The organism is Nonomuraea phyllanthi, assembly GCF_006334985.2.
In the GTDB taxonomy this organism is placed as follows: Bacteria; Actinomycetota; Actinomycetes; order Streptosporangiales; family Streptosporangiaceae; genus Nonomuraea; species Nonomuraea phyllanthi.
On sequence record NZ_VDLX02000036.1, the window covers coordinates 1 to 48,220 of the forward strand.

The 48,220-nt window shown below is 71.5% G+C and carries 36 protein-coding genes, 2 tRNA genes and 1 pseudogene; 13 read left to right on the top strand and 26 right to left on the bottom strand.

From position 1 onward, the window contains the following. Positions 1 to 550: 550 nt before the first annotated feature. The gene (locus FH608_RS49090; protein ID WP_139638106.1) at positions 551 to 1,003 is read left to right on the top strand and encodes a hypothetical protein; all 453 of its coding nucleotides are present in this window, start codon (positions 551 to 553) and stop codon (positions 1,001 to 1,003) included. Between the two features lie 250 nt (positions 1,004 to 1,253). Here FH608_RS49090 and FH608_RS49095 read toward each other — a convergent pair whose 3' ends face one another. From FH608_RS49095 to FH608_RS49135, 9 genes are all read right to left on the bottom strand, one after another. After that, positions 1,254 to 1,931: a response regulator gene (locus tag FH608_RS49095; RefSeq protein ID WP_139638107.1), complete on the bottom strand. Its 678-nt coding sequence runs from the start codon at positions 1,929 to 1,931 to the stop codon at positions 1,254 to 1,256. After that, the gene (locus FH608_RS49100; protein ID WP_139638108.1) at positions 1,928 to 4,423 is read right to left on the bottom strand and encodes a sensor histidine kinase; all 2,496 of its coding nucleotides are present in this window, start codon (positions 4,421 to 4,423) and stop codon (positions 1,928 to 1,930) included. Before FH608_RS49100 ends, FH608_RS49095 begins: the two co-directional genes overlap by 4 nt. 9 nt (positions 4,424 to 4,432) lie before the next feature. Further along, on the bottom strand, positions 4,433 to 4,900 hold the full coding sequence (locus FH608_RS49105; protein ID WP_139638109.1) for a group II truncated hemoglobin: 468 nt from the start codon (positions 4,898 to 4,900) through the stop codon (positions 4,433 to 4,435). Positions 4,901 to 4,995: 95 nt separating this feature from the next. Beyond that, positions 4,996 to 5,069: transfer RNA gene (locus FH608_RS49110), tRNA-Met, on the bottom strand. 138 nt (positions 5,070 to 5,207) lie between these two features. Next, positions 5,208 to 5,284: transfer RNA gene (locus tag FH608_RS49115), tRNA-Met, on the bottom strand. Between the two features lie 56 nt (positions 5,285 to 5,340). Then, entirely contained in the window at positions 5,341 to 8,295 is a 2,955-nt protein-coding gene (locus tag FH608_RS49120) for a UPF0182 family membrane protein (protein ID WP_193319069.1), read from the bottom strand. Between the two features lie 129 nt (positions 8,296 to 8,424). Next, positions 8,425 to 9,471, bottom strand: a complete 1,047-nt coding sequence (locus tag FH608_RS49125; protein WP_139638111.1) for a YlbL family protein — start codon at positions 9,469 to 9,471, stop codon at positions 8,425 to 8,427. A 10-nt stretch (positions 9,472 to 9,481) separates the two neighbouring features. After that, complete coding sequence (locus FH608_RS49130) at positions 9,482 to 9,907, bottom strand: molybdenum cofactor biosynthesis protein MoaE (protein WP_139638112.1); 426 nt, start codon at positions 9,905 to 9,907, stop codon at positions 9,482 to 9,484. Positions 9,908 to 10,055: 148 nt separating this feature from the next. Then, on the bottom strand, positions 10,056 to 11,129 hold the full coding sequence (locus FH608_RS49135; RefSeq protein ID WP_139638135.1) for an NAD-dependent epimerase/dehydratase family protein: 1,074 nt from the start codon (positions 11,127 to 11,129) through the stop codon (positions 10,056 to 10,058). Between the two features lie 130 nt (positions 11,130 to 11,259). Between FH608_RS49135 and FH608_RS49140 the strand changes: the two genes are divergently transcribed. From FH608_RS49140 to FH608_RS49150, 3 genes are read left to right on the top strand one after another with little or no spacing between them, the layout of a single operon-like run. After that, positions 11,260 to 12,465: a zinc-dependent metalloprotease gene (locus tag FH608_RS49140; protein WP_139638136.1), complete on the top strand. Its 1,206-nt coding sequence runs from the start codon at positions 11,260 to 11,262 to the stop codon at positions 12,463 to 12,465. After that, the gene (locus FH608_RS49145; RefSeq protein ID WP_139638113.1) at positions 12,462 to 13,022 is read left to right on the top strand and encodes an NUDIX hydrolase; all 561 of its coding nucleotides are present in this window, start codon (positions 12,462 to 12,464) and stop codon (positions 13,020 to 13,022) included. Before FH608_RS49140 ends, FH608_RS49145 begins: the two co-directional genes overlap by 4 nt. A 34-nt stretch (positions 13,023 to 13,056) precedes the next feature. Continuing rightward, positions 13,057 to 14,043 (top strand): endonuclease/exonuclease/phosphatase family protein, encoded by a 987-nt coding sequence (locus tag FH608_RS49150; protein WP_139638114.1) that lies wholly within the window; start codon positions 13,057 to 13,059, stop codon positions 14,041 to 14,043. A 130-nt stretch (positions 14,044 to 14,173) separates the two neighbouring features. On the opposite strand, the gene FH608_RS49155 is transcribed toward FH608_RS49150, so the two are convergent. Further along, on the bottom strand, positions 14,174 to 14,758 hold the full coding sequence (locus tag FH608_RS49155) for a DUF2064 domain-containing protein (protein ID WP_139638115.1): 585 nt from the start codon (positions 14,756 to 14,758) through the stop codon (positions 14,174 to 14,176). Beyond that, entirely contained in the window at positions 14,755 to 15,270 is a 516-nt protein-coding gene (locus FH608_RS49160; protein ID WP_226900592.1) for a M48 metallopeptidase family protein, read from the bottom strand. The genes FH608_RS49155 and FH608_RS49160 overlap by 4 nt, the downstream gene beginning before the upstream one ends. Positions 15,271 to 15,834: 564 nt before the next feature. On the opposite strand from FH608_RS49160, the gene FH608_RS52295 reads away from it, so the two are divergent. Beyond that, positions 15,835 to 17,724 carry a hypothetical protein gene (locus FH608_RS52295; RefSeq protein WP_193319070.1) on the top strand — a complete coding sequence of 630 codons (1,890 nt, stop codon included), beginning with the start codon at positions 15,835 to 15,837 and terminating at the stop codon, positions 17,722 to 17,724. 62 nt (positions 17,725 to 17,786) lie between these two features. Continuing rightward, the gene (locus tag FH608_RS49170; protein ID WP_139638117.1) at positions 17,787 to 19,130 is read left to right on the top strand and encodes an ABC1 kinase family protein; all 1,344 of its coding nucleotides are present in this window, start codon (positions 17,787 to 17,789) and stop codon (positions 19,128 to 19,130) included. Positions 19,131 to 20,233: 1,103 nt separating this feature from the next. On the opposite strand, the gene FH608_RS52300 is transcribed toward FH608_RS49170, so the two are convergent. The 4 genes from FH608_RS52300 to FH608_RS49185 form a co-directional block, all read right to left on the bottom strand. Continuing rightward, on the bottom strand, positions 20,234 to 20,398 hold the full coding sequence (locus tag FH608_RS52300; protein ID WP_193319071.1) for a hypothetical protein: 165 nt from the start codon (positions 20,396 to 20,398) through the stop codon (positions 20,234 to 20,236). Between the two features lie 64 nt (positions 20,399 to 20,462). After that, a complete protein-coding gene (locus FH608_RS49175; protein ID WP_139638118.1) occupies positions 20,463 to 20,732 on the bottom strand; it encodes a WhiB family transcriptional regulator in 270 nt (89 codons plus the stop codon). Positions 20,733 to 21,316: 584 nt separating this feature from the next. Beyond that, the gene (gene tesB / locus FH608_RS49180) at positions 21,317 to 22,186 is read right to left on the bottom strand and encodes an acyl-CoA thioesterase II (protein ID WP_139638119.1); all 870 of its coding nucleotides are present in this window, start codon (positions 22,184 to 22,186) and stop codon (positions 21,317 to 21,319) included. 91 nt (positions 22,187 to 22,277) lie between these two features. Further along, positions 22,278 to 24,308 carry an ATP-dependent DNA helicase UvrD2 gene (locus FH608_RS49185; protein ID WP_139638138.1) on the bottom strand — a complete coding sequence of 677 codons (2,031 nt, stop codon included), beginning with the start codon at positions 24,306 to 24,308 and terminating at the stop codon, positions 22,278 to 22,280. Positions 24,309 to 24,462: 154 nt separating this feature from the next. On the opposite strand from FH608_RS49185, the gene FH608_RS49190 reads away from it, so the two are divergent. Both FH608_RS49190 and FH608_RS49195 read left to right on the top strand, forming a co-directional pair. After that, positions 24,463 to 25,374, top strand: a complete 912-nt coding sequence (locus tag FH608_RS49190) for an alpha/beta hydrolase (protein ID WP_226900593.1) — start codon at positions 24,463 to 24,465, stop codon at positions 25,372 to 25,374. Between the two features lie 134 nt (positions 25,375 to 25,508). Beyond that, positions 25,509 to 25,757, top strand: coding sequence for a mycoredoxin (locus tag FH608_RS49195; RefSeq protein ID WP_139638120.1), 249 nt, complete (start codon positions 25,509 to 25,511; stop codon positions 25,755 to 25,757). Positions 25,758 to 25,824: 67 nt separating this feature from the next. Here FH608_RS49195 and nudC read toward each other — a convergent pair whose 3' ends face one another. Continuing rightward, on the bottom strand, positions 25,825 to 26,799 hold the full coding sequence (gene nudC, locus FH608_RS49200; protein ID WP_139638121.1) for an NAD(+) diphosphatase: 975 nt from the start codon (positions 26,797 to 26,799) through the stop codon (positions 25,825 to 25,827). A 146-nt stretch (positions 26,800 to 26,945) separates the two neighbouring features. On the opposite strand from nudC, the gene FH608_RS49205 reads away from it, so the two are divergent. Genes FH608_RS49205 through FH608_RS49220 form a run of 4 tightly spaced genes read left to right on the top strand, consistent with a single transcriptional unit; the run spans position 26,946 to position 32,193 of the window. Then, positions 26,946 to 28,085, top strand: coding sequence for an ATP-grasp domain-containing protein (locus FH608_RS49205; protein ID WP_139638122.1), 1,140 nt, complete (start codon positions 26,946 to 26,948; stop codon positions 28,083 to 28,085). Further along, positions 28,082 to 29,593 carry an IucA/IucC family protein gene (locus FH608_RS49210; RefSeq protein WP_139638123.1) on the top strand — a complete coding sequence of 504 codons (1,512 nt, stop codon included), beginning with the start codon at positions 28,082 to 28,084 and terminating at the stop codon, positions 29,591 to 29,593. The genes FH608_RS49205 and FH608_RS49210 overlap by 4 nt, the downstream gene beginning before the upstream one ends. Further along, the gene (locus tag FH608_RS49215) at positions 29,594 to 31,126 is read left to right on the top strand and encodes an IucA/IucC family protein (protein WP_139638124.1); all 1,533 of its coding nucleotides are present in this window, start codon (positions 29,594 to 29,596) and stop codon (positions 31,124 to 31,126) included. Then, positions 31,123 to 32,193, top strand: a complete 1,071-nt coding sequence (locus tag FH608_RS49220) for a type III PLP-dependent enzyme domain-containing protein (protein WP_139638125.1) — start codon at positions 31,123 to 31,125, stop codon at positions 32,191 to 32,193. Before FH608_RS49215 ends, FH608_RS49220 begins: the two co-directional genes overlap by 4 nt. Here FH608_RS49220 and FH608_RS49225 read toward each other — a convergent pair. Beyond that, positions 32,153 to 35,431, bottom strand: coding sequence for an ATP-dependent helicase (locus FH608_RS49225; protein ID WP_139638126.1), 3,279 nt, complete (start codon positions 35,429 to 35,431; stop codon positions 32,153 to 32,155). The genes FH608_RS49220 and FH608_RS49225 overlap by 41 nt on opposite strands. After that, positions 35,425 to 38,532 (bottom strand): ATP-dependent helicase, encoded by a 3,108-nt coding sequence (locus FH608_RS49230; protein WP_226900595.1) that lies wholly within the window; start codon positions 38,530 to 38,532, stop codon positions 35,425 to 35,427. Before FH608_RS49230 ends, FH608_RS49225 begins: the two co-directional genes overlap by 7 nt. Positions 38,533 to 38,797: 265 nt before the next feature. Here FH608_RS49230 and FH608_RS49235 point away from each other — a divergent pair, with 265 nt between their 5' ends. Then, positions 38,798 to 39,421, top strand: coding sequence for an NUDIX hydrolase (locus FH608_RS49235; RefSeq protein ID WP_139638128.1), 624 nt, complete (start codon positions 38,798 to 38,800; stop codon positions 39,419 to 39,421). A 595-nt stretch (positions 39,422 to 40,016) separates the two neighbouring features. On the opposite strand, the gene FH608_RS49240 is transcribed toward FH608_RS49235, so the two are convergent. The 8 genes and pseudogenes from FH608_RS49240 to FH608_RS49275 all read right to left on the bottom strand — a co-directional run. After that, the gene (locus FH608_RS49240; RefSeq protein ID WP_139638129.1) at positions 40,017 to 42,764 is read right to left on the bottom strand and encodes a CDP-glycerol glycerophosphotransferase family protein; all 2,748 of its coding nucleotides are present in this window, start codon (positions 42,762 to 42,764) and stop codon (positions 40,017 to 40,019) included. Positions 42,765 to 42,972: 208 nt separating this feature from the next. Continuing rightward, positions 42,973 to 43,338, bottom strand: coding sequence for an MGMT family protein (locus tag FH608_RS49245; RefSeq protein WP_139638130.1), 366 nt, complete (start codon positions 43,336 to 43,338; stop codon positions 42,973 to 42,975). Beyond that, a complete protein-coding gene (locus FH608_RS49250; RefSeq protein ID WP_139638131.1) occupies positions 43,326 to 43,685 on the bottom strand; it encodes a hypothetical protein in 360 nt (119 codons plus the stop codon). Before FH608_RS49250 ends, FH608_RS49245 begins: the two co-directional genes overlap by 13 nt. Before the next feature lie 48 nt (positions 43,686 to 43,733). Continuing rightward, positions 43,734 to 44,891, bottom strand: a complete 1,158-nt coding sequence (locus FH608_RS49255) for a S8 family serine peptidase (RefSeq protein WP_139638132.1) — start codon at positions 44,889 to 44,891, stop codon at positions 43,734 to 43,736. Further along, positions 44,885 to 45,787 carry a hypothetical protein gene (locus FH608_RS49260; protein WP_139638133.1) on the bottom strand — a complete coding sequence of 301 codons (903 nt, stop codon included), beginning with the start codon at positions 45,785 to 45,787 and terminating at the stop codon, positions 44,885 to 44,887. Before FH608_RS49260 ends, FH608_RS49255 begins: the two co-directional genes overlap by 7 nt. Positions 45,788 to 45,858: 71 nt before the next feature. Next, complete coding sequence (locus tag FH608_RS49265) at positions 45,859 to 47,079, bottom strand: S8 family serine peptidase (protein WP_139638134.1); 1,221 nt, start codon at positions 47,077 to 47,079, stop codon at positions 45,859 to 45,861. A 20-nt stretch (positions 47,080 to 47,099) separates the two neighbouring features. Continuing rightward, the gene (locus tag FH608_RS49270; RefSeq protein ID WP_226900597.1) at positions 47,100 to 47,816 is read right to left on the bottom strand and encodes a hypothetical protein; all 717 of its coding nucleotides are present in this window, start codon (positions 47,814 to 47,816) and stop codon (positions 47,100 to 47,102) included. A gap of 72 nt (positions 47,817 to 47,888) precedes the next feature. Then, a pseudogene (locus FH608_RS49275) lies at positions 47,889 to 48,220 on the bottom strand (IS982 family transposase); the annotation flags it as partial.

The window sequence follows — 48,220 nt, forward strand, 5'->3', positions numbered from 1 at the left end:
TGGACATCAATCCGAGCTAACCGTCAATCAATATGACGGGGTCATGCATGTATCTCATGCACTGGCTTTTAACACACTGTTGAGTTCTCAAGAAACGGAGAAGTGCTACGTTCTCGTGCTTCTGTTTTCGTTTTTCCGTTGTGTCTTAATCTTTTCAGCCGCCCCGGCCCCTGTCAAATTGACCGGGCTTCCTCGACCTGCAGGAATTAAGCCACGCCCCGCTTCCGGGACAACCCCTCTAACTTACCAGCCCATCCGAACCGATGCGAAACCATCGAGGATGACCCTCAAGAAAGTGGGATTTGCCGGGCATCTCCGGGAGCTCTAGGAGCCCCCTCGGTCGCCCTGCGCGAAGCAACTCTAGCAGCCCGCCGCACCCACTTCGCGCCACTCGGGTAATCACGAGGTTCTTCCCTCACCACGCAACGCTCAAACCTCTGCAAGGAGCCCCCGGTCGGGGCCCCCGCTGTCAAGCCGACGGCAAGTCATCCGCAATCGCGGCCAGGTACGACATACCTACGAGCAGACTGCGCTCACGGAGGTGTCCCGCATGACCCGATCGGAGTTCGACGACATCCGCGCCTTCCTCGCCGATGAGGGCACCCATGCCGGAGACCTGCTGAGAATGGCCGGCAACCTGATCGACGACCTGGAGCACGCCCGCATGCGCGAGGCGGTGCTGCGGACCCACTACCTGCGCCTCCTGACGGCCGCGCGGGCGACGGCGGCGGCCGACACCGTGGGCGCGCCCGACCCGCTGGCGTTCCTCAGGCACGAGCTGGCGGAGCACGGCCAGCTGCCGGAGGACGGGGAGGCCGTGCAGCGCATCCTCGCCGACGCGCAGACCGCCGCGACGCTGCTCGCCCACCTGGAAGCCGTCAGCCCACCGGATGGCGGCAGCTCGCTCGAAGCCGACTGCGCACTGGAGGACGACGCGCCGAAGCGCCCGCGCTCCGTGCGCCTGCGCCGCTGCGTCGGCACCCGGAGGACCCTCCCCCGCTAGCGCGGCTGACCCGATGACGACTCGAGCCATACTCGGCCTTGCCCGCCCGCCTGTAAGACTGCGCATATGTGGCAGCGGGGGTTGAACTGGGCGGCAATTGCCCTGGTCGGACTATTCGGTCTGATGTGGGTGGGCGTCGTCATCTACGCGGATCAGGATTCATCCCCGCCCATGCGGATCGTGCAGATCGTCTTCGGCCTGGTGCTCTTCGCCTGGGCCCTGCGCAGGGCACTGCGGTGACCGGCGGACCCTACGGCGGGAAGGGCTGGAACCGGTAGCCCATCCCCGGCTCGGTCAGCAGGTGGACGGGGCGCGCGGGATCCCGTTCGAGCTTGCGCCTGAGCTGGGCCATGTACTGGCGCAGGTAGTGGGTCTCCTTCTGGTAGGCATCGCCCCACACCTCCCGCAGGAGCTGCCGCTGGCTGATGAGCTTGCCGGGGTTGCGTACCAGGATCTCCAGGAAGTGCCATTCCGTGGGCGTCAGCCGTACTCCACCTGAGATCGTCTTGCCGGCCAGGTCGATCACGTGGTCGCCCAGCCGCACCGTCGCGGTCTCCTCGCCGGGAGGGGCCGTGCGGCGGGTGACCGCGCGGACCCGGGCCAGCAGCTCGTCGATGCTGAACGGCTTGGTCACGTAGTCGTCGGCGCCGGCGTCCAGCGCGCTCACCTTGTCGATGCTGTCCGTACGCCCGGAGAGCACGATGATCGGGACGGAGGTCCAGCCGCGCAGCCCCTGGATGACCTCCACGCCGTCGAGGTCCGGCAGGCCGAGGTCGAGGATGACGAGATCGGGATGCCACTCGGCGGCCTGGCGCAGCGCCGCGCCTCCGTCGGAGGCGACGGCCACCTCGTAGCGCCGCGCGGCCAGGTTGACGCGCAGCGCGCGCAGGATCTGCGGCTCGTCGTCCACCACCAGCACGCGGGTCATGCGTGCCTCCGCAGCGAGACGGTCATGGTGAGTCCCCCTCCTGGCGTGTCCTCCAGCGCGAGCGTTCCGCCCATCGCCTCGGTGAGGCCGCGCGAGAGCGCCAGGCCGAGGCCCACGCCCGTGTGGTTGTCGCGGTCGCCGAGCCGCTGGAACGGCATGAACACCTTGTCATGCGCCTCCGGCGGAATGCCGGGGCCCCGGTCGATGACGCGGATCTCCACGTGCTCGCCGTGCCAGCTGGCGTTGACGAGGACGTGCCGGTCGTCGGGGCTGTAGCGGGCCGCGTTCGCCATCAGGTTGGCGAGCACCCGCTCCAGCAGGGCTGGGTCGGCCGTGATCTCGGGTACGGCGGGCGGGAGGTCGCTGCGGACGCGCTCGCGCAGCGGCCCGAGGTCGTCGATGGCGCGCGGCAGCACGTCCGCGATCGCCACCGGCTCGGGGTGCACGCCGAGCACGCCGGCCTGGAGGCGGCTCATGTCGAGGAGGTTCGAGACGAGCCGGTCGAGCCTGATCAGCGACTCGCCGGCGGTGGCGAGCAGTTCGGCGCGGTCCTTGTCCGACCAGGCGACGTCGGTGCCGCGCAGGCTCTCGACCGCCGCCCGCGCGGACGCGAGCGGGGTGCGCAGGTCGTGGCTGACGGCAGCGAGCAGGGCGGTGCGCATCCTGTCGGCCTCGGCCAGCGGCTCGGCCTGCTCGGCCGCCCGGCGCAGCCGCTGCTGGCGCAGCGCGACCGCCGCCTCGGCCGCGAACGCCTCCAGGACCCGCCGGTCGCCGGCGTCCAGCAACCGCCCGCGGGCGGCGAGCACGAGCCGGTCGTCGATCACCACGTCGTTGTCGGCGGTCCCCGGCCGCGTGCACGGTGCTCCGCCCGAGGTGGCGACGATCTTCCAGCCGTCCGTCCGTTCGAGCAGGGTCACCGACGCCAGCCCGAACGTCTCCCGCATCCGCGCGAGCAACGACGGCAGCGCCGCCTCGCCCCGCAGCACGTGGCCCGCCAGCGTGGACAGCACCTCGGCGTCGGCCCGCGAGCGAGCCGCGTCCCTGCTGCGCCGGGCCGCCAGGTCGACGACCGCGCTGACCATGGCCGCCACGAGCACGAAGATGGCCAATGCGAGCACGTTCTCCGGCGCGGAGATCGTCCATGTGTGAACCGGCGGCGTGAAGAACCAGTTGAGCAGCCCGAAGCCGAGAACCGCCGCTGTCAGGGCCGGCCACATGCCGCCCGCCAGGGCGGCGCCCACGACCAGCAGCAGGAAGAGCAGGATCTCGCTCGGCAGAGACAGGCCCAGCGGCCGGAGCGCGGCGGTGAGCAGCGGCGCCCCGAGCAGCGCCAGCGCCCAGCCCGACAGCCGCCGCCCGCGGGTGAGCGCGGCCCTCGACCGCGCCCGCTCCCGTATCTTCCCGCTCTCCTCGTGGGTGACCAGGTGGACGTCGATCGATCCCGACAGCGCCGTGGTCGTCGCCCCCACCCCGCGCGAGAGGATCTGGGCGAACCGCCCTCGTCGCGACGTGCCCAGCACGAGCTGGGTGGCGTTCACGCCCCGGGCGAACTCGATCAGTGCGCGCGGGACGTCGTCGCCCACCACCTGGTGGTACGAGCCGCCGAGGCTCTCGACGAGGGCGCGCCCGCGCATCAGGCTCGCGGCGTCGCCGCCGGGGACGAGGCCGTCGGCACTGGTGACGTGGACGGCCAGCAGGTCGGCGCCCTTGCTCCTGGCCGCGATGCGAGCGGCCCGCCGGATGAGCGTGTCGCTCTCGGGGCCGCCGGTGAGCGCCACCACGACGCGCTCGCGGGCCTCCCAGGTGCCCGCTATGCCGTGGTCCGTACGGTAGCGATCGAGTTGCTCGTCCACCTTGTCGGCCACCCAGATGAGGGCGAGCTCGCGCAGGGCGGTCAGGTTGCCGACGCGGAAGTAGTTGGCCAGCGCGGCGTCGACCCGTTCGGGCGGATAGACGTTCCCGTGGGCCAGCCTGCGGCGCAGCGCCTCGGGTGCCATGTCGACGAGCTCGATCTGGTCGGCGCGCCGCACCACCCCGTCCGGCACGGTCTCCCGCTGCGGCACGCCGGTGATCTGCTCGACCACGTCGTTCAGCGACTCGAGGTGCTGGATGTTGAGGGTGGAGACCACGTCGATGCCGGCGTCGAGGATCTCGTCGACGTCCTGCCAGCGCTTGGCGTTGCGGGAGCCGGGGACGTTCGTGTGGGCGAGCTCGTCGATCAGCGCGACGGCGGGGGCGCGGGCGATGACGGCCTCGACGTCGAGCTCGGTGAACGTCGCGCCCCGATGGGCGATCGTCCGCCTCGGCAGGGTCTCCAGCCCTTCGAGCAGGCGGGCGGTCCTGGCGCGGCCGTGGGTCTCGACGAGACCCACGACCACGTCCTTGCCGCGTTCGCGGGCGCGGCGCGCCTCGCTCAGCATGGCGTACGTCTTGCCCACTCCGGGCGCCGCGCCCAGGTAGAGACGGAGCATCCCGCGGGACGTGGCTCCCATTCCTCCAGATTAGGGCTGGTACGGCGGCGCCACGCCCCAGCCCCAGTGCGGCACGGGCGCTTCGGGCGGCGGGGTGGCGCCCGGGGCGGAGTTCTCCACGGCGATCCTGGTGCCCCATTCGATGTAGCCGGCGAACGCGGCCCTGAACTCGGGGTCGGCGGGCAGGCCCACCTCGTCGGCGGCGTCCATGAGCAGGCTCACCCACCTGCGGCGCTGCTGCTCGGTGATGGCCTTGCCGAGGTGGTGGCGCAGCATGTTCGGATAGCCGCCGCGCTCCTCGGTGTAGCGCTCGGGGCCGCCGAACACCTCGCCGAGCCAGATCGCCACATATTTGGGGTGGTCGGGAGCCATGTGGGCGAACAGCGGGCCGATCAGCTCGTCCTTGACGACCGTGCGGTAGAAGACCTCGGTCAGCCGTTGGAGCGCTTCGTCACCGCCCGCCCATTCGTACATCGTGGGCACTGCTTCATCAGTCATGTAATGATGTAATCATCGCAGGCGAGGCGTGGGCAAGTGCCGGAGAAACGACGAAGTCCCCGGCCTCGCAATGAGGCCGGGGACTTCGTGTCGAGTAGCGGGGACAGGATTTGAACCTGCGACCTCTGGGTTATGAGCCCAGCGAGCTACCGAACTGCTCCACCCCGCGTCGGTGTGTTACATCAATAACTATACAGGGCTCCGGGAGTGCTCGGGACGTTTCCGCGATCAGGCGCCACCGGACCGAGCACGTGCCCCGGACATGCGAGAGGCCCGGGTCCGTTTCCGGAACCCGGGCCTCTGCGAGTGGTAGCGGGGGCAGGATTTGAACCTGCGACCTCTGGGTTATGAGCCCAGCGAGCTACCGAACTGCTCCACCCCGCGTCGCGTTGTTGCCACAACACTAGTCGGCGGCGAGGGGTGGGCGCAAACCGAATGGGCTAGGACGTGCCTCCCGCTTCGGATCCCGGTGGTGGCGAGGGCGACGCCGAGGCCGAAGACGTGGCGGACGGCGAGGCCGATGGCGTGGCGGAGGACGTGGGCGTCGGCGAGGCCGAGGGCTTGGACTCCTGGGCGTTGGCCCCCTCCAGCGCCTTCAGCGCCGCCTCCAGGCGCTTCTGCGCGTCGCCGTAGGCGTCCCAGTTCGGCGGGCTGGCCTGCAGGGCCTTCTGCGCGTCCTCGTACGCCTTCTTCGCGTTGGAGATCGCCGAGTTGAGCGCCGCGTTGGCCTCGTTCGGGACGGCCTGCTGCTGGTCCCCGGTGGTCTCCTGCTCCTGTTGCTGCTCCTGCTGCCCGCCGAAGACCTCCTGGAGCGCCTCGTCGAGGGTGTGCCCGACGCCGATCTTGCTGCCGTAGGACACCAGGACCCGCTGCAGGATCGGGTACGGCTCCTGTCCGCCTCCCGCGGCCACCTGGATGTACACCGGTTCGATGTAGACCAGGCCGCCCGCGTACGGGAGGGTCAGCAGATTGCCGTAACGGACGGACGAGGCACCGACGCCCAGCAGGTTGAGCTCACCGGCGAACCGGCTCTGGAAGGAGTTCTGGGCCTGTCCGGGGCCGGGGATCGGCGTGCTGGACGGCATGCGCAGGATGCGGATGCGCCCGTAACCGGAGCCCTCCGAGGAGTCGACCGCCATGAACGCCGCCAGGTTGGGGCCCTGGCGTGGCACGAACGTGGTGGTCAGCGAGAACGTCGGCGTGCCGCCCGGCATCGTGGTCGTCAAGTAGTAGGGCGGCTGCTTGATGTTCTTGTCGCCCTGCGTGGGGTCACCGGGGACGTTCCAGAAGTCCTGGCCGCTGTAGAAGGCGGCCGGGTCGGTGATGTGGTAGCGCGACAGGGTGTAGCGCTGCACCTTGAACAGGTCCTCGGGGTAGCGCACGTGGGCCTTCAGGTCGGCGCTCATCTCCGAGGCCGGCCGGATGACGCCGGGGAACGCCTTGCTCCAGGTCTTCAGCACCGGGTCGTTGGTGTCCCAGCCGTAGAGCTTGACCGTGCCGTCGTAGGCGTCAACCGTGGCCTTGACGGAGTTGCGGATGTAGTTGATCCTGTCGGTCGGCTGCTGGGCGATCGCGCGACGGTCCGTCGTGGTGTCGCGGGTCATGTCGCCGAGGCTCTCGCTCTGGGAGTACGGGTAGTCGTTGGACGTGGTGTAGCCGTCGACGATCCAGACGATGCGCCCGTCGACGATGGCCGGGTAGGGGTTGCCGTCGAGCGTGAGGAACGGGGCGACCTTCTGGACCCGGTCACGCGGGTTGCGGACGTACAGGATCTTGGAGTTCTCGTTGATGTCGCCCGACAGGAGGATGTTGGCCTCGCTGTACTTGGCGGCGTACATGAGCCGGTTGAAGAACGACCCGACCTGGACTCCGTCACCGGTGTAGGTGGTGTTCTTCTGGCCCGTGCCGCCCGTCATCGGGTAGTCGAGCTCCTGCGGGTTGTTGGGGTTGCCGCCCGCGATGACGTATTCGGCGGAGGACGGGTTCTCGCCGAAGTAGACCCGCGGCTCCTTGAGGTTGGTGCTGGTCACCAGCGGGCCGATGACGGGCATGTCCTTCGCGTCGTAGGCGGGCAGGCCGCCGTCGACCTGGTTGCCCGGCGCGGCGACGAAGCCGTAGCCGTGGGTGTAGACGAGCGCCCGGTTGATCCAGTTGTTCTGGTCCTGGGGCGGGCCGGTCAGCTCGCGGACGCCGACGATGTGGTCGACCAGCTTGCCGGAGCTGTCGCGGTAGCGATCGACGTCGAGCGTGTCGCCGAACTTGTAGAAGCCGCGGATGCGCTGCGTCTGCTCGTACGTCGAGGACACCAGGGCCGGGTCGAGCAGGCGGACGCCGGAGACCGAGGCGTCGCCGTCCTTCTCGACCTTCGACGGGTCGGACTCCGCCTCGTAGGTCACCAGCTCGGTCTTGTCGACGTTGTACGCCTCGCGGGTGGCCTTGATGTTGCGCTCGATGTAGGCGGCCTCCTTGCCCTGCTGGTTGGGCTTGACCTGGAACTGCTCGACGAGCGCCGGGTAGACGCCGCCGATCAGGATGGCCGAGAGCACGAGCAGGCCGAAGGAGACGCCGGGGAGCATGCCGCCTGGCCGGAAGACGCCGGCGAAGAAGAGCACGGCGCAGATCAGCGCGATGATCGCGAGGATGGTCTTGGCGGGCACGACGGCGTTGACGTCGGTATAGGAGGCGCCGTGGACGAAGCCGCGGTCGGAGAAGACGAGGGCGTACTGGTCGAGCCAGTAGGCCACGGCCTTGAGCAGGACGAAGACGCCGAGCAGCACCGACAGGTGGGTGCGCGCCGCCCGGGAGGCGTGCACGCCGGGCGACTGCAGCCGGAACCCGCCGTACAGGTAGTGGGTGATCGCCGCCAGCACGATCGAGATGATCACGGCGGTGAACAGGAAGTTCAGCACCATCCGGATGAACGGGTAGTCGAACATGTAGAACGAGATGTCGTGCCCGAACAGCTCGTCCGTCTTGCCGAACGATGTCCCGTTGACGAACTGTAGCCACGTCTGCCACTGCCCGGCGAACGAGGAGCCGGTGAAGAGCGCGAGCAGGCTCATGCCGACGATGAAGATCAGCTTGCGGTGCGGGTCGAGCGCCATGCGGTAGCGGTCGGCGCCGCTGCCGCCGCCGAACATCGCCGGCCCGAACATCGGACGCATCCGGAAGGCCAGCAGCATGTTGCCGCCCACGATGGCGACCATCAGCACGGCCCCGAGGAGGAACAGCACGATCTCGGTCAGCAGCACACCGGTGAAGACCGACGTGTAGTTGGTCGCGTCAAACCATAGATAGTCGGTGTAAAACCCGGAGAATAGGAAGAAAAGCGCCACAATCGCCACAAAGGCGATCGCCACAGGCAGGAGCAGTCGCGGCCGGCGAGGCAGACGCATCGCCCGGCCGGTTCCCGGGGTCCGGAAGCTCAAGGCCAACCCCTCGTCGTGATGAAAAAACGGTCCGTGTCTGGCAACCTACACTGCAGGGCCAGTGCTTCGGCTAACGCACGGCGAGCGCCAGAAGTTTCACCCGGCCTCGCACGCGGGGATGTTTCCCTTCCCGGTGCGCAGCGCGTCGAGCGCCAGCACCGCGTCGTGGAGCGTGTCGGCCCTGACCAGCCGGAGCCCGTCGGGCACGGCTTTCACGGCCTCGGCACAGTTGTCGGCGGGGGTGAGGAAGACCGTCGCGCCGGAGTCCTGGGCGCCGACCATCTTCTGTGCGATGCCGCCGATCGGGCCCACCTCGCCCGCCGGGTTGATCGTTCCGGTGCCGGCGATCCGCTTGCCGCCGGTGATCTCGCCGGGCGTCAGCTTGTCGACGATGCCCAGCGAGAACATCAGCCCCGCGCTCGGCCCGCCGACGTCGCCGACGTTGATGTCGACGTCGAACGGGAACTTGAACCGGCCCTGCATGCTCACGCCCACGAGCGTCTGCCCCTCGGTGCCCTTCGTCGTCGGCACGGTGACGTCGAGCTCCTTGCCCGCCCGCTTGACGGTGAAGCGCACGCTCTCGCCGGGCTTGTGCGCCTTGACCGTGTCGCCCACGACATCGACGTTCTTGGCCGGAGTGCCGTCGACGGCGACGATCTCGTCGTCCTTCATGAGCTTGCCGTTGGCCGGCATCTTCGGCTCGGTGGACACCACCGTCACGACCGTGGTGTAAGCGATCTTGAGCTCGTTGAGCGCGGCGGCGGTGGCGGAGTCCTGAGAGTTGGACATCTCCACAGTGTTCTCCTGCTCGACCTGCTTGACGGTGCGGTCGGGAGCGAAGATGGTCTCCTGCGGGACCACCGCGACGGTCGGGTCGACCCAGCCGCGCAGCGCCGTCAGCAGGTCGATCTGGGCCGCGGGGCCGCCCTGGTAGGCCACGGTCACGAGGCTCAGCGCGCCGCTGGTCGGGTAGGTCTGCCGGCCGTTGATCGAGATGACCGGCTTCTTGTCGACCTCGCCGATCGTGTTCTCCGTCGGGCCGGGGCTCAGCACGACGTACGGGACCGGCCGGGACGCGCCAGTCACGCCGAGCGCGAGCACGAGGAATCCCGCGAGCAGCAGGGTCAGGGCGCGTCGTGACATGTCGATGAGCTTATTCTCCGGCGCCGACCCATTCGGCCTCGCCGCCGGCGAACACCTGATGTTTCCAGATGGGGACATGCGCCTTGAGGTCGTCGATGAGGCGGCGTGAGGCCCTGAACGCCTCGTCCCTGTGGGGCGCGGCGACCGCGACGACGACGGCCACGTCGCCCAGCTCCAGATCGCCGACGCGGTGGACGGCGGCCAGCGCCGTCACGGGGAAGTCGGCGGCGATCTTCTCGGCGACCTGCCGCAGCTCGGCCTCCGCCGAGGGGTGCGCCGAGTAGGAGAGCTTGGCGACCGGCTTGCCGTGGTCCTGCTCGCGCACGGTGCCCACGAAGACGGCGGTGCCGCCGGCGGCGTGGTCGCCCACGGCGACCAGCACCTCGTCGACGGAGAGCGGGGTGTCACGAATGCCGAGCAACCGGATGACGTCCACGGAAAGAGCCTAACCTTTGCCGGCGCCGCATCCGACGCACCCGCCGGACGATCGTGGCGCTTATTGGCGCCGCTTCCGGCGCACCCGCCCGACGACGGCGGCGGTTATCGGCGCCGCTTCCGGCACATCTGGCGGACGATCGCAGCGGTCATTGGCGCCGCTTCCGGCGCACCTGGCGGACGATCGCGGCGGTGCCGATGACGGCGACGGTGGCGCCCGCGGCCGTGAGCGTGGCCTCCTTGACGGGCAGTCGCCGGCCGACCACGGTCGTGCGGTTCTCCCGCAGCTCCAGGAGTTGCGTGAACGCTGCCTCGTTGGTCCACGACGGCTTCCAGCCCGCCTCGCGCAGCGCCGCGCAGTCGACCACCCACGGGTAGACCACGTAGTGCAGGTCCGTGGCGGGCGCCGGGGTGACGCCGAGCCGGTGCAGCCGCTGGGCCGTGCCGAAGGTCAGCCCCGCCGGCAGCTCCAGGCTGCGGATGCCGGACAGCTCCTCGACCTGGTCCTGCTCCAGCCACCCGTCGGAGCCGACGGCCACCACGCCGGTGACCACGCCGCGCGCCGCCAGCTCCAGCGCCGCGACCAGGTCGTCGATGTGGCAGAACTGCCAGTGCGGGCTGCAGCCCTTGACCGTCAGCAGCCTCGGCGACTCGAAGTGGCGGGTGATGACCGTGTCGACCCCGGGGCCGACGACGGCGGCCGGGCGCAGCACGGTGACCTCCAGGCCGGGGTGGCTGCGCAGCGACCGGCGTACGAGGGACTCGATCTCCAGGAAGTCGCCCACGACGCCCGTGTCGGGCTCGGCCGCCACCGGGGCGTCCTCGGGCAGCGGCACCTCGTTGTCGGGCGCGGCGCCGTACACCATCGCGCTGGTGACCAGCACCACCCGGCGCACGCGCGCCGCCGCGCAGGCCGTCAGCACCGTCTGGGCGGCACGCAGGTTGTACGCGCGCCGTTCCCCCGGGTCGGAGTCGACGGCGTAGTCGCCGGCCAGATGGACCAGCACGTCGATGTCGGAGATCCGGTTCGCCAAGAGCGGATCTCGTACGTCGATCACTCGCCAGGTGGCCTCCCCAACGTCGCCGCGCTCCTCGTCGATGGCCACCACCCTGCGGAAATCCGCGGAGGATACGAGCTTGACGAGCAGCTCCCGGCCTAGGCCGGAGGCCGCTCCCGTGACGGCTACTACGGGTTGGCGCGGGCGTTTCGAGGTAGGCACCAGGTCCTCACTTTGCACTGATCCGCCGTAGGACGACTAACGTGGCGGATGTGGACTCCTCCATCCTGCATGAGGTAGAGCGGTGACTGACCTGCCAGGTCGCGAAAACGACCCCAACGAGAACCCGTTCGCCATGTTCGGCAACCCTGAGCAGATGGCTCAGGCGATGCGCCAGTTCGCCGACATGCTGTCGGCGCCGCAGGGTTCAGGCCCTGTCAACTGGGACATGGCCAAGAACATCGCCCGCCACGCCGTGGTCGCCGAGGGCGACCCGAGCGTCATGGAAGGCGAGCGCCGACAGATCACCGAGGCACTGAGCCTGGCCGACCTGTGGCTCAACGAGGCCACGACCCTGCCCAGCGGTGTGTCCAACCCGCAGGCCTGGAGCCGGTCCGAGTGGATCGAGAACACCGTCCCGATCTGGCGCAAACTCTGCGAGCCGATCGCGGAGCGCATGGTCGAGACCATGGGCGGCGCGCTCGGCGGCTCGGGGCTGCCGCCGGAGGCCCAGCAGATGGCCGGGCCGCTGCTGGGGATGCTCAAGCAGATGGGCGGCATGATGGTCGGCCAGCAGATCGGGCAGGCGATCGGCTCGCTGGCCCGCGAGGTGATCGGCACCACCGACATCGGCCTGCCGCTGTCCGACACGGCCGCGCTGCTGCCGGGCGGCATCGCCTCGTTCAGCGAGGGCCTGGAGGTGCCGTCCGACGAGATCAGGCTCTACCTGGCGCTGCGCGAGGCCGCGCACCACCGGCTGTTCCAGCACGTGCCGTGGCTGCGTGCCCACCTGCTGGGCGCGGTCGAGGAGTACGCCAGGGGCATCACGGTCGACACCTCGGCGCTCGAGGAGCAGATCCGCGGCCTCGACATCAACAACCCCGAGGCGCTCCAGGAGGCGCTGAGCGGGGGCAACCTGCTGAAGCCCGCGGAGACCGAGCGGCAGAAGGCCGCCCTCTCGCGGCTGGAGACGATGCTCGCCCTGGTCGAGGGGTGGGTGGCCACCGTGGTCGACCAGGCGGCCGAGGGCAAGCTGCCCTCCGCCGTGGCGCTGGCGGAGACCGTACGCCGCAGGCGCGCGACGGGCGGTCCCGCGGAGCTGACGTTCGGCACGCTCGTGGGGCTGGAGCTGCGGCCGCGGCGGCTGCGCGAGGCCGCGGCGCTGTGGCGCGCGCTGGAGAGCGCCCGTGGCGTCGAGGGGCGGGACGCGCTGTGGGGCCACCCCGACCTCATGCCGACGGCCGAGGACCTCGACGATCCCGACGCTTTCGTGCTCGGCGAGACGGCCTGGGACATCTCCCAGCTGGAGGCGAAGCCGGACGACGAGGACGGCGACAATTGAGCCTGCACGCGGACGCGCTGGCGGTGCTGTCGGCGTGGGACGCGCCCACGCCCGATGAGGAGGCGTTGCGGCTGGAGTTCCTGGAGCACCTGCGGGCGCATGACGACGCGATGCTGCGGCAGTGCGTGCCCGGGCATCTGACGGCGACGACGGTGGTGCTGTCGCACGACGGCACGCGGGTGCTGCTCACGCTGCATCCGAAGGCCAAGATGTGGCTGCCCATGGGCGGCCACTGTGAGATCACCGACATGTCGCTCGCGGACGTCGCTCTGCGGGAGGCTGTGGAGGAGTCGGGAATCTCCGATCTTGAGCTGCTGCCGGGACCGCTCGCCGTCGACAAGCACTCCGTGTGGTGCCATCCCCCGCAGAGCTGGCATCTCGACATCGAATACGCGGCCGTGGCCCCTCCCGGCGCCCGGGCCGCGATCAGCGACGAATCGCTCGACCTCCGCTGGTTCCCCGTCACCGACATCCCCGAACCGTCCGACGAGGCGACGCGGCGCCTGGCCGTACGCGGACAGACCGCCCTTAACGCGGGCACACGCGCGCTGGGCTAGAGTCCTCTGCGTCGTTCCAAAAGGGGGCCCTGCGTTGGAGAGTTCTGCCGTCGGCGGCACGATCGTGACACCTGAGCGCAGGCGCTGGAAGTTCCCCGGCACGGCGCTGACCTGGCTGGCCGTGACCCCGTTCGCCGCGTGGGCGGTGGCCAGGGTGGCCGGCCTGGAGCGCGGGTCGCTGCCCACGCAGATCATGACCGCCACCCCCTACGCCGCCGCGGGCTCGCTGGTCCCCCTCCTGATCGCCTCGCTCGGGCGCAGGCGCGCCGCGACTGTCGTGGCGCTGCTGGCCACCACCGCGCTCGGCTTCAGCGTGCTGCCCAGAGCGCTGGGCTCGGCCGAGGCCACGACGGGCAGGCCCATGCGGGTCATGACGATCAACATGCTGTTCGGCAGGGCCGACGTGGCGACGATCATGAAGCTGGTCCGCGAGTTCCAGCCCGACGTGCTCAGCACGCAGGAGCTGACGCCCGGTGCGGTGGCCGACCTGGACGCCGCCGGTCTCAAGGAGCTGATGCCGCACCGCGTCCTGCAGGACGAGTGGAGCGCCGGCGGCAGCGGCCTCTACTCCAAGCACCCGCTGGAGCCGCTCTGGGACGTGATGCCGCCGGTCGGGCACCAGATGCCCGCCGCGCTGATCTCGCTGCCCGGGGGGCAGTCGATCGAGTTCATCGACGCGCACCCCTTCCCGCCGCTGGGTCCCCAGGTCACGTCGTGGAACGAGGCACTGGCGGACTTCCCGTCGGCCTCGCCCGACCGGATCCGCATCATCGCGGGCGACTTCAACGCCTCGCTCGACCACGCCGCCCTGCGGGGGCTGCTGGCGCGCGGCTACAAGGACGCGGCCGACACCGTGGGCGCGGGGCTCATCCCGACCTGGCCCGCGAACAAGCGGGTGCCGCCGATCATCACGATCGACCACGTGCTGGTGGACGAGCGGGTGGGGGTGAAGGAGGTCAGCGTGCGCGACGTACCGAGGACCGACCACCGCGCCGTGCTGGCCGAACTCACCGTCCCCTGATCAGGGCCCCCATGTTCTGAAACCGAGTTCACCTCGGGTCACCACAGCCGACCTGATCAAGGGCGCCGATCACTGCCACCTTCCTGGAGCCGAACCGGCCAGGGCCTGACAAGCGCGCGGGGCCGCGGGGTCACCAGGGTCTGATCAAGGCCCTGGTGTTCTCCCAGCCTTCGAGGCCGGGGTCGAGCAACTCGGCGTCCTCGGGCGTGCGCAGGCGGTGCCAGCCCGGGGTGGTGGCGACCCGCCGGGGGCCGGGGGCCTGGGCGCGCAGGGTGGCCACGACGTTAGCGTCATCGAGATCGGGCTCAGCCCAGGAGGGCGCGGGCAGGGCGCAGGCCAGGGCCACGGCGCCGCCGTTCGCCGCCGGGCAGACCGTGATCTCGGCCCTGCCCAGCTCCCTGAACAGCTTGCCGACGAGCAGGGGCGGCAGGTCCGGCGCGTCGGCGCCGATCACGGCCGCCTGATCGGCCTTGAGGCGCTGGAGCACGCCCTTCAGCGGCTCGTCCTCATCGATCGTGATGACCTCGGTGCCGGGCCAGACGATCTCCTCCAGCTCGGGGACGCTCGTGATCAGGACCGGGGTGACGAGGTCGAGCCCCGCGACCATCTCGTACGTGTCCTCCGCCACCGCCTCCAGGAACCTGTCCGGGTCCACGCCGGGGGGAGCGGCCTGTGCCATGCGACGGCGTACCAGGACCGCGGCGACGCGCGTCAACACTCCTCCGGCGCCGTGTGGGCCGCGGCCGAGAATCCTTCGAGAAACCCGCGCGCGCGTTCGGCCTTGGGATACTGTTCCACCAGGGCCCAGAACTTGGCCCCGTGGCTGGGCACCAGCAGGTGCACCAGCTCATGGATGATCACGTAGTTGATGACCCATTCGGGCAGGCCCTTGAGCCTGGTCGAGATCCTGATCGTGCCGTTCTCCGGGGTGCACGAGCCCCAGCGGTGCTGCTGGTTGTCGACCCAGCGCACGCTGACCGGCTCCGCTCTGCCGTCGAGATATCTGGCCGCCAGTTCCTTGGCTCGTTCGAGCAGCGCCTCGTCGGTGGGCCTTCGCCGACTTTCCTTGGCAGCCAGCCGATCCAGCATCCGGCTCACCCATTCATCCGCGTCTTCGCCACTCAGCCAGGCGGGCAGGAGCACGATCGTCTTGTCGCCGTCGCGGTAGGCGGAGACCGTACGCCGGCGACGAGAACTGCGACGAACCTCGACTGTCTCGGGGGGCACATATGCACGGTAGCCGACGTGGGCAAAATTCCACAGAGGGTGGACGTTGTTTCTCCTGGTCAGATGATTAAGAGCGGGTGAATTTGGGCAGGCGGCGTTTCCCGATGCGCGGCCGGGCCCCGATCATGCCTGCTGAGGGCGTGGTCACGGGGCCGGCGGTATTCCCACCTCAGCGCGGCTTCCGGGGTTGGTGATCGCGACTGAGGACAACTTCGGAGGGGGTTGAGAGGGTTGGCACGGTCCCAACGATCTTCATCCAGTGGCCCGCCCGTCCAGCATTCCCCCATTTCACAGTAAAGACTGATTTACCAGATCTTTACCTTACGTCGCTGCCGCCGGAGCCGCGGTCCACCCCTCACGATCATCGGCGGAAGCACTTTCACCCACCCCGTTCCGGTACGAGCGGGACCACGATGAGACCGCCAGCCATGCCCGCCTTCTACCCCCTTGAGCTGCTTGTCCCCGCAGCTGTTATGCACAGGTCAACCGCACTGCCACGCGGTTATCCACAGCCGCCGCCGAACCGGCTCGGGATCTTGCTCGGGCATGGAAACCTTTCCCGCCATGAGGCCACGTGTGAAGCCCGCCCTCCGGCGCATCATCCGCGACGAGCAAACCCTCCAATACGGGGCGCACCCCCTCAGGGCCGTCATGTTGAGCGGTCTGACCCCGGCCGTCCGCCAGTGGATCGACGGCCTCGACGGCACCAGGGATCTGGAGTGCGTCCTGGCCGAGGCGAACGCCATCGGCTTCGACGAGGTCCGCGCCCGTGCCCTGCTGGACCAGCTCGCCGTCCAAGGCGCCCTTCATGATGCAGCCACCAGCCCCGCGCCGCTCGCCGAGCTGTCCCTGGCGGAGCGCGATCGCCTGAGACCAGACCTCGACGCCCTCGACCTCGCCTCGACCGACCCGGACGGCGCGATCGCGATCTTCGGCAGGCGCCGGCGGCACCGGGTGCGCGTCTACGGAGCGGGGCGGGTGGGCGCGCAGGTGGTGGCCCTGCTCGCGGCGGCGGGCATCGGCAACATCCGGGTGTTCGACCCCGGCACCACCCGGCCGTGCGATGTCACGCCGGGCGGGCTGACGTGGGCGGAGGTGGGCCTGTCACGCGAGGCCGGCGCGGTGGCGGTCGCCCGGAGGCTCACCTCCGGCGGCCACCCCTACCCCGATCCGACCGCCGAGCCGATCCCCGCCGACCCCCAACCCGGCGCACCTGGAAGGGACGAGCCCGACGGCATCGAGTCCGGAGAGCCGGCGTCTTCCTCGGGCTCGCCCTCCGGCCGTTCGCCACGAGGAACGCGCGGCACGAACGCGTCGCAAGCCGCACGCTCCAGCGGCGCCGCGCAGGCCGACCGCCGTGGCAGATCCGGCTCGACCCCAGCCCTGCCCTCGCCCGCCGCACCCCGCTCCGGAAGCGCCGGCTCCGGGAACACTGGATCCCGCACGGGGAGCATCGCGCCCGCTCCCGGAAGGGGCACATCGATCCCAGGAAGCACGTCGTCATCCGCCGGCAGGGCCGCACCGGGCTCCGGAGGGCCGGCACCAACAGTCGGAAAAGCGACACCCGCCACCGGAAACACCACGCCAACCACCAGCAGAGCCACGCCCGCCTCCGGAAGACCGGCGCTGTCCACGGGAAGAGCCGCACCCACCTCCGGGAAACCAGCACCATCCGCAGGAAGAACTGCCCCCACCTCCGGGAGCATCGCGCGGTCGCCCGCCTCGAGCACCACGCTCGACGCCGGCTCCGGATCCCGCACGAGAGCCATCCCGCCTTCCACCGGCGCCGCGTCTTCTCCGGCTCTTCCCGCTTCTCCCGCCTCTCCCGCCGGCAGGGCGCGTTCCGCGGCGGGAACGGTCCCCTCCGGTGGCGCCACGCCGATGCGGGGAGGTGGCCGGTCGGAGGAGTTCGAGGGGCAGGGTGACGGGATGGGGGTGATGCCTTCCGTCAACGCACTGGTCGGCGGGACGTATCTTGGGGACAAGTCGGATCATCCGGATCTGGTGATATTCGCGCCCGTCGGACCGCTCGATGGGGTGCTGGTCAACGAGGTGGTCTCCCTCGACATCCCGCACCTCCTGGTGTCGGCGTTCGAGGGGCACGGGACGGTGGGGCCTCTGGTGGTGCCGGGGAAGACGGCGTGCCTGCACTGCCTGGACCTGACGCGGCGGGACCACGATCCGGGGTGGCCTATCGTGACCGCGAGGCTGGGCGGTTATCCGCCAGGCGAGATCGCCTGCGACTCCACTCTGGCGGCGCTGGTCGCGGCCGAGGCGACCGGCCAGGCGCTTGCCTACCTCGACGGCAAGGAGCCGGTTGTGACCAACGGCACATTGGACGTAACGCCTGATTGGCGGTGGAGGCGGAGGTCGTGGAAGGTACACCCGCAATGTCGTTGTGTGCGAAATAGTCCGGATTCGCTAAGAATGGTCATGTCTCCTAACCGCGACTGACGTGCTCAGAGGACGACCACGAAGGGGGGAAGCGGCATCTCATCGAGGTTCCGCGCATCAGTGTGAGCGATCTTCCGCGCCGTGCTGTCACGCGCTCCGCCAAGCTGGCCACCCTCCCGCTCGGCTTCGCCGGGCGCGCCGCCCTCGGCCTGGGCAAGCGCATCGGCGGCAAGTCCGCCGAGATCGTGGCGCAGGAGGTGCAGCAGCGTACGGCCGAGCAGATCTTCAAGGTGCTCGGCGAGCTCAAGGGCGGCGCCATGAAGCTCGGGCAGGCGCTGTCGATCTTCGAGGCGGCGCTGCCGCAGGAGATCGTCGGGCCCTACCGCGCCACGCTCACCAAACTCCAGGAGGCCGCTCCCCCGCTGCCCGTGTCCACGGTGCACAAGGTGCTCGTCGAGCAGTTGGGTGACGACTGGCGGGAGAACTTCCTGTCGTTCGACGACCGGCCGACGGCGGCCGCGTCGATCGGCCAGGTTCACAAGGCCGTGTGGCACGACGGCAGGGAAGTGGCCGTCAAGATCCAGTATCCGGGGGCGGGCAAGGCGCTGCTCGGCGACTTCGCGCAGCTGGCGCGGCTGGGCAAGCTGTTCGGGGCGTTGCTGCCCGGGCTCGACATGAAGGCGCTGCTGGCGGAGCTGCGGGAGCGGGTCGCCGAGGAGCTCGACTACCTGCGGGAGGCCGAGGCCCAGCACGCGTTCGCGCTCGAGTTCGACGGCGATCCCGACTTCCACATCCCTGACGTGGTCGCGGCCAACGAGCTCGTGCTGGTCAGCGAGTGGATGGACGGCACCCCGCTCTCCCGCGTGATCTCCGACGGCACCAAGGAGCAGCGCGACCACGCCGGGTTACTGTTCGTACGCTTCCTCTTCTGCTCTCCCGCGCGGGTCGGCATGCTGCACGCCGACCCGCACCCCGGCAACTTCCGGATGCTGCCCGACGGCAGGCTCGGCGTGCTCGACTTCGGCGCGGTCAACCGGCTGCCCGGCGGCTACCCGACGATGTTCGGCCGGCTCACGCGCATCTTCAACGAGGGCGACATGGACGCCGTCATGGCGGGGCTGCGCCGGGAAGGCTTCATCCGCGAGGACATCGACATCGATCCTGACGCGTTGCGGGCCTTTCTCGCGCCGTACGTGGAGCCGACGGCGGTGGAGGAGTTCACGTTCAGCCGGGAGTGGTTGCAGGCTCAGGCCGCGCGCGTCGCGGATCTCCGCCCCACGAACGTGGTGCGGCAGCTCAACCTTCCTCCGTCGTACGTGCTCATCCACCGGGTCCATGCGGCGGGAGTGGGCGTCCTGTGCCAGCTCGGCACCACGGCGCGCTTCCGCGACGAGGTGATCCGCTGGGTGCCCGGCTTCTCCGACGACTCCGACGACACCAACGACGAGGCCCTGGCCATCGGTTAGCCCGCCGCCCCTAGGATCCCCCGGCCCCCTCGGCCCCCGCGGCCCCCTCGGCCCCCGCGGCCTCCGCGGCCTCCGCTCGGCGACGCGACCGACGTCTGTCCGCGGCCGACCTCCATCCATGGGGCGTCCATCGGGCGGTGCTGTGCGGTGAAGCGCCCGGGGCCGGTGTGAGGTGAAGACGTGACATGCGCGCTCCGGGTGCGAGGCGGGTCTGGGGCGATGGTCAGACGTGCGCGCTGCGGGCGTGAAGCGGGCCTGAGGTGACGCGGCGCGCTCAGGGGCGGCATGAGGTGATGGCCTGACCAGTGTGGTGCTGGCGTGAGGTGGCGCGACGCCACGCGGGGCCAGCATGAGTGCACGCGGGATGGGCCGAGGCGGCCGTGAGGTGGCGTGATGCGCTCGGAAGCGGCGTGAGTTGATGGGGCCTGACGGGCGTGGGATGGGCGGAGCGCACCTGCGGGCCGGGATCGAGACGCACGAAACGGGGGTGCGAAGTGATGTGACGCCGCCCGACGCGGGCGCGAGGTGGTGTCCCGATTGCGGGGTGGATGGCACCGGCGAGGGTCGGGGTGGCGATGGGTGTCCTTGACGAGCGCATAGATTTTACTTAACCCGAGGTTAACTAGCGACTGCGCTGTGTAATGATACGGGTGCAAGTCGTTACCAGGTCGAGAGGATCCTGATGTGTCGATCCGCGAGCCTGCCCGTCACCGCCGTCCCGGTGATGGCCGCAGGACAGCTCGCCACCACCCTTCCCCTCGCGGTCGCGCGGGTGGGGCGGGCAGCGGCGTCGCACGCATGGCTTCGCGCCCGGCTCGGCTTCGCAACGCCCGCGCCTGGTTCAGGAACCGCGAAACCCGTGGCCGATTCGGGACCGTGATCCCTGTGGCAGGTTCGGGCCATGACACCCGGGCACGTGCGTGTGCTCGCGCCCGGGGGCTCCCACCGGCGCCGCTGGTCAGCACATCCCCCTCCAGGGTGCTGAGCCGGCGCCGGTGGGGACATGGTTGGGGAGCCCCAACAGCAAGAGCCGGGCGCTCGGAGCGCCCGGCTCTCTAGGAGATCCGGCGGGAGATCCTGCGCCGGCGGCAGGACCTCCCGGATCAGATCTGGCGGCTCAGGGCCTTGCGGAGGCGGTCGTTCGCCCGCAGGACCTCGCGCTGCGCCCGCCGTACGCGGCTGATGCGCAGGACGAGGCGTTGCTGCTCCGCCTCGCGGTGAAGCGTTTGTATTCGGTCATTGACCAGGTCATGAATGAGATCCGGCACTGCTCGGCTCCTTGTGATGTGAGTGCTCATCGGTGTGTTCGCTTTCTGGTGGTAGGTGCGGTGTTCAGGCAGCGACCGGGTGCTTGCGGGGACGCCCGCGCGGACGCTTGCGGGGAACGATCGTTCCCCTGAGGATCAGCTCGCCGCCCCAGACGCCCCAGGGCTCCTCGCGCTCGAGCGCGCGGGCGAGGCAGGACTTCTGGATCGGGCAGCCGCCGCAGAGTGCCTTGGCGAACTCGACGTCCTCCGGCGACTCGGCGAACCACAGGTCAGGGTCGGTACGGCAGGGGATCTTGGCTTCGTCGATCAGGTCCATGATCGTCTTCGCCCCCATCTGCTTTTCTCCTTTGATCGATCTTTTGATCTTGGTCGGGCACCTCGTAGGTGGTCGGGGATCACGGACAAATAAGTAAGGCCGCGGATCCGTCTGTGGATCCGCGGCCTGGTGGGCTGCAATGTGCCGGTCAGGTTATGACCGGTGCATCCCTCCAGGGTTGCGGACCGCACAGTCCACCCTTGGTGAGCTGGTTGGCCGGCAGTTCGATACGTCCGATGTAGACAGGAGCGGCTTGCACGGCGGCGCGGCCGAAGTGGGCGCGCGCATAGGCGGCAGCAGCAGCCTGACTACGGGCAGACTTCTCCAGCCGAGACGTGGCAGGGCTATCGACAAGCCTCACCGAGTCACGGCATGCGGAAGCGAGCCACTGCGTGGCTGACATCTTGACGCTCATCACCGGTGACTCACCTCCACTCTCGAGATCGTCGGAAACAGGAGTGTCCGACTCGCTTGACCATGACCCTAAACCCGGCGGCTCAGGAACGGCAACATATTTTCTACCTGCGATTTTGTAACACTCGCCACCTTTTTTCGAGCATCGCAGGTGGCGAGTCGCGCATCTCGCCGGCGGCGGGGTGCGGCTACTTCGTCAGGCGGATCATGGCCTCCTGGACGACCGAGACCACGAGCTCGCCCGACGCGGTGAACATCTCGCCGCGCGCGAGCCCCCGCGCTCCCCCCGACCAGGGCGACTCCTGAGCATAGAGCAGCCAGTCGTCGGCCCTGAAGGGCCGGTGGAACCACATGGCGTGGTCCAGCGAGGCGCCCATGATGTTCGACGCGCCCCAGGCCATGCCGTGAGCCAGCAGGATCGTGTCGACCAGCGTGAAGTCGGAGGCGTACGCGGCCAGCACCACGTGCAGGAGCGGGTCGTCGGGCAGGTCCGCCTGGTAGCGGAACCACACGTTGGTCTCGGCGCTGCGCAGGTCGGGGTTCTTGTACGCCTCCCAGGTGAGCGGCGAGACGTATCTGGCGTCCACCGGGCGGGGGCGCGTGAACCACTCGCGCAGCTCGGGGTTGTCGCCCGCCAGCTCGTACATCCTGTCCTGGAACGTGGGGAGCGTCTCGGGGTCGGGCACGCGCGGCATCGCGGACGCCTGGTGCGTCACCCCCTCCTCCGCCACGTGGAACGACGCCGACATGGTGAAGATCGCCTTGCCGTGCTGGATGGCGACGATCCTGCGGGTGGTGAACGACCGGCCGTCGCGCAGGCGCTCGACGTTGTAGACGATCGGCACGGCCGGGTCGCCCGGCCGGATGAAGTACGCGTGGAGCGAATGCACGTTGCGGTCCTTGGGGACTGTGCGGCCGGCCGCCACGAGGGCCTGGGCCGCCACCTGGCCACCGAAGACGCGCTGGATGCGCTCCTCCGGGCTGCGCCCCCGGAAGATATCGAGCTCGATCTGCTCCAGGTCGAGCAGGTCCAGGAGCTCTTTCAGCGCCTCGTTCACGTGTCCATCCCCCTCGCGCTGTCGCGGTCTTCGGGACAAGTCTGACGTGCCGCCCGAATGCCGCCAAAGCTGGCCCCGGACAGCCTGGGGATCACGCACCGCGGCAGAGGGAGAGGACGGCCTCGCCGTAGCGGTCGAGCTTGACCTTGCCGACCCCCGCGATGGACGCCAGCTCCTGCTCGGTCACCGGCGCCCGCTCGGCGATGGCCTGGAGGGTCACGTCGGTGAAGACGACGTACGGCGGGATCTTGGACTCCTTCGCCGTGGCCGTGCGCCACGCCTTCAGTCGCTCCAGGAGAGCCTCGTCGTAGTCGGCCGGACAGGTGGAGCAGCGGCCCAGTTTCTGCTCGGCCGCCGCCACCAGCGTCTTGGCGCACACGCGGCAGCTCACCGGGGCGGCCACCTGGCGGCGCTCGCGCGAGGAGGGGGACAGGCGTGGCGGGGACGCGGTGCGGCCGGTGAGCCCGTCGAGGAAGCGGGAGGGGCGGCGGGTCTTACGGGCGCCCGGCGCTCGGGCGCCGGCCCAGGACAGGGACAGATGCTCCCTGGCGCGGGTGATGCCGACATAGAGGAGGCGGCGCTCCTCCTCGATCTGCTCGGGGGTCTCGGCGTAGATGATCGGCAGCATGCCGTCCGTCAGGCCGACCAGGAAGACGGCGTCCCACTCCAGGCCCTTGGCGGCGTGGAGGGAGGCCAGGGTGACGCCCTCCACGGGCGGGGCGTGCTGCTCGGTGGCCCGGCGCTCCAGCTCCGCGACGTACGCGGGCAGGCCGGCCCCCTCGGCGGCCATGTCCTCGGCGAGGTCCGCCAGGGCCTTCAGCGACTCCCACTTCTCCCTGGCCTTGCCTCCGCCGGGCGGGTCGGGGGTCAGGCCGACGCCGGAGAGGATGTGGTGCACCTCGGAGGCCAGCGGCTCCGTGGCCGAGGAGCGGGCCGCGCCGCGCAGCAGCACGACGGCCTGGCGGACCTCGGGGCGGTCGAAGAAGCGCTCGGCGCCGCGCAGCACGTACGGGATCTCGGCCTTGGACAATGCCTCTTCGTACGCCTCCGACTGCGAGTTGACGCGGAACAGGATCGCGATCTCCCGCGAAGGCACGCCCCTGTCGAGGAGCTTCCTGATCGCGCGGGCCGCCCCCTGCGCCTCGGCGGGCTCGTCGTCGTAGTCGGCGAACGACGGCTTGGGGCCGTCGGGACGCTGGGCCACCAGGTCGAGCCGGTGCGGCGACCTGGCGGCCATGCGGTTGGCGAGGTCCACCACCTGCGGGGTCGACCGGTAGTCGCGGACCAGCTTGATCACGGCGGCGCTCGGGTGTTCCACGGCGAACTGCGTCAGGTAGCGCGGCGTGGCGCCGGTGAAGGAGTAGATGGTCTGGTTGGGGTCGCCGACCACGCAGATGTCGTCGCGGCCGCCAAGCCAGGTGTCGAGCAGGAGCTTCTGCAGCGGGTTGACGTCTTGATACTCGTCCACCACGAAATAGCGATACTGCTGGCGGATCTGCGCCGCGACCTCCTGGTGCTCGGTCATCACGGCGGCGGTCAGTTCGAGGATGGTTTCGAAGTCGACCAGGTGGCGCTCGCGCCTGATCTGCTCGTACGCGTCGTAGAGGCGGGCGATCTCCTCCGGCGGGACGGGCGGCGTGCGGTGGTGCTTCGCGGCGGCGGTGGGATAGTCCTCAGGGCCGACCTGGGTGACCTTGGCCCACTCGACCTCGGACGCGATGTCCCGCAACTCGGACCGATCCGCATTTTTCCGGACCAGGCGGCAGGCCTCCGCCAGCACCGGCAGCTTCGACTCGATCACCGAGGGCGCCTCGCCGCCGATGACCCTCGGCCAGAAGTAGGTGAGCTGGCGCAGGGCCGCGGCGTGGAACGTGCGGGCCTGCACGCCCGGCGCCCCCAGCGCGCGCAGGCGCTGGCGCAGCTCCCCCGCCGCCCGGGTGGTGAACGTCACCGCGAGCACGCTCTGCGGGTCGACCACCCCGCTGCGGACCGCGTACGCGATGCGATGGGTGATCGCCCTGGTCTTGCCGGTGCCGGCGCCGGCCAGCACGCAGACCGGCCCGCGCACGGCCTCGGCCACCGCGCGCTGCTCGGGATCGAGTCCGGCCAGGACGTCATCCATGTTGTTCACCCGTACATACTCCCAGGCGTGGCGGAAGGACTCTTTATTCTGGCAACATGCGGGCCCACGTATGTTCTTGTATCGTCCCGGAGCAAAGAACTGGTCTCCTCCCCCGCAATGGGGCCGACCATGTGCATGGGGGAAAGGGAAGGCTGTGCGAACTGCGGTAGCGGTGGGCGTGCTCGCGCTCGCAGGCGTCGTGCTCACACCCGTCGCCGCGGACGCGAGCCGGGAGCCGACACCGGGGCCCTCGTCGGTGACCGACGTCATCGACCAGGACGGCCTGGGCGGCTTCGCCAACGAGACCGTCGCCTACGGTTCGCACGCGCGCCAGCGCATGGACGTCTGGTGGACCCCCGACGGCCAGCAGCGGCCCGGCGTCTTCCTCATCCACGGTGGCTGGTGGTCGGCCGGCGACAAGCGCTACATGAAGTCGATCGTGCGCCAGTACGCCGACCTCGGCTACACGGTCTTCAACCTCAACTACCGCCTGTCCGGCGACGCGGCCTGGCCCGCGCAGCGCACGGACGCGCTGGCCGCGATCGCGCTGGCCCGCAAGAACGCCGGCCAGTGGGCGTTCGACCCGAGCGACTACGTGGTGATCGGGTTCTCCGCCGGAGGTCACATCGCGGCGGCGATCGGCACGTACGGCGACGGCATCAACGGGCTCAAGGGCGTCGTCGGCCTGTCGCCGATCATCTCGCCGCTGCGGGCCTACTCCGACGGCGAGAAGTCCAAGGAGCACAACAAGCGCAAGCTGCGCAAGGCCGCCATCCGCCTGGCCGGCGGGTGCGAGCCCAAGGGCAAGTGCTCGCGGGTCTGGGCCAGCATGGAGGTCGCCTGGCACGCCAGCCGCCACGACGCGCCGATGCTGACCGTGCACTCGGAGGACGAGTTCGTGCCGCCGCTGCAGAGCCGGCTGCTCAAGACGATGCTGGGGCAGGTGGGCGTGCCGGTGACGATCATCACGCAGCCGGGGATCAACCACAGCACCGCCCTCTACCGCGAGCCGGGCGTGGCCGAGCGCGTGCAGGCCTGGGTCGCGGAGCGCCTGGGCGCCATGTAGCGCTCCCGAGTCCTGCTCGATCGCGGCTGCCGGCCGGAAGCGGCGTGGTGGGGCGGTTTCGGGGGGATTAACCGGAGACTCGGCGTTGTTGCACCGAGCGCTCGCATCACCTGATCTCGGAGGGATCTCCCGACATGGCGCTCACGGTCTACAGCACCACCTGGTGCGGCCCCTGCAAGCGGCTCAAGTCACAGCTCGCCCGCGAGGGCATCACCTTCCAGGAGGTCGACATCGAGCGCGACCCGGCGGCGGCGGAGTTCGTGATGAGCGTCAACGACGGCAACCAGACGGTGCCGACCGTGGTGATCGACACCCCCAACGGCCGCATCGTCCGGACGAACCCCTCCGCCCTCGAGGTCAAGGCCCTGCTCGAAGCGGCCTGAGCCAGTCACCGGGCCGCCCTGACCACGGGCGGCCCTGACCACGGGGCGGCCTGTCACCAGTCGCCGGTCACCAGTCGCCGGTCAGCTCGCCGCCGTACCACGTCTCGATCAGGCGGCGGGCTATCGACACCGGCGGCGGCAACCGCAGCTCGCCCGTCTCCAGCGCCCGCGCCAGCTCCTCGCGCGAGAACCAGCGAGCCTCGGCGATCTCCTCGGCGTCGGGCGTGAGCTCGGTCGAGACGGCCTCGGCGAAGAAGCCGAGCATGAGGCTGCGCGGGAACGGCCAGGGCTGGCTGCCGAGATAGCGCGGGTTGACGACGGTGACGCCGACCTCCTCGGCCACCTCGCGGGCGACGGCGTGCTCCAGCGACTCGCCCGGCTCCACGAACCCGGCCAGGATCGACAGCCGCCCCTCCGGCCACTGCGGGCCGCGGGCGAGCAGGCAGCGGTCGCTCTCGTCGCGGACGAGCATGATCACGGCGGGGTCGACGCGGGGGAAGTGCTGGCTGGCGTCCTGGGGGCAGACCCGGATGTGGCCGCCGGCCTGGACGGTGGTGCGGGAGCCGCAGCGCGGGCAGTATTCGTGGCTCGCGTGCCAGGCCTCCAGCGCCACCGCGTAGACCAGCAGGCCCGCGTCGCGGTCGCCCAGCAGGCCACCCGCCTGCCGCAGGCCGGCCGCCACCGGCTTGCCCTCGGGCGTGTCGCGCAGGCTCATGGGGACCGTCAGGCGGCCGTTGGCGTCGCCCTTGGGGATGCCGGGCAGCGGCGCCGACACCGCGAAGTACGCGACCCCGTCGGCCAGCCCCAGAAGGTAGCGCGGCCCCGGCGGCGCGTCGGCAGTCGCGAACAGCACCGCCTGCACCTCGTCGCCGGTCCGCCGCACCAGTGTGTGACCGTTGTCGATCACCAGCACCCTGGTCGACGGCTCGGACCACATCCGCTCCACCCACCCCTCGTCGGCACGCAGCGCCGACGATCTGTCGATCGTGCCGCGCGCCAGAAGCAGGGGTCCGATGAGTTGCTCTTCCGCGGTCGTCTCCACAGGCCGCCCCCTCCCCAAATCCCCTGTCATCCTATGACCTCGCGGTTAGCCGCCGATTAAGGTATCCGCGCCCCGGGATGATCGCTCGGAGGCTAAGATCGACGAGTTAGGTTAGCCTTACCTGATCTTCCGGGGGTGCCTTCGCGTTGCGGCTCTATCTCACCGCCCTCAAACCGACCGACTCCGTGACGGACGGCTTCCTGCCCGCGGCCGAGGCCCTCGGGTGCGAGGTGACGATCCTGACGGACCGGCCCGAGCGGCATCCGTACGCGGTGGCGTGCGACGTGCGGGACCCGCGCGCCCTGATCGACACCGTCGAGCACCTCGGCAGGCCGGACGCGATCTTCACCAACTCCGACCATCTGCAGGCGGAGACGGCGCTGGCGGCGGCCTACTTCGGCCTGCCGGGCAAGGACTGGCGAGCCTGCGTGGCGGCGAAGAACAAGTTCCTGATGCGTCGCGAGCTCCTCAGGGCAGGGATCGAGCAGGTGTGGTCGACGCGGCTCGCCCCCGGCGACCCGGTGCCCGAGGGCGTGCCCTACCCGGTGGTGCTGAAACCTCGCGAGGGCGTGGCCAGCGAGGACGTCATGCTCGTCGAACGCGATCTGGCCTGGGCGGTGGCCGAGGTGCGCAAGCGGCGGCCGGGCGAGGCGCTGGTCGTGGAGGAGTACCTCGAAGGGCCGCTCCGCACCCTGGAGACGCTGGGGGACTCCTCCGGGGTGCGGGTGCTCGGCGGGTTCGAGACGACGCTGGGGGCGCTGCCGTACTTCATCGAGGAGCGGCTCGACTGGGCGGCGCCGGACGGGTCGCACGAGCACGTGCTGGGGGCGCTGCGGGCGCTGGGGGTGGGGTTCGGGGCGTGTCACACCGAGTACGTGCTCACCCCTGGCGGGCCCAGGATCGTCGAGGTGAACTACCGGGTGATCGGCGACCACTGCGACTTCCTTCTCGCCGACGTGCTCGGGGTGCCGCTGTTCGAGTGGATCCTGCGGGCGCACCTGGGCGAGCCGGTGCCCGCCGTGCCGGCGGCCTCCGGGCACGGGAGCGCGGTGAGCCTGGTCGCGGACCGGCCGGGGACCGTGAAGGACGCCCCGGGCGCGGAGGCCGTGACCGATGGCGACGTACGGCTCTGGCACCGGCCGCTGCGGGCCGTCGGCGACACCGTCTCCCTCACGCATACGAACCGGGACTATCTCGCGGTCGTCCGGGCCGTCGGGCCGTCCAGGCAGGCCGTGGACGCGGCGATCGCGGCGTACCGGGCCGCGCGGCCGTGGGTGGTCGAGTGAGCGGCCGGGACGCGGCGGGCGGTCGAAGGGGCGGCCGGGAGCCGTACCTGGCGGCCCGGGTGCTGGACGCGCTGCTGCGCGAGGACTACGGCGGGCTGTCCTCCCGGATCAGCCGGACCAGGGACGGCGTGGGGCTGGTGCTGGCGGACGGGCGGTGGGTGCGGCTGGCGCCCGGCGTGCTGTTCCAGGACTTCGTGGTCGCCGAGGACGAGCGGCTGGGGCTGGAGCAGGTGCTGGAGACGCTGGCGGAGATCGCCGACCCGGCGGACGCGGAGGGCGTCGCGGCGTTCTTCGAGGAGTGCCTGGCCGCGCTGGCCGCCATGGAGCTGCACGACGCGCACGCGGCCGAGGTGCTGGCGCGGGGGCCGTCGTACGAGGCGCTCGCCGCGTTCGTGGACCACCCCGTCTATCCGACCTCCCGGGCTCGGGTGGGGCTGTCCGAGGCGGAGTTGCTGGCCTACGCGCCCGAGTTCGCGCCGACGTTCGAGCTGCGCTGGGCGGCGGTGCCGCGCCGCGCGCTCGCGCCGGGCTCCACCCCGGACGCCGCGCCCTGGCAGGCCGGAGGCGACGAGGTGCTGTTCCCGGTGCACCCGCTGACCGTGGACGAGGTGCGGAAGATCGACGGGGTACGGCTGCTCGACGAGCCACGGGTGAGCGTGCGGCCCACCCTGTCGATGCGGACCGTCGAGCTCGACCCCCGCACCCACCTCAAGCTCCCCCTGCCGATCAGCACTCTCGGCCTGCGCAACCGGCGCTCGATCAAGCCGGGGACGCTCGGCGACGGGGCCAGGGCCGAGCTGCTGCTCCGCGAGCTGGCCGATCCCGGCGTGCTGCTCGCCGACGAGCAGGTCCACGCGCACGCCGGGCACGAATACCTCGCCTGGATGGTAAGGCGGCTGCCCGAGGGCCGCATCGTGCCGGTGGCGGCGCTGGCCGCGCCCGGAGTGCTCGGCGAGCTGGGCGGGCCGGGCGACGTCGTGCCGGCATACCTGCGGCTGCTGCTGCGCTGGAACGTGCGGCTCTTCGTGCGGTACGGCGTGGCGCTCGAAGCCCACCAGCAGAACCTCGCGCTGGTCTTCCGGGACGACGGCCTGCGGCTGCTGGTCAAGGACAACGACGGGCTGCTGGCGTCCCCGTCGAGGCTGGCCGCCGCCGGGGTCGCGGTGCCGGAGTTCGCCGACGCGCGGATGCTGAACGACGACCCGCACGCGCTGGCCGACGTGTTCGTGACCATCACGCTGCACCTGGCCGCCGCGGCGGTGGCGTTCGCGGCGATGCCGCACGAGCGGGCGGCGGCGCTGCTGCGCGACACGCTCGCCGAGGCGCTCGACGAGTACGGCGACGACCCCATGGCCAGGATCCTGCGCGCCAGGACCCTGGACGCCGCCAGGCTCACCGGCAAGTCAATGATCACCGCCGGGACGCTCGTGGCGAAGGAACGCTCGGGCGCCCGTGACGTCAACAAGTTCTACGGCACCAGCGGGCCCAACTACCTGAGGAGAGCTTAGATGCAAGGACTGGCCATCGACGTGCCCTCCGCCCTGGCCGAGGAGGCGACGCTGGCGGCCCTGCTGCGCTGCTGCGTGCGGGAGCTGGCCGGGCCGCGCGGCCTGGTGTGGGCGGCTCCGCCGTACCTGCTGCTGCGGGTGGGCGGCACGCTGCTGCGGGCCCGCACGTACGGGGGCGCGGCGCTGCGCTTCGACGGCCCGCCCGAACGCCTGGAGGACGGCGCCTGGCAGCCGCTGACGACCGGCGAGCTGGTCGGCCTGGCCGGGTCGGACCTGCACGGGGAGAACGCCGAGTTCGGCGGTCAGGTGCTGGCCAGCCGGGAGGCGGTGGCCGCGATCCTGCGGGCCAGGGCGGGGGCGGTGCCGCCGGCCGATCCGTGGCTGGCCTCGGAGCAGTCGCTGGTGTACGGGCACCGCTTCCACCCCAGCCCCAAGGCGCGCGGCGGCGACGGCTGGCTGCGCTACGCGCCCGAGGCGCACGCCCGCTTCCCCGTCAGGCTGCTCGGCGTGCGCGAGGACGTGCTCGCGGAGGGCGGTGACGTGTCGGTGCTGGACGCGATGGGCCAGGCGCCCGACGGGTACCGGGTGCTGCCCGCCCATCCCTGGCAGCTGGAGCTGCTGCGGCCGGCGTTCGGCGCGGAGCTGATCGACCTGGGTCCTGGCCCGGTCGTCCTGCCGACCTCGTCGGTGCGCACGGTCTACGTCCCCGAGGCGGAGGCGTGCCTGAAGTTCTCGCTGGACGTGCGGATCACGAACTGCGTGCGCAAGAACGCCTGGTACGAGCTGGCCGGGGCGGTGGAGCTGACCTCCCGGCTCGGGCCGATCTTCGACGAGGTGGCCGAAAGGCACCCCGCCACCCGCTGGCTCCCCGAGCCCGGCCACCGCTCGGCGGCCCTCGGCACCCGGCTCCACGAGGGCCTCGGCGTGATCGTCCGGCAGAGCCCCTGGTCCGCCTGCGACCCCGGCGTCACCCCGGTCCTCGCCGCCGCGCTGGCCGTCGACGCGTCGGCCAAGGATCCGCTCGCCTGGTGGCGCGCGTACGTGACGGTGGTGGCGCTGCCCGTCCTCGACCTGTACTTCACGCACGGCGTCGTGCTGGAGCCGCACCTGCAGAACGTCCTCGCCGGTCTGGACGCGGACGGCCTGCCCGTGCAGGCGGTCTTCCGCGATCTGGAGGGCGCCAAGCTCGTCGCGGGCCGTCACGACCTCGGCGGCCTGCATCCCGAGGTGGCGGCGGCGCTCACCTACGACGCGGAGCGCGGCTGGGCGCGGGTGGTCTACTGCCTGCTCGTGAACCACCTCACCGAGATCGCCGCCACGCTGGCCGGGCAGGACGACGGGCTGCTGCGCGAGCTGTGGCGGGCCGCCCGCGACCTGCTCGACCGCCAGGCCGCCGAGCTCGGCCGGCCGCTGCCCCTGTCGGACCTGCTGGCCGGCGCGCCGCTGCCGGCCAAGGCGAACCTGGGCGTGCGGTGGGCCAGGGCCGCCGACCGCGCCGCCGGTTATGTCCCGATCGCGAACCCGCTCGCATGATCGGCGACCGTGTCCGGGACGCCGCGCTGGGCCTGCCCGAGGTCCCCGCCTACCTCTACGACCTGCCCGCGCTGGACGAGCACGCCGCGTCGGTACGGCGGGCGCTGGGCGACGTCGAGCTGTACTACGCCGTCAAGGCCAACCCGGACGCCGAGTTGCTGCGCGTGCTGGCGGAGCACGTGGACGGGTTCGAGGTGTCGTCGGCCGGCGAGCACGCGCACGTCACGGCCCTGTTCCCGAGCAAGCGGCTCGCCCTCGGCGGCCCCGGCAAGACGGACGCCGAGCTGCGCCTGCCGCACCACCGCATCCACGTCGAGTCCCCGAACGAGCTGCGCCGCCTGCTCGCCACGGGGCTGGAGGCCGACGTGCTGCTCAGGCTCAACCCCGACCTGCCGGTGGAGGGGGCCGCGCTCACGATGAGCGGGCCGTTCGGCATGGACGAGGAGGGCGTGGCGGAGTGCCTGCCGCTGTTCACCGAGCGGGTGCGCCTGCGCGGCCTGCACGCCCACCTGGCCAGCGGCCTGGCCGCGCCCCAACTGCTCGCCCTGGCCGGGGCGCTGCTGGACGTCGGGCACGAGGAGGTCAACCTGGGCGGCGGCATGGCGGTCTCGTACGCCTCGCCCGGCGAGCGCTTCGACTGGGCGGCCTACGGGGCCGGCCTGGCGGGCCTGCGGGGCGGGAGGCGCCTGCGGATCGAGCCGGGCAGGGCGCTGACCGCGTACTGCGGCCACTACGTGACGAGGGTCGTGGACGTGAAGCGGGTGCGCGGCGAGGCGTACGCGATCCTGCTGGGCGGCACCCACCACCTGCGCACGCCGGTGACCAAGGGCCACGACCAGCCGTTCACGATCCTGCCGACCGGCGGGGGGCCGGGCGTGACTGATGAACCGATCACCTTCGTCGGCCAGCTATGCACCCCGAAAGACGTTTTCGCCCGAAATATCGTGACCTCTGCTCGTGTGGGGGACACGGTGGTGTTCGAGATGGCCGGCGCCTACGCCTGGAACATCTCCCACCACGACTTCCTCATGCACCCGAAGCCGGCTTTCCACCATCTGCGCGCCTGACCTTCTCGATGAGCGCGACCAGGCCGTCGGCGTCGAGCAGGTCGACCGGCCGCACGGTGCGGTTGGCGCGTACGTAGTGGAAGGCCGCCCCCACCTTCTCCAGCGGCACGCCCGCCAGGTGCGACCAGGCCAGCCGGTACGCGGCCAGCTGCACCGACGCCACCCTGGCCGCCTTCCCCCTGGGCGGCTGGCCGGTCTTCCAGTCGACCACCTCGTAGCCGCCGTCGGGCAGCTCGAAGACCGCGTCCATCCGCCCGCGCACCAGCCGGTCGGCGATCATGGTTTCGAACGGCACCTCGAGATCGACCGGCCGCCGATCGGCCCACTCGCTCTCCTCGAACCGCTCCTGCAGCTCGGCCAGGCGCACGTCGGCCTCTTCGAGCTCCTCGTCGTACAGCTCCAGGTCGTCGATCAGCCGCTGCTGCTCCCAGCGCGTCTCCAGCCACTTGTGGAACGAGGTGCCCCGGCGCGCCAGCGGCGCCGGCTTGACCGGCACCGGGCGGCGGATCCTGCGGGCCAGCTCGCGCGGGTCGCCGGCCAGCGTGACCAGCGACGACACGGTGAGCTTCGCCGGCAGCTCGACGATCGTCGCCGACCTGCGGCGGTGCAGCTCGCGCTCGCGCAGCAGCAGGTCGGTGTCGCGTTCCCAGGCCCGCAGGCGCTCCTCCTCGAACGCCCGCAGCGGCTCGTCCTCCTCCTCGGCGAGCGTGCCGGCCAGGGCGTCCTCGACCAGGCGGGCGCCGTCGAGCACGGACTCGTAGCGCAGCCCCTCGGGGGTGACCGGCCAGGTGGCCTCGGCGGGCTCGGCGAGCAGCGGGTTGGCGGCGCCCTCGGCCGGATCATCGGCCCAGAACGAGACGCGGTCGGCGGTGTCGCGGATCTCCAGCAGGAAGTCGGACGGCTCCAGCGGCTTGGTGGCGCTGCCCCAGCGGTAGCCGGAGGCGATCAGGTGGTAGTGGGCGCGCGTGACGGCGACGTAGGCCAGCCTGCGCTCCTCCATGAGGTCGCGCTCGCGGCAGTGCTCGTCGAACGCGGCCAGCTCCTCCTTGCTCAGCCCGCCCAGCCGGGGCAGGTCGGCGGCGTCGCCGCGCAGCGGGTAGGGGAGCTTGCGCGGGTTCTCCGTCCAGCGGCTGTTCATGACCGGGGTGGCGGGGAAGATGCTGCCCGTCGCGATCGTCCCCTTCGAGCTGACCAGCTGTGACAGGCCGGGCACGACCACGACCGGCCACTCCAGGCCCTTGGAGGCGTGCACGGTCATGAGCTTGACGCTGTTGCTCTCGCCGACCCGGCCCGCCTCAAGCCCGAACTCCTCGCTCTCGGCCGCCTGCAGGTAGGCCAGGAACGCCCCGAGCGTCGGGTCCTCCGAGTCGCCCGCGAACCTGGACGCCGCGTCGAGGAACGCGTCGAGATCGGCCCGCGCCGCGAACGCGCCGACCGTGCCGCTGCGCGCCGCCACCTCGATGTCCAGCCCGAGCGTCCGCTCCACCTCGGTGATCAGGTCGGGCAGCGGCTGCGCGGTGTGCGCCCTGAGCCGGCGCAGCTCGTGGGCCAGGGCGACGAGCCTGGTGCGGGCCAGCGGCGAGAGCTGCTCCAGCCACTCCTCCCGGTCGGGCAGCTCGTCCAGCGCGTCCACCAGGCTGCCCCGCTCCTCCGCCAGGTCGGCCACCACCTGGTCGAGCGGGTCCTCCTCGCGGCCGCTTTCGCTCAGCTCGCGGGCCAGCTGCCTGGCGTGCTCGCCCAGGACCCGCAGGTCGGCGGGGCCGATGCGCCAGCGCGGCCCGGCCAGCAGCCTGGCCAGCGCGTCGCCCGCCGTGGGGTCGTACACGACGCGCAGGGTGGCGACGATGTCGGTCACCTCGGGCACGGTCAGCAGGCCGCCGAGACCGACCACCTCGACCGGGATGTCGCGCTCCTCCAGCGCCCTGCGCAGCGCGGGGAACTGCGAGCGCTTGCGGGCCAGGATCGCGACGTCCTGGGGCTGCACGGCGAGCGTCTTCTTCCGCTCCGTCTCGCCCCAGGGCAGGCCGTCGGGGGCGCTCTCCTGGCCGAGGAGCCCGGCGATGCCGTCGGCGATCCACTTCGCCTCGTCCTCGGCGGTCTCGTGGAAGGCGCAGGTGACGCGGCCCCGGTCGACGCGGTTGGCGCCCGGCACCAGCACGGGCACCTCGCGGGCCTCCATGCGCAGCGGCAGCTGGACGCGGGCGGCGACGTCGAGCACCCGGTCGCCGTTGCGGAAGCTGACGCTGAGCTGGCGGACCTCGGCCGGGTCGCCGGTGCCGGTGCGGAAGTCGCGGGGGAAGCGGCGAAGGTTGCCTGCCGAGGCGCCGCGCCAGCCGTAGATCGACTGGCAGGGGTCACCGACGGCGGTGACCGGGTGGCCGCCGCCGAAGAGGGAGCGGAGCAGGACGAGCTGGGCGTGGCTGGTGTCCTGGTATTCGTCGAGCAGCACCACCGAGTAGCGGGCGCGCTCGATCTCGCCGACCTCCTTGTGGCCGGAGGCGATCCGGGCGGCCAGCGACATCTGGTCGCCGTAGTCGATGACCTCCCTGCGGCGCTTGAGCCGTTCGTACGCCTCCACCATCGGCAGCAGCTGCTCCCTGGCCGCCTGGACGCCCAGCGGCTTGCGCTGGGCCACGGTGGTCCTGCCGGTCAGCACGTCGTGCCGCTCCTGGAGCCACTCCCCCACCCGGCGCACGTCGGCCGAAGATCGCAGGTGCTCCGACAGCTCGCCGGCGAGCTCGAGCACCGCCGCGGTGACCGACGGCGGGCCCAGCTCGATCCGGTCCATCGGCCCGTCATACATCGCGACCACCCGGGACGCGAGCTGCCACGACACGGCCGGGGTGACCAGGCGCATGGTCGGCTCCAGCCCCTCGCGCAGCGCGTGGTCGGTGACCAGGCGGGCGGCGTAGGCGTGGTAGGTGGACACGGTCGGCTCGTTGTCGAGCGCGCCCGGCTCGACCAGGCCCGCCTCGGCCAGCCCCGTCAGCCGTTCCCTGACCCGGTTGGCCAGCTCGGCGGCGGCCTTGCGGGTGAACGTCAGCCCGAGCACGTTCTCCGGCTTGACCAGGCCGTTGGCGACCAGCCACACCACGCGCCCGGCCATGGTCTCGCTCTTGCCCGAGCCCGCGCCGGCCATGACCACCATCGGCTCCAGCGGGGACTCGATGACCGCGGCCTGCTCGCGGGTGGGGGGCAGGATGCCGAGCTTGCCGGCGAGTTCGGCGGGGGTCAGCACACCTGGCCCCCGCCGTCGTTGACAGGGCAGCTGGCCCTGGCCGCGCACGTGCGGCAGCCGTCGTTGACCTTGGCCTGGAAGAACGGGCCCGACATGCCGATCGCCACCGTGTCGACCAGGTCTTTGGCCCAGCCCGGGTCGTCGTCCTCCGACAGCGGCCGCTGCTTCTGCTCCAGCGCGTCGTTCTTGCCGCCCGCCTTGCCGAGCTGGACCAGCGCGGCTCCGCCCGGCTCGGTCATGCCGTGCCGGGCGAACGCGCCGAGCAGCGCGGCGAGCTGGTAGACGCCGAGCTGGGGATGGCGGTCGAGCTCGCCCGCCTTGGGCTTGGAACCGCCGGTCTTCAGGTCGATGATCACCGCGCGGTCGCCGGAGTCGCGCTCGACCCGGTCGACGCGCCCCTTGATCTGGACGCCTTCCGACACCATCGCCGTGAACGCCTCCTCCAGGGCCACCAGCTGCCGCGGGTTCTCCTTGTGCCAGCGCAGGAACTTGCCGATCATCTGCTCGGCGACCTGGCGCTGCTTGCGGTTGTACCAGACGCCGCCGAAGTCGAGGTCGTTCCAGATCTGGTCGAGGCGCTCGCCGAGAAGGTCCTCGCTGGGCAGGTCGGTGGCCGCCAGGACGGCCAGCGCGTGGATGATGTTGCCCAGGCCCTGGGCGGTGCTGGTGCCCGCCGCGCCGACGGCCGTCTCCAGGAGCCAGCGCAGGCCGCACTTGGTGAAGCTCTCGACCGCCGAGGGCGAGATGCTGACGATGTCGCCTGGCCAGCTGAGCGGGCGGTCGTCGGAGATCGGCGTCAGGGCGTACCAGTCGTTGGGGTGGGCGCCCTGGACGCCCGCGGCGGCGAGGCGGGCCAACTGCCTGGCGGCGCTCTGCCGCACCTTCCGGGGCTTGGTGGGGTCGGTCACCGCGCCGCGGAGGTCGGCCACCAGCGCGGACATGGTCAGCCAGCGGGCCCGGTCGTCGACCGTCGCCGTCTCCACCGCGCCCGGCATCAGCTCCGACAGGAACCTGGACGGCCGCTCGTCGGTGTCCTCGCCGCCCACCGCCGTCACCACCAGCCTGCGCCTGGCCCTGGTGACGGCCACGTAGAACAGCCTGCGCTCCTCGGCCAGCAGCTTGGAGGCCAGGGACGTGGCGTTCGGCTCGGCGCCCTCGACCACCTCGATGAGGTCCTCCACGCCGAGCAGCGACCCGCGCAGGCGCAGGTCGGGCCAGACGCCCTCCTGCACGCCCGCGACGACCACGACGTCCCATTCGAGGCCCTTGGAGCGGTGGGCGGTCAGCACGCGCACGGCGTCGCCGTCGGGCGCGCGGTCGGCCAGCGTGTCGCCGGGGATCTCCTGGGCGGCCAGGTCGTCGATGAACACCTCGGGACCCGCCTTGGGCATGCGGTCCACGAACCTGGCCGCGTGGTCGAACAGCGCCACCACGGCGTCGAGATCGCGGTCGGCCTGCGCGCCCCTCGGGCCGCCCTGCAGGCTCAGATCGGTCCAGCGCTCGGCCAGGCCGCTGGCGTGCCACACGGCCCACAGCAGATCCTCGGCCGTGCCCTCCTGCCGGGCGGCCTCGCGGGCGGCGGCCAGCAGCTTGGCCACGCGCTCGGCGGGCAGGGCGATGTGGGGCTCCACGCGGGTCAGCTCGCGGGCGTCGCGGACGGCCGCGACCAGCAGCTCCCCGGACGACCGCGTGCCCTCCGCCTCGTTCTCGGCGATCTTGAGCGCGCGGCGGAGGCGCCGCACGCCGATCATGTCGGTGCCCCCGAGCGGGCCCGTCAGCAGCTCCTCGGCCGCGCTCTCGTCGAGCAGGCCGGGATCCACGGCGACCTGGAGCATCGTCAGCAGCGGGCGGACGCCCGGCTCCTGCGCGATCGGCACCTCGTCGCCCGCGATCATCGTCGGCACGCCGGCGTTGACCAGTGCCCGGCGCAGCAGCGGCACCTGGCGCTTGGCCGAGCGCACCAGCACCGCCATGCGGTGCCACGGCACCCCGTCGATCAGGTGCGCGCGGCGCAGCGTGTCGGCCACGATGGCGGCCTCCTGGCTGGTGCTGTCGGCCAGCAGCACCCGCACGTCACCCGGGTCGCTCTCGGGGAGCGGCGCCAGGTCGCGGTGGTCGTGCTCGTGCCCGTAGGCGTGGTCGGGCATGGGCGCGACGGGCAGGCGGGCCGCCACCCGGCGCGAGGCCTCCAGCAGGTCGGCGCCGCTCCTGCGACACACCCGCAGCGCCAGCACCGGCGCCTCGCGGCCGTCGCGGGATCTGAAGCGCTCGGGGAACTTCATGATGCCCTGCACGTCGGCGCCCCTGAACCCGTAGATCGACTGGTCGGGGTCGCCGACCGCGACCAGGTCGCGGCCGTCGCCCGCCAGCTGGGCCAGCAGCGCCTCCTGCGCCGGGTCGGTGTCCTGGTATTCGTCCACGAACACCACGTCGTGCGCCGCCCGCTCCCGCTCGCGCACCTCCGGCCTGGCCAGCAGCGCGGAAGCGGCCCCGATCAGCTCGGCGTAGTCGTAGGTCTCCTCCGGGTCGAGGTCGAACCTGACCTGGTAGCGCTCGGCGAACCTGCCCGCCGCCGCCCAGTCGCCCCGCCCGTGCAGCCGGCCGAGCGCGATCAGCCGCTCGGCGTCGAGCCCCCGCTCGTTGGCCCTGGACAGGAAGTCACGCAGCTCCTCGGCGAACCCCCTCGTCTTGAGCGGCTCGCGCAGCGACACCGGCCAGTCGGTCGCGCCGCTCTCCAGCTCGCCGTGGAGCAGGCGGCGGATCTCCAGCAGCTGCTCGGGACCGGTCAGCAGGCGCGGCGGCGCCTTGCCGTCGAGCACCGCCTCGCGGCGCAGCAGCGCGTAGGCGTAGGAGTGGAACGTGAGGGCCAGCGGGCTGCGGGTCGTGCGGCGCAGGCGGGCGGTGACGCGCCGGCGCAGCTCCTCGGCGGCCTTGCGGCTGAAGGTGAGGATGAGCACCCGCTCGGGATCGACGCCGCGCCGCTCGATCCTGTCGACCACGCTCTCGACGATCGTGGTGGTCTTCCCCGTGCCGGGGCCGGCGAGGACGAGCAGCGGGCCGCTCCCGTGGGCGACCACGGCCCGCTGGTGCTCGTCGAGCACAGGGGGCACAACAGGGCCGCCGCTGCCACGCCGCACCAACCGCCAGGTCTGACCACTCACAACCCTAGATTCCACCAGACCACAGGGGTAGATCGTGCCGACTTGCCCGGTCTCCCCACGCGATCCGCCTACGGTATCGGGGAGAATCTCCGCATTCGCGTACGACACGCCGCCCGCGATTTCGCCCAGGGCGTGCGGAAACGCCTGGTGATCTTTCCTTGTAACGTAGGGGCGGCATCCCGGCTCGGCGGCGGAGGTTGATCGCATGCGGTGGCAGGTCCACTCCGAGAGGTCCCTCTACGCCGACGAGTGGCTGGACATCCGGACGGCCGACGTCGAACTGCCCGACGGACGCCGCATCGACCACCGCCTCATCCGCACGGCGCCCGGCGCGGGAGCGGTCGTCACCGACGCGCGGGACCGGGTGCTGCTGATCCGCCGGCACCGCTTCATCACCGACAGCTGGGGCTGGGAGATCCCGCTCGGGTGGGTGGACGAGGGCGAGATGCCACGGGACGCGGCGGCGCGCGAGGTCGAGGAGGAGACCGGCTGGCACCCCGGGCCGCTGCGCCCGCTGCTGTCCATCCAGCCGTCGAACGGCCTGTCCGACAGCCTGCACCACATCTACCGCGCCGACTCCGCCACCCACATCGGCCCGCCGTCCGACCCGTGCGAGGCGGAGCAGGTGGAATGGGTGCCGCTCGCGGACATCCGCCGCCTCATCGACAACGGCGAGATCGTCTGCGGCACGACCATGGCCTCCCTCCTCCACGTCCTCCTCGAACACCTCCCCCACAGCCCCCTCCGCCCCGAAGACATAACCCGCGAAACCAACTACGACCCGGAGCGCCGCTTCCTCCTCCCCGACCTGCCCGACCTGTTCTCCTGATCCATCCGTTACGGCTCCGCACCGTGGGCCGCACGCGCCGCCGCCGGTGACCGTCTGTCATGGCCGGTCGTGAAGGCCCACGGGTCGCTCGCCGTTACGACGCGCATTCTTGACCGGCTGGGTGGTGAAAACCCCGGACCACCGGCCGCCCGGCTCCACATCCCGCCCGAGAGCTCACAGGGCACGCCAGGAGCAGCGCACCGAACGTCAGGGACCCCAGGCCAGGAAGGCGTGTCGTGAGGCACTGGAGGGCGCGTCGCGGGCTCATGACGGCGCGCTGCGGGCCGGGAATGCGCGCGTGCGGTTCCTCCGAAGTGGACCATGCGCCACACGGATGCACCGCGCAAGCCGCGCTGCACCCCGAAAGCACCCTGCCCCCGAAAACACCCTGCACCGCGAAACACCCTGCGGTGGGGAAGTGGCGGGCGGCGGGGTGCTCGGAGCCACGGAGTTGCGTAACGAGGCGCTCGTTACGGTGAGCAGCCCGTGGGCCTTCACGACCGGCCAGGACAGAGGGTCACCGGCGTCGGCGCGTGCGGCTCACCGCGCGGAGCCGTAACGGATGGGCGGTTGGAGACCGTGCGGAGCCGTAAAACTAGGAAAAAAGGTGATCAACAACGCGCGACGTAGACTTCCCGTCGTCGCGGGGGGCGAAGGTGCGGCGGAAGGCGTCGTAGCGGTCGGAGTGGGAGGCGGCGACGCTGTCGATGGAGCGCAGGGCCTCGATCACGTCGGCCGACGTCGACAGCAGCGGCCCCGGCGCCTGCTCGGGCAGGTCGAGGTAGATGCCCCGCTTCGACGAGTATTTCGCCAGGTCGTAGCCGTAGAGCACGATCGGCCGCCCCGTGCTGGCGAAGTCGAACATGACCGACGAGTAGTCCGTCACCAGGACGTCCGTCACCAGCAGCAGCTCCGCGATGTCGGGATAAGTGGTGACGTCGCGGGCGATGTCGGGGACGGCGGGAGGTGCCTGCATCGGGTGGGCCCGCACCAGGATCTCGTGGTCGGCCCCGAGCGCCTCGCGCGCCTTGGCCAGATCGAGCTTGACCATGGCGTTCTTGCGATCGTAATCGCGCCACGTCGGCGCGTACAGGACGACCCGCTTGCCCTCCGCCAGCCCCAGCCGCTCGCGCACGGCCGCCGCCAGCGCCTCGCGGTCGGGTGAGTGGAGCACGTCGTTGCGCGGCAGCCCGCTCTCCAGGATCTCGCCCTTGTAGCCGAACGCCTTGCGCAGCACCGGCGTGGCCCACGGCGACTGCGACAGCAGCAGGTCCCAGCCGCGCACCTCCGCCGCCTGCCGGTGCCAGATCGGCGGCCGGGGGTCGCGGGCCATGTGGGGCTGGTCGTTGCCGATGTGCTTGACCGGGGTGCCGTGCCAGGTCTGCACCACCACCTGGTCCTCGCGGGCGCGGAACCAGACGGGCAGGAACGAGTTGGTCACGATGTGGCGGGACCTGGCCAGCGCCGCGTGGTGCTCGCGGCTGCCCGCGCGGATGACGGTGGCGTCGCCCGGCGGCACGAACGCGCCGTCCTTGACGACCCAGATGTGCTCGCGGTCGTCGCCGCGCCGCAGCCGCTCCTCGTAGATGGCGCGGACGCTGTCGGCGTAGAGGCGGCCGTCGTTGACGACGTAGACGGTGGCGTCGGTCAGCGGCTCGGTGCGCTGGGCCGGGTAGAAGACGCGGCGCAGCACGTGGGTGCCGGCCACGCCGCGCTCGTCGGCGGGCCGCGCCTCCTCGACCGTCACGACCGGCACGTCGAACCGGGTGGAGATCATCCGGAAGACGTGCCCGCCGATCGTGCGCGGGTCCTCGTCGAGGGTGGCCAGGGCGGCGTGGTCCATGCGCAGCGGCACGATCTCGCCGGAGGGGTGGCGGATCGACATGTTCCACGTACCGGAGGCCAGCGGCACGGGCTCGCCGAAGCGGTCCATGGCCGACGGCTCGACGCGGACGGTGAACTCGTCGCCGGAGCGCTCCATGGGCAGCCAGTAGGACAGCCCGGACCGGTGGCGCAGCGTCAGCGTGCGCGGCCCAGGAGCGTCGGGGTAGGTGCCGCGCAGGACGAGCGCGGAGCCCTCCCAGACCGCGGACGTGATCACCGGGCGGATGCGGTGGGCCGAGACGACCACGCGGTCGCGGCGGTCGCCGAGCACGGTGATCTCGCGGTCGCCCACCGTCGTGCGGGTCTCCACGAGGTCGGCGAGCATGACGGACGCCGCGGGGTCGCCCTTGGGCTCGACCCAGAGCCGCCGGCCGTCCTTCTCCTGCAGCAGCGCGGGCACGGCCAGGCCCACCACGACCTGCGTGCCGTTGCCGGCGGGCGTGAAGTCGGCGGCGATGCGGTGGCCGCCCAGCCGGGCGTGGCCCTTGGTCACGGTGCGGCCGGGCAGGAAGATCTTCAGCTCCAGGCGCTCGCCCTCGACGGTGACGCCGGTCAGCTCGGCCCGGTTGGGCTGGACGACGACCTGCAGCGCCCGGTCGGACGTCCACACCGGCCTGATCCACCAGCCCGGCTTCAGCCGGAGCCCGGCGGGACGCTCGGGGCGGCCGACGGAGGAGCCGCGCAGCAGGCCCGTGGCCCGCGCGCCCCGGCTCCAGAACACGATCTCGGCCCGCCACGTCGTGGCGTCGGGCACGGACGGCCGGTGGCGCATCCGCCGCCGCACGGCCGACACCGCGCCGCGGACGGCGCCGCGCCAACGCAGCGGCCACGGGCTCAGCTCCGCGGTGAACCCCGACCAGTCGTAGTTGCAGCCGGGCTCGCGGGCGCCGTGGGTGGCCTCGGGCGCGAGCACGCGCCGCGTGCGCATGCGGATGGGCGGCAGCCAGCGGGGCCCGCGCAGGACCACGGTCGCCCAGTTGAACCTGCGGCTGCGCACCGAGAGCCCCGCCAGGTAGGCGAACCCGGTGACGCGCAGCCTGCCGTCGACCCAGACGATGTCGTCGATGTGGGTCACCGGCACGAGGTCGGCGCGGCGCAGGCGGTAGAGGTCGGCCGGGAGCTCGTCGCGGAAGGGCAGGTCGGCGTACCAGCTCAGGCCCTTGCGGATGCGCTTGGACGGCTCGGCCGCCGCCTCGACCACCTTGACCAGCGTCTCGCCCTCGACCAGCTCGTCGTCGGGGCGGTGCTCGATCAGGTGGCAGATGACGCGGCGCGCCACCGGCAGGTCGCGTTTGACCGCCGGGTCGACGCCCGCCAGATAGGGTCGGACGAGGTCGAGCATCTCGCGCCGCCGCGCGGGGCCGCGTTTGACCGCGAGGTCCATGCGCGCCCCGAGCGGGCCGCTGAGCACCTCGGTGTCGAACGCGGCGTCGCGGCCGCCTGGGCCGGCCGCTCGCATGACCGCTTCCAGAGGCTCGCCACGATCGCAGAGGTCCTGGACAGCCTTCAGGCGGTCGGCGAGCGAATCGCCGCCCTGGCTTCGGGCTGTGACGCCGGTGGCCATAGGGGAGGCACCGCCTTTCGGGCCGCCATCAGTGTTCTGCCCATGGTAATGGGAGTCACATGTCACGGATTCGCCCGATCGGCGAAACAGCAGGTCAGGCCCCTTACTGAAAATCCGCTGAACGCCCGTCCCAGCGTGCGGCCCGCATGTCCACCCGCTCGCCCCGCAGCGGGGTGCCCTCCTCGCGCCAGTGCGCGAGACAGCGTTGCAGGTGGTCAGGGGCCGCTCCGGAGCCGTCGGCGTGCACCACCCGCCACCACGGCACGCCGCCGCCCCACGTCGACATCACCTTGCCGACCTGCCGGGGGCCGCCCTCGCCGAGGTATTCGGCGATGTCCCCGTATGCCATGACCTTGCCGGGCGGGATGCGCTCGACGAGGTCGAGCACCCGCTCGGCGAAGGGGTTCAGGCCGTCCGGAGCGTCGGCGCCGCCGTACGGGGCATCGCCGACGCCGTTCAGGGCGTCCATGCCGCCGGGCCCGCGTCGATGATCTCGGCGAACTTGCCGATCTCCATGGCGTCGTCGCCCGTCACGACCTCGATGACGCCGTCGCGCAGCGCGTAGACCTCGCCGTCCTCGCCCACGAGCCGGGCGCCGAGCGCGGACGACAGCCGCAGCAGCTGGGCGACCTGCCAGTCGGAGCCCGGCTCGCCGACCAGCTGGCCGCGCCAGCGCGCCACCACGTGGGTGCCGCCGCCGTGGGCGGCCGTGATCTCGTCAGATCCGCGCAGCTCGAAACCGGCCGGTGCGATGGCCTTCGCGAGCTCCGCGAAGGCGAGTGGTGACTCGCGCACCACCCGCAGCTCGTATCCCATGACGCGCGACCATAGCGGATCTTTACTCTCCGCGCGGAAGGTAAAGCCTCACTCCTTGCGCTGATTGAGCACGATGATCGCGCCGCAGAACATGACCAGCGCGAACAGCACCCCTCCCCCGTACAGCCACAACCGCAGCGGATCGGGGCCCGGCGGCGTCGGCATCGGGGAGTCCTCGCCCTGGCCGAAGTGCTCCATGCCGGGCGCGACGCTGCGCTGCTCGCCGGTCAGCCGCTCGGCGGCGTTGAGCGCGGCGGCCGCGTCGACCACCCCGAACCCGGTCTGGTCGTCGTATCCCGCGGCGGGCCTGCCCCGCGCGCTCGACGCGAGCGCCTGGGCGACCTGCTCGGGCGGCAGGTTCGGGTAGCGCGACTTGATGAGCGCGGCCACGCCCGCCACGAGCGCGGCGGCCGAGCTGGTGCCCTCGGACATCTCGTAGCCGCTCTCGCGCTTGACCACGGGCACGCCCACGCCGGGGGCGGCCACCAGCACGGACAGGTTGTCGCTGCTGAACGGGGCCCGCCTGCCCTGCTTGTCGGTGGCCGCCACGCCGATGACGCCCGGGTAGCCGGCCGGGAAGCTCCAGTAGGAGGTGCTGTTCTGCCGGGCGTAGTTGGTCAGCCCGTCGTTGCCCACGGCGGCGACCAGGACGACGCCCCTGCCCAGCGCGTACGAGACGGCCTCGCGCTCGGACCTGAGCGGGCCGTAGGAGCCGATGGACATGCTGATGACCTTGGCCCCGTGGTTGGCCGCGTAGCGGAGGGCCCGGGCGAGCGGGCTGTCGGAGACCTGCTGGTCCTCGTCCTGCTCCGGCGGCGGGACGACCAGCTCGGGGTCCTCGTCGGTGACCATGGTCAGCGACAGGATGCGCGACTCGGGCGCCACGCCGATCAGGCCGTCGTCCTCGCCCGAGGCCGCGATCAGGCCCGCCATGGCGGTGCCGTGCCGGCCCGGCGGGAGCTCGCGGCTGATCACGCCCGCGGTCATGTCGGGGCCCACGCTCACGCGGCCCTTCAGCTCCTTGACGTCGACGTCCACGCCGCTGTCGATGACCGCGACGGTGACGCCCTTCCCCTTGGTGACGTTCCACGCCTGCTCGACGTTGAGGGCGTCGAGCACCCACTGCTGCTGCTCGCGTACGGGGTCGGCGGAGGCCCCGGTGAAGAGGAGGAGCGCGGCGGTGAGCGCGCGGGCGGCGGCTAGCACACGTTCCCCTGGGTGCAGGGCGGCACCTTGGGCGGGTCCGCGAGGAAGTAGGCGATCTGGTTGCCCACGGACTTCGCGGCCGGCCACAGCTCGCTGTGGAGGATCTCCTCGGGCGGGATCGCGGCCCTGGTCCGTCCGTCGGCGTAGCCCGCCGTCGAGAACACGATGTACGGGCCCGCGCCCACCCAGCCGGTGCGCTGGCGCTGCTGGGGGCCGAAGCGCTCGGTGACCGTGCCGGGGAAGGCGACGGGCAGCACGCCCACGCGGTCGTCCTGGGTGAGCTCCTCGGTGGCCGAGACCCTGGACTCCTCGTCCTTCAGCACGGCGACCCCGACGGTGATCACGAACGAGGCCGTCTGGTCGGTGTACGTCGCCCGCAGCATGGAGACGCAGCCGTGGCTCTGCAGGACCCCGGCCACGGCGGCGTCCACGCCCTTGGCGCACTCGGTCTCGGGGGCGATGCCGATGCGCCTGGCGTACTGCTGGGCCCGGTCGAGCCCGAGGTACTTCACCTCTTCGGGGAAGACGCCCGTCGAGGGCCAGGCCTGCCAGCGCCTGGCGATCTCCTCCTGCTGGTACTGGTCGCGCTCCGCCGGGGTCAGCGGGCGCGAGCGCGTCTCGGCGAAGAGGCCGACCGTGCCGAGCAGCACGATCATCGACGACACGACGATGATGACGCCGAGCATCGCCACGAACATCCGGCGATAGCGCACGCCCTGCTGGAGGGCGTCCATCTCGATGCGCTGCCGGACAGCGGCGCGCTCCCGGGAGTTGGCCGCCGGCCAGGCGCGTACGCGTGACCGCCGGCCGGTGGTGGCCCCGAGCGGGTTGTCCCGTCGCGGCGTGGCGTCTCCTTCGGCGCGCGGTAGCCCTGATGTCGGCCTACGACCCTTCACCACCACCTCGTTTCGTGCTCACGGCTCCTCGGATCCGCTCCGCGTCTATTTCGTCCCCCTAAGAGGGCGGATCATGCGTCTTGCGAGGTGTGTGCCCGTCGCACACGCCTGACCTCGACGAATATGACGCCCAGCGAGCCGAGCGCGCCGGCCGTCGCCGCGGCGGCGATGGCCGAGTAGGCCGTGACGCGCTTGTCGTCCCTGGCGATGACCTGGATGGGCCCTGCCCGCCCGCCGGCCGCCGGCCTGGCGGGGTCCTGCGTCTCCGGGCCCGTGGCGGTCTCGGTGTAGCCGGCCAGCTTGCCGGCCTCCGACAGCGCCCTGGCCGCGTTCACGATGCCGAAGCCGGTGCCGGTGTCGTAGCCGCCGGGCGGACGGTCGGTGGCGCCCGCGCTCATCGCGCGGGCCACCAGCGCCGGCGACAGGTGCGGGTATCTGGCCTTGATGAGGGCGGCGATGCCCGAGACCAGCGCGGTGGCCTGCGAGGTGCCCCGGCCGACCCAGTACTCGTCGCCCGGGCCCGCGCCCATGATGTCCACGCCGGGGGCGGCCACCAGCACGGAGGAGTTCCAGTTGGAGAACGTGGCCCGGCGCAGCCGCCGGTCCGTCGCGCCCACCGAGACCACGCCGGGGAAGGCGGCCGGATAGGAGTAGGGGGCGAAGTCGCCGGCGATCTTCCGGTCGCCGTCGTTGCCCGCGGCGGCCACGAGCACGACGCCCTTGGAGATGGCGTAGCGGATGGCCGCCCGCTCCTCCCTGGTCGCCAGCTCCTTGGAGATCGACATGTTGATCACGTCCGCTCCCTCGTCCACCGCGTAGCGGATGCCCCGTGCCACCACGTTCTCGAAGCGCTCCGCCGAGTTGAACTCCCAGAAACCCGGCTCCTCGTCGTCGAGGATGACCCTTACTGACAGTACGTCCGCTTCGGGCGCGACGCCGATGATCCCCAGTTTTCCTCCCTTTCCGTGGCCGTGGCCGGCGATCAGGGAGGCCATGTACGTGCCGTGCAGGCGACTCGGGGCGACGCCCGGCGGGTTCGCGCCGTCGGTGAAGTCCTTGCCCACCCGCACCGAGCCCACGAGGTCGCGATGGCCGGGGTCGACGCCGGAGTCGAGCACCGCCACCGTCACGCCGCGGCCCTTGCTGACGCGCCACGCCTTGGCCAGGTCGAGCGTCTTGATGACCGGCCGCTGCCCGCCGCGTACGTCGTCGGCCAGCGCGGGCGGGCTCGCGGGCAGGGCCGTGAACAGCGCCACCCCGGCACCGACCGCCGCCGCGCCCCGCCTCACCATGGATCGGGTACTGCCCCTGCTCAGCACCGCCACTCCTCGGCGGCGCAGTCGGGCACCTTCGGCGTGCTCAGATCGGTCAGCACGTGCTCGGCGATCTCGGTGGCGAAGGCGAAGATGGCGGGCCGCTGCTCGTCGGCCGCGCTGGTGGGCCGCCCGTCCACCTGCCCGGACGTGGTCAGCACGAGGTACGGGCCCGCCTGGCGTACCGAACCGGCCTGGCGCACCTCGGGCGTGAACCGGTCGGCCACCGTGCCGCTGAAGGCCAGCGGGCGCAGGCCGGGCACCGGTTTGCCGCTGTCGGAGAAGGCCGTCCTGGCGCGCGCGGCGCCCGGCTCGTCGCGCAGGGCCACCACGCCGATCGTGACGAGCACGCCCTGCAGCGCGTCGACGTACGTGGCGCGCAGGACACCCCGGCAGCCCGCCTCGCGCAGCGCCTTCGCCGCCTCGGCGTCCACGGGGTCGCAGGAGGTGCGGGGCGAGATGCCGATCCGGCTGGCGCGCTCGCGCCCGCCCTGCTCGGCGGAGTAGGGCAGCGTGGCGGGGAAGATGCGCCCGGCGGGCCAGGTGCGCCAGCGCTCGGCGACCTCGCGCCGGGCCGCCGCCTGCAACTCCGCCGCGGTGGGGCCGCGGGTGAGCTCCGCGCCGGCCGCGCTGCCCGCCACTCCGGCGGCCACCGCGCAGAGCAGGCTCAGCGCGGAGGCCGCCACGAGAGTCGGCCACGGCCTGGCGGAGTTCACCCCATCGACCTTAATAGGGGCGTCCGGGGAACTCCCCCAGAAACCCCCTAGATGAGTAAGTCCTAAGTCGGGTTAGTGGTCGTATGCGATCAGTGATCGGGCGATGGGCTGGCCGGTGTGGCGGTTGTGCCAGATGGCGGCGGTCAGGGCCAGGATGCGCTGGGCGATGCGGGCACCGACGCCGGTGACCGTCCGGCCTCCGTGCAGTTCTAGGTTGAGCTGGCCTTTGAGGGTGTCGTTGACGGACTCAATCAGCTGGCGGATTGGTTTGAGCAGGTGCTCGCCGGGGCGTGGGGTGCGGTTGCGGTAGGACGGGCGCAGCAGCCGTACCCCGCGCTCGGCCAGGAAGGTGTCCAGTTCGGCGGAGATGTAGCCCTTGTCGGCAATGATGAGTAGGCCGGGCC

Bases quoted from the DNA above. Each gene is read 5' to 3' on its own strand.
- FH608_RS49240 (WP_139638129.1), bottom strand. From the start codon at position 42,764: ATGCGAGCGGCCGGCCCAGGCGGCCGCGACGCCGCGTTCGACACCGAG.
- FH608_RS49105 (WP_139638109.1), bottom strand. From the start codon at position 4,900: ATGACTGATGAAGCAGTGCCCACGATGTACGAATGGGCGGGCGGTGAC.
- FH608_RS49185 (WP_139638138.1), bottom strand. From the start codon at position 24,308: ATGGATGACGTCCTGGCCGGACTCGATCCCGAGCAGCGCGCGGTGGCC.
- FH608_RS49125 (WP_139638111.1), bottom strand. From the start codon at position 9,471: ATGTCACGACGCGCCCTGACCCTGCTGCTCGCGGGATTCCTCGTGCTC.
- FH608_RS49095 (WP_139638107.1), bottom strand. From the start codon at position 1,931: ATGACCCGCGTGCTGGTGGTGGACGACGAGCCGCAGATCCTGCGCGCG.
- FH608_RS49215 (WP_139638124.1), top strand. From the start codon at position 29,594: ATGCAAGGACTGGCCATCGACGTGCCCTCCGCCCTGGCCGAGGAGGCG.
- FH608_RS49140 (WP_139638136.1), top strand. From the start codon at position 11,260: ATGTTCGGCAACCCTGAGCAGATGGCTCAGGCGATGCGCCAGTTCGCC.
- FH608_RS49250 (WP_139638131.1), bottom strand. From the start codon at position 43,685: ATGGGATACGAGCTGCGGGTGGTGCGCGAGTCACCACTCGCCTTCGCG.
- FH608_RS49120 (WP_193319069.1), bottom strand. From the start codon at position 8,295: ATGCGTCTGCCTCGCCGGCCGCGACTGCTCCTGCCTGTGGCGATCGCC.
- FH608_RS49235 (WP_139638128.1), top strand. From the start codon at position 38,798: ATGCGGTGGCAGGTCCACTCCGAGAGGTCCCTCTACGCCGACGAGTGG.
- FH608_RS49245 (WP_139638130.1), bottom strand. From the start codon at position 43,338: ATGGACGCCCTGAACGGCGTCGGCGATGCCCCGTACGGCGGCGCCGAC.
- FH608_RS49100 (WP_139638108.1), bottom strand. From the start codon at position 4,423: ATGGGAGCCACGTCCCGCGGGATGCTCCGTCTCTACCTGGGCGCGGCG.
- FH608_RS49265 (WP_139638134.1), bottom strand. From the start codon at position 47,079: ATGGTGAGGCGGGGCGCGGCGGCGGTCGGTGCCGGGGTGGCGCTGTTC.
- FH608_RS49175 (WP_139638118.1), bottom strand. From the start codon at position 20,732: ATGGGGGCGAAGACGATCATGGACCTGATCGACGAAGCCAAGATCCCC.
- FH608_RS49220 (WP_139638125.1), top strand. From the start codon at position 31,123: ATGATCGGCGACCGTGTCCGGGACGCCGCGCTGGGCCTGCCCGAGGTC.
- FH608_RS49090 (WP_139638106.1), top strand. From the start codon at position 551: ATGACCCGATCGGAGTTCGACGACATCCGCGCCTTCCTCGCCGATGAG.
- FH608_RS52295 (WP_193319070.1), top strand. From the start codon at position 15,835: ATGAGGCCACGTGTGAAGCCCGCCCTCCGGCGCATCATCCGCGACGAG.
- FH608_RS49195 (WP_139638120.1), top strand. From the start codon at position 25,509: ATGGCGCTCACGGTCTACAGCACCACCTGGTGCGGCCCCTGCAAGCGG.